The sequence below is a fragment of the Thermococcus prieurii genome, assembly GCF_054657655.1.
Genome location: NZ_BAAHYH010000002.1, coordinates 1 through 53,321, shown reverse-complemented (window position 1 = coordinate 53,321; position 53,321 = coordinate 1). Strand labels below are relative to the sequence as shown.

Genomic DNA, 53,321 nt, shown 5'->3' with positions numbered 1-53,321 from the left:
AAACCGCGGATACCGTCGTTCTCGTAACCGTTCCGGGCCTCGGCGACGAGGTTCAGGCCATTAAAGCCGGCCTCATGGAGGTTGCAGACATATTCGCCATCAACAAGGCCGACAGGGAAGGCGTTGAGATGGTCTACCTCGAGCTCAAGATGGCACTCGAGTTCGAGAGGGAGAAGTGGAAGCAAATCGGCTGGGAGCCCCCGGTAGTCGAGACCACAGCCTTCACCCTCAAGGGCGTCAGGCCCCTCTGGGAGGCGATAAAGAGGCACAGGAAGCACATGGAGGAGAGCGGAAGGTTGAGGGAGAGGAGGGCCTTCCGCGCGAGGGAGGAAGTGAAGACGATTATCGCCTCGACGATAGCGAGCAAGGTGGAGGAGAGGCTCGCGAAGGGAGAGGCGAAGGAGCTCATCGAGGAGGTCGTTGAGAGGAAGCTCGACCCCTATTCGGCATCTCAAATCGTGATGGAGAAGCTTAAGGAGGACATCTGGAGGTGATCCCATGTTCAAGAAGATAGACCACGTTGGTATAGCCGTTAAGAACCTTGAGGAGGCGGTAAAGGTCTGGGAGGGCCTTGGCCTGAAAGTTGAGGAAATCGAGGAAGTGCCAGACCAGAAGGTTAGGACGGCAATAATCCACATCGGCGAGAGCAGGATTGAGCTTTTGGAACCCACGGCCGAGGACTCGCCGATAGCGAAGTTCATAGCCAAGCGCGGTGAGGGAATACACCACATCGCCCTCGGCGTTACAGACATCGAGGAGCATCTCAAGGAGCTCAAGGAGAAGGGCTACCGCCTCATAGACGAGGAGCCGAGGATAGGTGCCGGAGGGGCCAAGATAGCCTTCGTCCACCCGAAGGCCGTAACCGGTGTGCTTCTCGAACTCTGTGAGAGGAGATGATAAAATCCCCTGATGACTTGAGAGCGTCTTTTTTCTTTTGCACTATCATATAATGTTGTTATTGGGGTCACCAGTAACATTTATAAGGAGATTATCAGAAGTGCCATCAGATTTGCTTTAATGTTCCTATGAGTTCCAATGTACATCGAGAAGTGATGCCCCATGTTCCTGAGGGGTAAAAGTAGGGGCGGACTTCAAACGGTTCTCGACTACCGCCGACTTTCCACGGTGTTAAGGTCAATCCCGGATGAGAAGGTACTCATAACGAGAAAGATGCCTGGAGAGGTTTCCGATTCGAACGTTATTCACATCTGGGTCACCCGGGTTAGGCATCCCCAGGCGGTTGAACCCACAAACCTCTACGTCATAGAGCAGAGGGTCTGGGACTCCCTCTCCAAAGGCGCCAGGAACGTAATCCTCGATGCCTTTGAATATCTCCTGCTCGAAAACGGGCTTGAGAGGACCCTCCGCTTCGTAGGAAAGCTTAGGGACATGACCCTTCTTTCCAACTCAAACTTCTACGTCACCGTCAGCGATGGCATTGATGAGCGGGTCCTCGCAATGCTGAAGAGAATCGTTGAGTGAGGTTTATATATCATCCTTTCCCCTTCTCCACTTAGGTGTGAGCTATGCCTTACATTGAGAAGATAGAAATGAAGGGCTTCAAATCCTACGGTAACAAAAAGGTCGTCGTTCCGCTCGCAAAGGGATTCACCGCAATCGTTGGGGCCAACGGTTCTGGAAAGAGCAACATCGGTGACGCTGTTCTCTTCGTTCTCGGGGGCCTTTCAGCCAAGGCAATGCGAGCCAGCAGGATAAGCGACCTAATCTTCGCTGGCTCGAAGAGTGAACCTCCAGCCAAGTACGCCGAAGTTGCGATGTACTTCAACAACGAGGACAGGGGCTTCCCTGTTGACGAGGACGAAGTTGTAATCAAGAGGCGCGTTTACAAGGACGGCAGGAGCACTTACTGGCTCAACGGAAAGCGAGCCACGAGGAGCGAGATAATAGACCTCCTGAGCGCGGCGATGATTTCGCCCGAGGGTTACAACATCGTCCTCCAGGGGGACATAACGAAGTTCATCAAGATGTCTCCCACCGAGAGGAGGCTCATCATAGACGACATCTCGGGAATAGCCGAATACGACGCCAAGAAGGAGAGGGCCCTGAAGGAGCTCAAACAGGCCGAAGAAAACCTCGCACGCGTTGATTTGCTTATAAGGGAAGTTAAGGCCCAGCTCGACAAGCTTGAGAAGGAGCGCAACGACGCCCTTCGCTACCTCGACCTGAAGGAGCGTGTTGAGAGGGCCAGAGTCACTCTCCTCCTCGGCGAGATAAAGAAGCTTGAACGGCTTATAGAGGACGAGAGCGCGAGAGATAAGGAGATAGAGGCCGAGGTCGAGGCCCTGAACGCGAAGCTGAAGGAAATCGCCAAGGAGATAGTCGCAAAGGAGAAAGAGCTCGCCGAAGTCGAAAGGGAACTCGAGGAGAAGAGCGAGGACGGAATACTCGAGGTCACGAGAAAAATAAGCGAGGTAAAGTCGAAGATTGAGATGGCGAGGAGGAACATCGAGAACGCCAACCGGGAAATCGAGGAGAGCCAGCGGAGGCTGAAGAAGGCCAAGGACGAGCTCAAGAGAATCGGAGAGGAGATAGAGAAGAGCAGGAACGCGATAAAGCGCTGGTCGAAGAGGAGAGAGAAGCTCCTGGCCGACATAAAAACCCTCGAGGCGAGCAGGAACGAGCTCGTCGTGAAGCTCGGCGAGATTGACAGGCGCTATTCTTTAGCCAGGGAGGAGTTCGACAGGGTCGTCGAGGAGCTCGAGAAGGCTAAGAAAGGCCTCTATATGAAGGAGAGCGAGATTGAGAAGTTCACCGAGGAAATCGAGAGGGCGAAGGCAAGGATAACGCAGGCCAACCTTAAGAGAAACGCCCTCCGCGAGAGGATTGAAGAAACGAAGAAGGCCCTCGAAGAGAAGCGTTCCGAGCTTTCGGAAGTCGAAGGAAAGCTCTCGAAGGCGGAAGCGAAGCTCAGGAAGCTTGAGAAGGAACTCGAGGAGAAGACAAAGAAGCTCAGGAAGCTCGAGCCCGAGCTTGCAACGGCCAAGGAGGAGCTCATAAAAGCCGAGGCGCAGAGGGAAGTCCGCGGAAACAGGGCTGTGGAGTTCCTAAAAAGGAGCAACATTCCCGGTTTGTACGGCACGCTCGGCGAGCTGATAACCGTTAAGGACGGAAGATACGCCCTGGCGGTCGAGGTGGCCCTCGGAGGGAACTACAATAACGTGGTTGTGGAGGACGACCGCGTTGCTGAAAAGGCCATAAAACTCCTCAAGGAGAAAAAGCTCGGAAGGCTAACCTTCCTCCCGCTCAACAAGATAAAGCCCCGCTCGATGCGCGAGAGGCCGTCCCTCGGAATCCCCGCCATGGACGTTGTGAGCTACGACCCGCGCTTCAGGAACGCGGTAGCGTACGCCCTCGGCGACACCCTCATCGTCGAGGACATGAGCGAAGCTAGAAGCGTCGGCATAGGGAAGGTCAGAATGGTAACCCTCGGAGGTGAACTGCTCGAGAGGAGCGGGGCAATAACCGGTGGCCACTACAGGCCGAGGGGCAGGCTCGGGGTCAACGTTGATGAGATTAAAGCGAAGGTGGAGAGGCTTGAGCGCGAGAAGGAGGCACTCGAGGCGGAGGTAAACTCGCTGAAGGCCGAGAGGAAAGGCATCGAGAACACGCTCTTCGAGCTCCGCATGAGGAAGAGCGAGCTGTCAAAGGATTTACAGGTTCTCCAGCGCGACCTTGAGAGACTTTTGGCTGAGGACAAATCGCTCAGAGAGGAAATCGAGGAGAGCGAGACGCTCATAGAGACCCTCACCGCGAAAATCGAAGAGGCAAAGGGCGAGATGGCGAAGCTCCGCGGAAGGATTGAGAGGCTCGAGAAGAAGAGGGAGAAGCTCAGGAAGGCCCTCGACAACCCCGAGGCGAGAGAATTAAACGCGAGGATTAGGGAGGTTGAGGGTCAGATTGCGAAGCTCAAGGAGGAGCTCAGCAGGGTTGAGAGCAAGCTCGAGAGCCTTGAGAGCAGGATAAACGAGGAACTCCTCCCGAGGAAGGCCGACCTTGAGGAGGAAATCGAGGGCTTAATCAACAGAATAAACGCCCTCCAGGCCAACATAAAGGAGAACGAGGAGGCCATAAAGAAGTTCGAGGCCGAGCTCGAGGAGCTGAAGAAGGCCGAGGAGAACGTAAAGGACGAACTAAAGGAGCTCCGCGAGAGGCGCGAGAGGCTGAAGAAGGAGATAGCCGAGCTGAGGAAGGAGAAGGACGAGCTGAGCTCGAAGCTCCAGGAGCTCAGGATAGAGGTCAACACCCTCAAGATAAAGCTCGCGCAGGCCGAGACGACGCTCAAGGAAAAGAGGGCCGAGCTCAAGCACTTCGACGCGAAGCTGATTAAGTCGATAAAGGAAATCCCGCTAGAGCTTGAGGCCCTAAGGGAAGAGATTGAGCGCATGGAGGAAGAGATACGCGCCCTCGAGCCGGTTAACATGAAGGCCATCGAGGACTTCGAGGTCGTTGAGAGGAGATACCTCGAGCTCAAGAGCAAGCGCGAGCAGGTTCTGGCCGAGAAGGAGAGCATAGAGGAGTTCATAGAGGAAATAGAGGGCCAGAAGAAGCAGGTGTTCCTGCAGACGCTCGAGGCCATAGCTAAGAACTTCTCGGAGCTCTTTGCCAAGCTCTCGCCGGGAGGCGAGGCCAAACTAATCCTTGAGAATCCAGAGGACCCGTTCGCGGGCGGCCTTGAGATTGAGGCGAAGCCGGCCGGCAAGGACGTGAAGAGGATTGAGGCGATGAGCGGTGGCGAGAAGGCGATAATAGCGCTCGCCTTCGTCTTCGCGATACAGCGCTACAAACCAGCGCCATTCTACCTCCTCGACGAGATAGATGCCCACCTCGACGATGCCAACGTCAAGCGCGTGGCGGATTTGATTAAGGAAGCCTCGCAGGAGAGCCAGTTCATTATAATAACTCACCGCGACGTCATGATGGCCAACGCGGACAGGATTATCGGAGTAACGATGAGGAACGGCGTCTCAAAGGTCGTCTCGCTCAGCCTCGAGAAGGCCAGAAAAATCCTCGAGGAAATCAGGCGGAGAAGCGACGAGGAGCACAGGGAGATGTTCGGCCGTCTGGAGGGCTGACGATGGAATCGAGAAGGGAAGAGGAAATCACCCCGATTGACATACTGCTCCAACTCGTCCAGATGGGGCGCGTTGACCCGTGGAACATCGACATCGTTGATCTGACCGAGAAGTACATTCAAAGGCTCAGGGAGATGAAGGAGCTCGACCTCCGCGTTTCGGCGAGGGCAATCTTGGCGGCTTCAATCCTCGTCAGAATGAAGAGCGAGGCTCTGCTCTACGAGGGAGAGGAGAACGAGGAGGAAGAAGAGGAAGAGAGGATTCGCGTCGAGGTTGAGCCCTTAGCGCCTCCACTCAGGAGGGTGGAGCGCTACTACACCTTTGATGACCTCCTTGAGGCGCTGATGGACGCGCTTGAGGAAGCCGAGAGGAGGAAGCCGAGGAAGAGGAAGCGTGAGGAGATTGATGAGGAGATTTTCGTAGTTGACGACTTCCGCGTTGACATCGAGAAGCATGTCAACAGGCTCTACGAGATAGTCAGAAAGCTCTACGAGGAAACGAGGAAGCCCATAAAGTTCTGGGATTTGGTCTTTGACAACACGCCCAAGGTCATCGCGAGGACCTTCCTCTACCTGCTGTTTTTAGCCAATATGGGCAAGGTCGACCTCGTTCAGGAGGAGCCCTTTGGGGAGATACTGGTCGTGCCGATGGTTGAGACCGCAAAGAGCGGGAGCTAGACCCTTTCCTTTATCCACTTCAGAAACTCCACGGGGGCCATAACCCAAATTTCCCTTTCAGCAATTTCTTTGAAAGCTCCATTGCATCTCGGAGCTCGAGTTCGGAATTCATGGATATCGCCTCAAGGACGAGAAACCGCTGGACAGCCCTAACTAAGCGTTCCTCAGAAACGCCCCTGATTCGCGCCAAGGTTTTGAACTCTGGAGGGATTGGAACCTCAACCTTTCGAAACGATGCATCGCTCCCGATGCTCAATCCCCTTCACCCAACTAAGTTTCACTCGATTCCCTGTTAACCTTTTCCCGCTCCCTTCTTTTCGCTGGTCTCAGCGTTATCGCGAGTAAAGGCTCCTCTCTCCCTATGTAGAGGCTTCGCTTTTCCCTGTTGATGTAGAAGCAGTAAACACCATCAGGAATCTCAGAAAGGAACTTGATTGGGGATGTTTCCCTCGCGAGCCTCTTATCCGAAAAGACGCACCGGTAAGTCCCTTTCAGGCCCTCAACGCGCTCTTTAATCTCCTCCAGAGGAAGCCTCTCGCAGTCGAGCCTGGCACAGACGAGGCTCTTCCTACCGTCGGTGAAGATTACAACGCGCTCGTTGACGTCAATCCTCCGCGAGCGGTCGAGGAACGCCCAGAGTTCCGAGTAGACCCGCTCAAGCTTCCTCCTCTTTGCCAGCCTCTTCACGAGCCTTTCCTCGGCGTGCCTCGTCAGGAGCATGTTCACACCTCCGCCCCCTGTTGAAAAAGCCACTGCGCACCTGCATAGGCACCTACATATGCAGGTTCTGACTAGCGAGAAAAGTATTTAAGGATTCAAACGAAAAACCGAACGATGAAGGCGAGAACCTACGTGCTCCTCTTCGTACTGTTTGCACTGGTCGATGCCCTTACAACATGGTTCGGTGTTAGGTTGGGCTTTGCTGAAGCCAACGGGGTAATAGCTGAGAGACTCAAGAACCCGGCGCTCTTCTTCGGTAGCTACGCTCTCTTCACGGCACTCGGGGCCGGTGTCATAGCGATTTCAATCAGATTGGAAAAGCTCAGCCCAGCTTTCAAACTTATCGCACTCGGAATGGTGCTCTTGAAGGCAATTCCAGCATTTAACAATCTCATCCTCCTCGTAGGCCCCTCAAAGTCGAGCGTTATTGCCACGACCGTTGGGCCGCTGTTAAGGATAGCGCTTCCATGACGGTCAGCACTTCTAAGCCCCAACAGGCATTTCTTCAACAATGCTCCACTCGGAAAGCTTTTATGGTTCGCCGCCGAAGGGCCCATCATGTCCTATCTTCGCAGGGATTTAATCGAGCCCCGCGTTTACCAGGAAGTAATCTACGCCCGCTGTAAGGAGCGGAACTGCCTCGTTGTCCTGCCTACCGGCTTAGGAAAGACGCTCATAGCGATGCTCATAGCGGACTACAGGCTCTCGAAGTACGGAGGAAAGGTCCTCTTCTTGGCTCCGACAAAGCCTCTGGCGATGCAGCACGCCGAGAGCTTCAGGCGACTCTTCAACCTTCCGCCCGAGAAGATTAACGTCCTCACCGGTGAGCTTTCCCCCGAGAAGCGAGCCGAGCTCTGGAGGAAGAGCGTTGTCATCACTGCCACTCCCCAGACCGTTGAAAACGACGTTCTAACGGGCAGGATTTCGCTGGAAGATGTTGTCCTGCTCGTCGTCGATGAGGCCCACAGGGCCGTTGGCAACTACGCCTACGTCTTCATAGCGAAGGAGTACCTCAAAACTGCAAAGCACCCGCTCGTCCTCGGGTTAACTGCATCGCCGGGTAGCGACGAGGAGAAGATTCGCGAGATAGTTGAGAACCTCGGGATAGAGCGCATAGAAGTTAGAACCGAGAGCTCGCCGGACGTCAAGCCCTACGTCCAGAGGATAGCCTTCGACTGGGTTAAGGTTGAACTGCCGGGCATTTACAAGGACGTTAGGAAAATCCTGCGCGAGATGCTCAGGGATTCCCTAAAGCCCCTCGCCGATGCCGGGCTTGTGAGCTCCTCCTCACCGGACATCTCGAAGAGGGAGGTCCTTCAGGCGGGCTCAAAGATAAACCAAGCGATGGCCAAAGGGGACTACTCCATCGGCTACCTCAAGAAGCACCAGGCCAAGGCCATGAAGCTCCACCACGCGATTGAACTTTTGGAGACCCAGGGACTAACTGCACTCAGGAGCTACCTCAAGAAACTCCGCGAGGACCGCTCAAAGTCCGGTAGAGAGCTCATGGAAGACCCGCGCATGAGGAAGGTCACTTACCTCCTCGTTCAGGCGAAGGAACTTGGCCTCGACCACCCGAAGATGGAGAAGCTGAAGGAGCTTATCTGGAAGCAGCTCGAGAAAAAGCCGGACTCGAAGATAATCGTTTTCACGAACTACCGGGACACGGGCAGGAAGATAGTCGAGGAGCTCAGGGAAATGGGCATCTCGGTGGAGCGCTTCATAGGGCAGGCGAGCAGGGGAACGGACAGGGGGATGAGCCAGAGGGAGCAGAAAGAGGTTTTGGACAGGTTCTCGCGCGGTGAGTTCAACGTTCTGGTTGCGACGAGTGTCGGCGAGGAGGGGCTGGACGTTCCCGAGGTTGATCTGGTCGTCTTCTACGAACCTGTGCCTTCAGCAATAAGGAGCATTCAGCGCCGTGGCAGGACCGGAAGACACAGGCCCGGAAAGGTGGTAATCCTAATGGCCAAGGGAACGCGCGACGAGGCCTACTACTGGAGCTCCCGGAGGAAGGAGAAGGGCATGTTCGAGGCGATAAGGAAAGTCGCGAGGGAGCTCGAATCAAAGCTTGAGAGGGAATCAAAAGGCCGGGAGAGGGTTGAGGTGGGAGCCATAAAACCCCTTGATGCGTTCCTGAAGGTTGGCAAGAGCAAGAAGGTCGGGAGCGAGGAGAAGGCAAAAGAATCGGAGAAAAAGGCCGAATCAAAAGCTTCGCAGATTCCAGAAGAGGAGAGAAAAGCGGAAGGCAAGAGCGGGGAAATTCCGGTTAAGCCCATCTTCGTGAGAAAGCCAAAGGAGATCGTCGTTTACGTTGACTCGCGCGAGCTCAGGAGTGGAGTGCCGAAGATTCTGAAGGAGCTTGGGGCTGAGATTGAGGTCAAAACCCTTGACGTTGCAGATTACGTCGTCAGCGAGGAGGTGGGGATAGAGCGGAAGAGCGCCAACGACTTCATACAGTCAATCATAGACGGCAGGCTCTTCGACCAGGTGGAGCGGCTCAAGAGGGCCTACGAGAAGCCGGTGATAATCATCGAGGGCGAGCTTTACGGCATCAGGAACGTCCACCCCAACGCGATTAGGGGGGCCATAGCCTCGGTAACCGTTGACTGGGGTGTTCCGGTGCTCTTCTCCTCGGGGAAGGAGGAAACGGCGAGCTTCATCTACCTCCTCGCCAAGCGTGAGCAGGAGGAGCGGAAGAAGGAGGTGAGGCTGAGGAGCGAGAAGAAGGCCCTAACCCTGGCTGAGAGGCAGCGCCTAATCGTGGAGGGCCTTCCAAACGTCTCCTCGACGCTGGCCAAGCGCCTGCTGAGGCACTTCGGCAACGTCGAGCGGGTATTCACAGCAACGGAAGAGGAGCTCAAGGAGGTCGAGGGGATAGGCGAAAAGAAGGCGAGGGAGATAAGGAAAGTCATAACCGCCCCCTACATTGAGGACGAGGGGTGAAGAACTGCCCTCAGAACCGGGAGCCTGTCCTTATACCACGTCAAGTTCTCAATGTTGAAGAACCAGACGTCGGCGTTGACGTCGTAGGGGATTCCGGCGTTCCAGAGGGCCGAAGCCATGACCTTCCCGAAGTCCACGTCAGCCTGAATCGGGCACTGAACGCTTTTATTCTTCTTTGAAAACCAGAACGGCCTCCACGCACCAACCCACGTGGGAATTCCAGTCTCCTTTGACCAAGCAAGAGAAGCGTTTATCGCGCTCTCTATGAGGGTGGTGTTGTAGGTGCAGTGCTTCGGGCCACCGGCGTAGACGTGCCACTCGGCGAGGGTGTAGCCGTCGTTGGTAACGTTGAGGTACCTGAGGTAGAAGGGGCTTGAAACCCGCGCAGGGGTCACGAAAACCAGCCGGTAGGGGTCTATCTCCCGGATTTCTCTTATCGTCTGGGCGTAGACCCTGTTGAGGACGTTGGGATAGTCCTTTATCGGCCCGCTCGACTCGATGAGGAGGTCGTAGGAGAGGAGGTAGGAGGTTCCTTTGAAGTACTCGGCGACGGTCCTCCACCAGAGGACGAAGTGCTCTTGGGCCTTCTCGCTCGTCGGGTCGTTCCTCAGCTCCGGTGCCGTGTAGGTGATAATAGGTATGAGTCCCGCTCTGAGGGTGTCGTTGACTATCTCGCCGAGCTGAACCAACGCGGTCCTGTTGCTCACGACGTCGGCACCGATGCGTATCCTGACGTTGGAAAACCCGGCTTTCTTGAAGTATTCTGGCACATTCACACCCTTAGAGCGCCAGTAGAAGTAGTAGCGGTGAGCCCTCGCGAAGCTCATCCAGTCAACGTCGATTCCAACGCCCAGGAGCTTCTCGTACTGCTGAGCCGTTATAGGCTCTTCTCCGAGCGATTGCGCGGACCAATTAGTGGCCGGGGCAACGGTGTGATTAGGAGCCCGGTTTTCAACGACCTTGACGTGTATGCTCCACAGGAACGCGAGGAGGACGAGGAGTAGGAGCGCGATGCCAAGCCTCTTCATGAGATTCAATACACAACATGAGAGGATTAAGCTTTTGGTACAACTCTCTAGGGCTTTCAATTCTCCTAGAGTCTTATTGCAACGAGGTGGACCTCGCCGACGAGATGGCGGTCCGGGCGACTTTCAATTCTCCTAGAGTCTTATTGCAACGACCGTTACCGCGAGGGAGTTCCCCACCTTTATGACCCTTTCAATTCTCCTAGAGTCTTATTGCAACAGCGCCATCATGGCCACTGCGAACGCTGACTTCATCCTTTCAATTCTCCTAGAGTCTTATTGCAACTTGGCAATTCTGAATGAGGGCATGTATGCAAGCCTGCCTTTCAATTCTCCTAGAGTCTTATTGCAACATCCAAAACGCGTACGGGATGAGCATCAAATTTTACCTTTCAATTCTCCTAGAGTCTTATTGCAACATCACTCCCCATAGCCAGGGCCTTTAACTTCGCCACCTTTCAATTCTCCTAGAGTCTTATTGCAACAGAAAAGGCCTATCAGAACATCTTAAAGGCCAACAAACTTTCAATTCTCCTAGAGTCTTATTGCAACAGCTTTCCCTTCTTAACGATTTTACCGACTATCGCCTCTTTCAATTCTCCTAGAGTCTTATTGCAACCTCGTAGTCGTTCCCGATATATCCAAACACGAACCTTTCAATTCTCCTAGAGTCTTATTGCAACAGGCATGGAACTACCCCGGCTTTCTGCACTATGCCATCCTTTCAATTCTCCTAGAGTCTTATTGCAACCCATATAGATTCCTAAGCTGTCTATATAGCCCTCAATCTTTCAATTCTCCTAGAGTCTTATTGCAACTTTGTTATTTTTGCACCTGTTAGCAACGGTTTAATGTCTTTCAATTCTCCTAGAGTCTTATTGCAACTGGCGTCCTCGCTTACACCGTCGTTCGCTACGGTCAGCTTTCAATTCTCCTAGAGTCTTATTGCAACTCCGCACCATCGCGATGAGGTCACTCGTGCGCCAAAGCCTTTCAATTCTCCTAGAGTCTTATTGCAACACCCCGCAGGTAACTCAAGTCGTCGCTGTCGAAGTCTACTTTCAATTCTCCTAGAGTCTTATTGCAACCCTCGACTTCCTGTACACTCAGAAGCGCCGTGAAATCCTTTCAATTCTCCTAGAGTCTTATTGCAACGGGTGCGGCAGTTGGATTATCTTGAAAAGTTTCACTCTCTTTCAATTCTCCTAGAGTCTTATTGCAACTTCTGAATTCGTCGAGTTCACAACGCTAAAAGTCGCGTCTTTCAATTCTCCTAGAGTCTTATTGCAACGATGCAGGGAATGGACGAAGAAGAAATGAAAGAGCACATTACTTTCAATTCTCCTAGAGTCTTATTGCAACCTCGTTGATGTGCTCACCTCCAACCCGACCAATCTCGCTTTCAATTCTCCTAGAGTCTTATTGCAACGGCCGTCGCGAAGCTAATCGCCGAAATCCCGAAAGTGCCTTTCAATTCTCCTAGAGTCTTATTGCAACACCCTACTATCCGCTAAGCTGATAAAACAGATTAAAGTCTTTCAATTCTCCTAGAGTCTTATTGCAACCGATAAACAACGCTCCGTAGCCTTCTAAGTATGCTTCGACTTTCAATTCTCCTAGAGTCTTATTGCAACGAGCTGTCGTTGGTGCGATTGTGGGATCCGTTATTCCCTTTCAATTCTCCTAGAGTCTTATTGCAACAGGGCGCGAAATTCATTCTTTCGCCCAACGAAGAAAGAAGGATTACCGGATATTTAAGACTTTCTGGAGATTTCCCAAAAAGGAGCCACCTGAGCCCGTGAATTAAAACTCCCGTAAGGGAAATAGGAGCGTGTAGAGGTTCAACGGGCACTCAAAAACTTCTCCCCCATTGAGAATAATTAGTTTTTCAGAGCCAGAATAAGCCAGCAAATTTAAGACAAACCCAACTAAGAAGGCCAAACCCAGAGAAACATGATTTCGTCAGGTTTTGGCCAAATCCATAGACTCCCGGGGCTTTGTTCAGCATTTCGAAGAAAATTAGTTACATTAGATAACATGAAGTATTACAAGAGGCAACACCAATGAAAAAGCAAAAATCAATTTCCAAACTCCACAGGACAGATTAAAACTGAAATGGGAGCAAGACATGCCTACACTTCAAAAACCCACCCGCTTCAGCGTGATAACACATCAAAACCGAGCTCCCTGAGCTTCCATATTATCTCCATCGGGAAGCCCACGACGTTGTAGTAGTCGCCCTTAATCCACTCAACGAAGAGGCCCGCCTTTCCCTGAATTCCATAGGCTCCGGCCTTGTCCATCGGCTCACCCGTTCTTATGTAGGCCCAGATTAGCTCGTCGTCAAGGTTTCTGAACTTGACTTCGGTCGTCACGAAACCGCTTATTTCTCTCCCGCCGTGGATTATGCAGTAACCGGTAGTGACGCGATGAGCCCTTCCGCTGAGGAGCTTGAGCATCTCGTAGGCTTCTCTCTCATCCCCTGGCTTCCCAAGAATTCTTCCGTCGATGCTGACGACCGTATCTGCCCCGATGACCGTTCCGCCGACGCGCGAGTAAACTTCCCGCGCCTTCAGCCCCGCAAGCTCGACGGCGCACTCCTCGGGAACAGTGCTGGAGCACTTCTCCTCGGCGTTGCTCGGGATTACGTGAAAGTCAGCGATGAAGCGCGACAGTATCTCCCGTCTCCTCGGTGAAGCCGATGCCAGAACGAGCATTCGTCCACCCCCAAACGTTAAAAGGAAAGCGCCCAAGTTGAACGGGCGATGACGATAATTTCGCTAGCTGAACCGTGATGAGTACCCTCGCAACCGAGCCTAATCAAGGCACTCCTCTATCGCCTTCACTATGCACTCGACGTCCCTCTCGAACTCGAGGACCGAACAGCGGTTCCCGTCCACCGGCGGGCAGTTCTCGGCTATTCTCCTCAGCTTGACGTGAACGATTCCCTTCCTGCCGTCCTTCTCGAGCGTGTACTTCCTGTAGAGAACGTCGCAGTCCTCGCCCTCAAGCTCCTCGACGCTCGCGTTGAAGTTAGCCCTTATGACCCTATCAACGCCGTTCACTATCTCCATCGCTATGTCGTAGCTCCTGTCCTCGATGACCATCGGAGGGCAGATGTGCTCTATGTTGTGTTTATCGAACTTGTGGAAGCTCTCCGGAATGATAACGACGTCGTACTTCATGGACACCACCAAAAAGAATTGGAAGGGGCATTAAAAAAGCTTTGGACTTCAGGTGCTGGCCCAGATTGGTATGCCGGCCTGGATGAGCCTCTTGAGTTCCTTGCCAATCGGCGTGCTCTTGCTGACCTTGACGAGGCCCTTCTTGCTCGGCGTCGCGGTGAAGACGTACTGCTCGCCACCGTAGAACTTGAGCGGTTTCTTCGCGTAGTCAGGCGAGACGCGAAGAACAATCGTTTTCTTCTTCTCCTCGACCTCGACGGGTATCTTCTCCTTGGGCTTTTCAGCCTCGCGCTCGGCGAAGCTCTTGACGTCTATGCTTATGCCTATCCTCTTCTCCAGCTCGGTGATGCGCTTGCCCTTCTTGCCGATGATTGCTGGAATGTCGAACTCGTCGGCGTAAATCACGGCCTTGTGCGGGCTGACTATCTCGACCTCGGTGTAAACATCGGGCAGGAACTTCTTAATCTCCTGCTTGAGCCTCTTCTCGGCGAGCCTCAGGGCAGGGGCCTTCTCCTCCTTCTTGACCGGGACGACGCTTATCTCCTCGCCGTAGGTGTAAATTTCGTACTCGAGCTCCCCAGTCTCGAAGTCGCGAACCTCTATGACGGGCCTCGCGAGGTCCTCCTCCTTCATTCCGCTCGGGACCTTGACGAGGTACTCGAGCGTCAGAACCTTGGCGACCCTGCCCGCCTTGATGAAGAGAACCGTATCGACTATCTGCGGTATCATTCCGAGCTCGACCCTTCCGATGAAGCGCTGAATGGCGTCTATCGGCTTCGTCGCGTGGACGACTCCGACCATTCCGACGCCAGCCAGGCGGAGGTCGGAGTAAATCTTGAAGTCGCTCGTCTTCCTCATCTCGTCGAATATCGTGTAGTCCGGCCTCACGAGGAGCAGTATGTCACCGGTGAGCTCCATCTTACCGTTCAGGGCGGTGTACTGCGTTATCTCCTCGCTCACCTGCAGGTCCCTCGGCTTCTCCATCGTCTTCACTATCTTGCCCATGCTCGCGTACCACTCTGCCAAAGCCTGGGCGAAGGTCGTCTTTCCTTCACCGGGAGCACCGGCGATGAGTATACCCTCGGCCTTGTCCTTGAGCCTCTCAAGGAGCTTCTCGCTCAGCTCGTAGTCCTCTATGCTCAGCTTCTTGACGGGTCTTACCGCGGTAATCTCAATCCTGTCGGCGAAGGGTGGCTTAGCTATGACGATACGGTAGTTCCTGAGCTGGACGACGGTGGCTCCTGGCTCGTCGAGCTCTATGAAGCTGTCTGGCTCTCTCTTTGCCCTCTCAACGATGTCGTCCGCTATCTCCTCCAGCTCCTCGTCGCTCAGCGGTTCTTCGCGGATTGGAACGAGCCTCCACTCGCCGGGCTTCCCCTTCTTGGCGAGGGGCTTAACCCCGGCCTTGAGGTGGACGCTCATCGTTGTTTCATCGAAGAAGTCCTCAAGGCGGTGGCGAACCTCCTTCTTGGCGGTTAAATAAATCACATCGATGCCCTTGGCTATGGCTATGTCCCTCTGCACCTGGTCGCCGGTGATGAGCGTCGCGTTGAGCTGTTTTGCCGTCTCGCGGACCATGTGGTCTATCTCGCCGGCCTTGGCCCGCCTAATCTGCCAGAGCTCCGGTCTGTCGCCGTAGAACTCGAGGAGTATCTCTCCCCTGTCGGCCATGTCACGGAGCTTTTTGAGCTCCTCAAGGCCCGTATGGCCTATCGCCTTCCCCTCGTTGGCCTGATGCTCTATCTCAGCTATGACCGCTTCCGGAACGACGACCTTGACCTTCTCGTCGAGGGTTGAGAGGAACTGCGTTAACCTGCCATCAACTATCACGCTCGTGTCTGGAACGAACACTCTCATCTCTCTCACCGCTCTTCGCTGAGGCTAAAGGTTCATAAAGGTTTAGGCCAACCTTAAAGGGGTGGGATGATGGGCCGGTTAATCTCGATTGCGAGCGGGAAGGGGGGAACCGGGAAAACGACCACCACCGCGAACCTTTCTATAGCACTCGGCAAGATGGGCTACAAGGTTCTGGCGATTGACGCTGACCTAACGATGGCGAACCTGAGCCTTGTTATGGGAATAGACGATGCCGAGACGACGATTCACGACGTTCTGGCCGGAACGGCCCAGATTAACGATGCAATCTACGCGACGAGCTACGATAACGTTTACCTCGTTCCCGCGGCCGTTGACTGGGAACACGTCATAAGGGCAGACCCAAGGCGTTTGCCGGGCACGATAAAGCCCCTCAAGCCCCACTACGACTTCATTATCATCGATTGCCCGGCGGGGCTTCAGATGGACGCGATGAACGCGATGATGAGCGGGGAGGAGGTAATCCTCGTCACGAACCCGGAAATCTCGTGCATAACCGACACCATGAAGGTTGGAATCGTCCTCAAGAAGGCCGGTCTGGCCGTTCTCGGCTTCGTTCTCAACCGCTACGGCAGGAGCGATAACGACATTCCGCCGGACGTTGCAGAGGAGGTCATGGAGGTCCCGCTTTTGGTCGTCGTCCCGGAGGACCCGAAGGTCAGGGAGGCGACGCTTGAGGGAGTCCCCGTCGTCGAGTACGCCCCAGAGTCAGACGGTGCGAAGGCCTTCTACGAGCTGGCCGAGACGGTCGTGAGGATAGCGGGCTTCAAGGCGAGGGTGATGGGATGATTCTGGCCTTCATAGGCACCGCCGGGAGCGGGAAGACAACCCTAACGACCGAGTTCGGAAAATACCTCGAAGAGAACGGTTACTCGGTCTCGTACGTCAACCTCGACACGGGCGTTAGAAAGCTCCCCTACCGGCCGGACGTCGATGTGCGCGACGACGTTACCGCCTGGAAGCTCATGGAAGAAGGTTTGGGTCCGAACGGGGCGATAGTTAGGAGCTACGATCTCCTCGTTCCGAAGGTCAATGACTACGCCGAAAGAATCCGGGAGCTCGACGGGAGAAGCGACTACGTTCTCATAGACACCCCCGGCCAGATGGAGACCTTCCTCTTCCACGAGTTCGGGGTAAAGCTGATGGAGGCCTTTCCCGACGCCCTGGGTGTATACCTCTTCTCGCCGGAGATACTGAGAAAGCCGACCGACTTCTGCTTCGCGCTCTTCTTCGGCCTCATGATAGACCTCAGGCTCGGCATAACGACCGTCCCGGCGCTGAGCAAAATAGACACGGCCAGCGTTGACGAGCTGAGGAAGTACCTCGACGACGTTGAATACCTCACGGCGAGGCTCAAGCTCGAGCCCTCAACCCAGGGGCTTTTAGCGTACAAGCTCTGCTCGACGCTTCCGGAGCTGGCCCCACCGACGAGGGTTCTCTACCTCTCGGCCAAAACGAGGGAAGGCTTTGACGAACTTGAGACGGTTGCCTATGAGCATTACTGCACCTGCGGAGACCTGACGTGAACGGGCGTTCAGGAAACGCTCTTTTCCCTGCAAACTCTCCCAAGTGGAAAGGGCGAAGGCTTTTCTCCTCCCTCTCGAAGGAAGATGGGTGAGAGCATGTGTCTTATCGCCGGTGGAATCGGTGAGGTCAGGGAGAGACTCATAAGGATGGCCTTAGCCGGAAAGCACCGCGGACCAGACAGCTTCGGTGTCTGGACGGACGGGGGAGTGCTCAAGTCGAGCGACTTCTCAAGGCTGAGCGAGGTTCCAGAAGGAAAAATAGGCCTCCTCCAGTGCAGATTAGCTATGACCGGTTCAAAAACCTTCACACAGCCCTTTGTTAACGAGTTAGCCCTCGTTCACAACGGCGAAATCTACAATCACATCCAGATTCGGAATTTCCTTGAGGGGAGGGGTGTTTCCTTCGAGAGCGACGTTGACACGGAGGTAATACTTCGCCTAATCGAGTTTTTGAAGGAGAGGGGTTTGAGCTTCCCCCACGCGGTCAAGGAGGCAATGCGTTGGCTTGAGGGCGACTACGCGGTGGCCTTCTCCGACGGAGAGAGGATTTACCTGTTCAGGGACCCGGTGGGGATAAGGCCCCTCTACTTCTCGCCCAACGGCTTCTTCGCCAGCGAGAAGAAGGTTCTCTGGGCGATTGGGGAGAGGGCAATTCCAGTCGAACCCGGCGAGCTTGTCGTTCTGGGAGACGGAATCCGGCGCGCGAGGCTGTTCTCACTGGAATGCCTGAAGGGAAAGCCCCTCTCGGGTGAGAGCGTTCTAAAGGGACTTGAAAACGTCCTTGACTACGCGGTAAAGCTTAGGAGCGCCCAAAGGACGGGGATACTCTTCTCCGGCGGGCTCGACAGCACGCTCATCACCTATCTTGCGTCGAGGCACTCGGACGTTGTTCTATACACCGCCGGAACAGAGGACAGTCCAGACTTGGAGTGGGCGAGGAAAGTGGCAGATTACTTCGGCTGGGAGCTGAGGGAGAGGGTTTTCGACTTGGACAACGTGGAAGAGGCCATCAAAAAGGTCATCTTCGCCATCGAGGAACCGAACCCGATGAACCTCGCCATAGGGATTCCCCTCTACTTCGCCACAGAGCTTGCTAAAAGGGACGGCGTAAAGGTTCTTCTGAGCGGGCAGGGGGCGGACGAGCTCTTCGGGGGCTATGCGAAGTACATCGAGAGACCAGAGCTCATGTGGGAGGACCTGCTCAACATAGCCGAGCGGAACCTCGCACGCGATGACAAGATAGCGATGCTCAACGAGGTCGAAGGGCGCTTCCCGTTCCTCTCGCTCCCGGTCGTCAGCATAGCCCTGAGAACCCCGGGCGAGCTCAAGATAGCAGGAGGGGAGAGGAAGGTAATCCTCCGGAGGCTCGCCTTAAGGCTCGGAATCCCCGAGTGGATAGCAAACAGGGAGAAGAAAGCCGCCCAATACGGTAGCAGGGCGCAGAAGCTCCTTGAAAAGCTCGCGAAGAGGGAAGGGCTCTCGCTGAGAGAATTTGCCGAAAGGCTCTTCCGCGAGACCTTTCCAAACGCTTTTTAACCCCTTTTCCAATCCTGGCACATGAGAATCCTCATGGTCGGCCATTATCCGCCCCATGGCGGGGGAGTTGCGAGGCACCTTGACAACCTCGTCCGGGAGTTGAGAAAGAGGCACGAGGTTCACGTTCTCACATACGGCCCGGTCGAGCCGAGGGACTTCGAGAAGGACTTGGTTCATCAGGTCAGGGTTCCGCCGGTTTACGGGCTGAGGGGGACGAGCTTCGCGTTTTTAGGTGCGAGGAAGATAGTAAAACTCCACCGGCGCTTCGGGTTCGATATAATTCACGCCCACTTCGTTGGAACGACCAGCTTTGCAGGGGTTCTGGCGAAGGAGAGGCTCAGCCTTCCGCTCGTGGTCACCGCCCACGGAAGCGATTTAGAGCACACTGCAAAGCTAACCCTCGGCCGGCTCTATGTAAGGAAGAGCCTTGAGAGGGCGGACGCTGTTATAACTGTCAGCCACTACCTTGCTAAGCTCGCCCAGAGACTTGGAGCAGAAAACGTCAGGGTAATCCCCAATGGTGTTGAAGGGCTGGAGGAAATTCCGGCGGAGAGGAGGTACATCACCTTCATCGGGGCACTCAGGGAGTACAAGTCGCCCGAAACCTTCATTGAGCTCGCGAGGCACTTTCCGCAGGAGGAGTTCCTCGTCGTCGGTGACGGCCCGCTGAGGAAGGAGCTTGAAGAGAAAGCCCCGGGCAACGTCCGTTTCCTCGGATACAGGAGGGACGTAGACAGAATCCTGTCAGAGAGCAAGCTACTCGTCCTCCCCTCGAAGAGGGAAGGCTTCGGCCTCGTGATTTTGGAGGCCAACTCCCTCGGTGTTCCGGTCGTTGGAAGGCGCGTTAGTGCCGTTCCAGAGCTGATACGCGAGGGGAAGAACGGACTGACCTTCGAGAGCTTTGACGAGCTCGTTGAGGCCGTGAGAACGCTCCTCGAGCCGAAGGTGAACCGGAAGGCCGGGACAATCGGAAGGCGCGTCGCCCGGTTCTACTCATGGAAGAAGGTCACGATTGAGGTTGAAGCCCTTTACGAGTCCCTCACGGGATAGGTTTTTAACGGCTTTTTTAGGGATTTCCACGGGTGAGAGCATGACGATTGTGATAAACATGCGAGACGGTCTGGACGAGAGGAAGATTAAGGTCGCCGGGAGGCTCATCATAGAGGGAAAGCTGGTCGCGTTTCCAACGGAGACGGTTTACGGACTCGGTGCAGATGCGCTGAACGAAAAGGCCGTGAGGAGGATTTTCGAGGCCAAGGGCAGGCCGGCAGATAACCCGCTCATCGTCCACATAGCGGAGTTTGACGACCTGAAGAAGCTCGCGAGGGAGATTCCAGAGGAGGCCAAGATCCTGGCGGAGAAGTTTTGGCCGGGGCCCCTAACCCTTGTCCTGCCGAAGAGGGACGAGGTTCCGCTCGTTACTACCGGCGGACTCGACACCGTTGCCGTAAGAATGCCGGCCCACCCGATAGCGCTCGCACTGATAAGGGCCAGCACGCCCATCGCGGCGCCTTCCGCCAACATAAGCGGGAAGCCGAGTCCAACCTTAGCGGAGCACGTGGTCGATGACTTCTACGGAAGGATAGAGGCGATAATCGACGGCGGGCCAACATGGGTAGGTGTCGAGTCGACGGTGATAGACCTCAGCTCCGAGAGGCCGACGCTCCTCAGACCCGGTGGCCTACCGCTGGAGGAGATTGAGAAGGTCATCGGCACGGTCGAGATTCACCCGGCCGTTAAGGGGAAGGCCGTTGACCTCGCGAGGGCGCCGGGAATGAAGTACAGGCACTACTCGCCGAACGCTCCGGTTATAGTTGTCGAGGGGCCGAGGGAAAAGGTTAGAGAAAAGATTGAAGAACTCGTTGCGGAGTACCGCTCGAAGGGCTACCGCGTCGGCGTTATGGCCACCGAGGAGTTCGAGGCCGACGAGTTCTTCTACCTTGGAAAGACGGTTGAGGACGTTGCCAGAAACCTGTTCCGGGCATTGAGGGAGCTCGACAGGCGCGGTGTTGATGTAATAATCGCGGAGGGAGTCGAGGAGCGGGGCCTAGGTCTAGCGGTCATGAACAGGCTGAGGAAGGCTTCGGGCTACCGAATAATCCGCGCTTAGGCAACGCTTAAATATTGCTTTCAAGTAAATCAACCCGATTCGAGTGGGTGGGGTGAGGACTTTGATTTCGCCGGGTATTGACTCTTCGCCTGAGGAACTTGAGGAGCTCGGGTTCAAATACATAGACAATGGTAAAGCCAAGGAGGGGCTCAAACTAATCCTTCGGGCAGCCAAGGGATACGAGGCGAGAGGGGATAAGGAAAACGCCGCGAGACTGTATCGTTATCTGGGCTACTTCCTCGCCAAGAGGGCCGGAATCGAGAAGGCTAGGCCCTCCCTTCTCAAGAGCGCTTACCTTTACATAGACCTTATCGAGGAGGAGATTTCAAAGCCCGAGGTTGATATCGACCGTCTCGACGACTATTGCTTCAGCGTCCTTGAAGCGTTTGCAACCCTCAACGATACCCGCTTGCTTGGTAAGTACTCCCTTGAGTTCGCCAACATATACGAGGACCTCGGAAACTCCTACGAGGAGGTGAGCGATGTAGCCCTCGCGATAAGGGCCTACGAGTCGGCGTTCCGCTACTACAGACTGGCGGGCTCTGAGGAAGAGGCGAGAAAAATTGCGGAGAAACTTATAAGCCTCTACGGTCAGATTGCTGAGACAAAACTCGGTGAAGGCGACGCTGGGGCGGCGGCAGACGCCTTTTACGAGCTGGCTCGCTACACGAAGGTCATATTCGGCTACGACGCCCACTTCAAGGAGATGATGGACACCGCCGCGAAGAACTACGAGAGAGCCAGCAAGTTGGCCTACTCAGAGGGGGACCTGAACGGGACCACTAGCTACCTCGTTAAGGCCCAGTACGCTTATCTGCTCGCGGGCAACAGCGGAAGGGCGAAGCTTATAGGGATTAACACCATCAGGATGCTCAACCAGGTCGTCAGCTCCCACCGCGCGTCTGGAAACGACAAGATGGCATCACAGAAGCTTATGGAGGTCACGGAGGCTCTGATAGGCGTCGGAAAGGTTGAGGAGGCAATGAACGCTTACAAGAGCGCCCTTGAGCTCGTCGGCGGGCTCCAGCACAGAACCCGTGTAAGGCTCGCCGTTGCGAAGGTATACGCGTCTCAGAAAGGCTCAGTTGAGGTCCTCGACGAGATTGACGTAGTTGAGTTCCACCTGAAGAAGAACAACCTTCCAAAGGCCTTCGAGGTTGCGGACAAGATACTCGAAAAGAGAGACGAGCTAACCGAGGTAAGAAGGAAGATACTGGAGGCGGAGGGACTCACTGAGTTCTGAGCTCTGCCCTTGGAATCGGAACGTGGTACGGAAGACGCATCTCCTTGGCTATGACCGCCAGCATTGGCGTCAGCTCGATGGAGAGGAAGTTGACGACCTCAACGAAGAGGAGGGAATCGACCTTCTTTTCGTCCTCCCATGTGTTCAGTATCTCATCAATCTTCTCCTTCTGGGGCGGCAGGTACATAAGGGCACCCTCAACAACCGCCTTAGCTATTTGGGGGTTGTATGAGACCTCGTACGTGAAGAGAACTTCGATTCCGTTTACCTTCCCGGTTGGGGTTCTAATTTCACCGAGGCGAAGCTCCCTGACCCTGGGAGATATCTTGACTTCAATCTCCCCCGGGGGAACGTTCTGGGCGTTTTTTTCCATCTCAACTTTTGTAATATTGTATCCCAGCACCGGCATCTTCTTTCACCACCTTGGATTTAGTCGGGCCGTATAAAACGATATCGGTAGGCCTTTAAAAGTTCCCGCCGAAGTTGGGCCTATGCCGAGGGAAAAGGTTGTCCGCGTCTGGGATGAGAGGGAAATCATCTACACCCCAAAGAGGTGGCGCTATCTCTGGGAGAAGCGCGAGAAGGCTTTGAAGATAATGGAGCGCCTGGCACAGTTCGACCCCCTGCTCTACGGAAGCGTCGCGAGGGGCGACGTGAGGGGGGACAGCGACATAGACATCTTCATTCCGATTAGGGTTCCGAGCTATCTCATAGAGCTGGCCCTGGAGGGCCTCGTGAGGAGAAGGAAGATAGTCATGGCAACTCCGTGGCACCTGATAAAGGGAGTGATTGAGATTGACGAGGAAACAACGGTTACCTTTCCTCTAATCGAGCCGACGGACAGGGAGCTGGACTTCTACCACTGGGGAGGGGCCGTTGATTTGTGGGGCGTCAGGACGAAGGAGCGCGTTCCGGGAGTAAATAAGAAGCTGATTCTGATAATTCCCACCGAGAGGGGCCACATCGAGCGCGAAGTCGTTGGAAGGGAGAGCGAGGTAGCGAAAACCCTCGGCGTTAGCGTTGATATCGTTACCGAGCGCGTCCACGTCCTCACGAGAAGGGACGCGATTGGAAGGACCGGGGTCTACCTCAACGAAGAGGTTCCGGACTGGATGACCTTTGAGGAAGCCCTAAAAATCATCGCCGACCGCGACCCGAACGTCAGGAGGAAGGTGAGGGAGCGGGGAGGGGTTTAGCAACCCTTATATCCTTCTTTGAGAAATCAAGAATGGTGGGAACGTGGAGACCGTTGATTTGAAGGTCCCAAAGGGGCTTGAGAGAAAGGTCCGCCTGTACCTCCAGGAACTTGAAAAGAGGCGGGAGATTCTGAAAAAGACCGCAGGAATTCTGAAAACCCCAAAGCCAGCCAAGGAACTCAAGGTGGAGCTGTATGAAGTTTTAACCCAGACAAGAATATGTGAGTAGTGGACTGTGCGCAGTACATGAGTTTATAAAGGGTTGTACTGTATAGAGTACATGAGGGAGTATGTGGAGTAAGCTTGAAAATGGTGACTTCCTCTTTTGGTTTGCTGTAGCCATTGTAATGATACTGGCGGTTATCGCTGGGATGATGTGGGGAATTCAGTACGTTGGCCCACTTGCTACACTAGGAACAGTTATCATACTTGCGTTCCAAGCATGGTGCAATAAGCAAACTGCGGAGATTATGAGAGAACAGGCAGGAATAATGAGGCAAAGTATGAGGCTCTTGTTAAAAAAAGAACATACAGAGCAACTTCAACATAAAATCATAACACACATATGTCATGTTTTTTCTGATTTGACATTGGATATTCAGAATGGCACATCGAAATTAACTCACAGAGGTGATGAGATATTCATCAGAGACCTTGGCTCATTACAAGAAGATGATTCATGGGAATTCTTCTTTATGGCATTTGTAACTTCAGTTGGTGCCGTATCTGACTTGTACATGTTGTATGACCTTGTGGAATACCATCTTCCTCCTCAGTTTATATCCCATTTTAAGTCGCTGATTCTCGCGGTTGTTAATGGGGACAAAGTAGAATTCGATAAACACTTGAACAACATACGGGAGATATTACATGTTCGTGAGCTTTTTATAATATTTCCCGAAGATTGCCCATTCATAGGAGGTGCTCTAGATACAGAGGAATTTTTGCAGGTGAGTGAGAGAGTAAACCAACTTAAAAAACTCATTGAAATTAAAAGAGGAAAGTTTGTCCCCTGACTACACTACTGACAGCACTTCTCCTTCATGCTCGCGGGCAGAATCTCCTTGAAGCCCGTGTACTTCCAGAGGGCCTTCGGGAGCTTTACAACGCCCTCCTCAGTCTGGTGGTTCTCGAGTATCGCCACGATGGCCCTCGATGTCGCTATCGCCGTCGAGTTCAGCGTGTGGACGAACTTCGGCTTCTCGTGGGTCTTGTCGCGGAAGCGGATGTTCAAGCGCCTCGCCTGCCAGTCGGTACAGTTGCTGGCAGAGACGACCTCCCTGAACTTGCCCTGGCCCGCCATCCAGGCCTCGATGTCGTACTTTTTAGCCGCTACGTAACCCAAATCGCCGGTGCAGATGTTCACGACCCTGTAGGGAATCTCAAGCTCCTGGAATATCTCCTCGGCGTTGGCTATGAGCTTCTCGTGCCACTCCCAGCTCTCCTCAGGCCTCGAATAGACGAACTGCTCGACCTTGTGGAACTGGTGCACCCTGAAGATTCCCTTCGTGTCCTTTCCGGCGGTTCCGGCCTCCTTTCTGAAGCACGGGCTAACGCCGACGTAGAGGAGCGGTAAGTCCTTACCGTCGAGGATTTCGTTGGCGTGCATGCCCGCTAACGGGTGCTCCGCCGTCGGAATCAGGTAGAGGTCCTCACCTTCGACCTTGTATATGACGTCCTCGAAGTCCTCGAAGGTCGTCGCCCCTTCCTCAACGAAGCGACGCACCATGTAGGGCGGGACAACCGGCGTGAAGCCCTTCTCGATGAGCTTGTCGAGGGCGAAGCGGATTAAGGCCAAATCCAGTATGACCAGCTCGTTGAGGAGGTAGTAGAATCTCGCACCGCTCACCTTCGCGGCCCTCTCAAGGTCCGCACCGCGGAGGAGTTCGAGCATGTCAACGTGGAGCCTCGGCTTCCAGCTCAAAAGCTCGTACTCCATCTTTCCGAGGCTCTGCTCCTTGAAGGTCTCAAGGAAGCCCTCCCAGACCTTGGCCTTGCCCCAGAACCTTATTGGCACGTTGTCCTCGTCGCTTTCTCCAACCGGAACGCTCTCATGGGTTATGTTCGGCAAACGCCATAGGTAGTAGTCTATTTTCTTCTTCAGGGCCTCAACTTCCTTCTCGAGCTTCTCAATCTGCTTCACTATCTCGTTGCTCCTCGCGAGGAGGTCGTCTATCGGCTCTCCAGCCTTCTTGCGCTTGCCTATCTGTATGGCAAGCTGGTTGCGCTCCTTCCTGAGCTGGTTTATCTTCTTCAGGTTCTCGCGCCACTTCCTGTCGAGTTCAAGGATTTCGTCAATCCATTTGACCTTCTCGGTTTCGCCCCTCTTGATGAGGTCCTTTTTAACGACCTCGGGCTTTTCGCGGATGAGCTTTATGTCGAGCATAGCCAACACCTAACCAAAGAACGGGGAGGCCTTTAAAAAAGGTTTCCTAAGCTACACAACCACCTACACAAAAGCGCTATAAGAGCGCGTGCCGAAGTCCTCAGAGGGGCCGGCGCGATGAAAGCCTACTCGTCGCTTCTCCACAGGTACGAGCGCCTCTACGAGAGGGCCCTTGAGGAGGGCAACGCGGGAAAGGCGCGTTTCTTCGCCCTCCAGTGCGCCGGCCTCTTAAGAAAGCTCGCTTCCGAGGAGTTGCAGTTCTCGCACTACTACCTTGAAATGGCATTGGAGTGGGAGAGAAAGGCGGAGAACGTAGAACACAATGTAAAAATGCAGGGGGATAAAATTGAGAGATTAATCACGAGGTCGAGCGTAACCTGGGAGGATGTAGGGGGACTTAAGGAGGCCAAGAAACTCCTTGCGCAGTCAGTTGGAATAATGCTGGCAAAGGTCCCCGGAAACTTCAAGCCCTGGAAGGGAACTTTGCTCTTCGGTCCGCCCGGGACCGGCAAGACCCTCCTCGCCAAAGCCCTCGCAGGCAGCATGAGGGCAACGTTCATAAACGTCAAGGTGAGCGACGTTCTCAGCAAGTACTTCGGCGAGTCGAGCAAGATAGCATCGTCTATTTACTCAAAGGCCAGGGAGAGAGCTCCAAGTGTCGTTTTCATAGACGAGTTCGACGCCTTGGCCATGAAGCGTTCCTCGATTGATGATGCCGCGAGGAGACTTTTGGGAACGATACTAGCCGAGATAGACGGATTCACGGGCAACGAGAAGGTCGTAACCCTCGCCTCTACCAACGCACCCTGGGACCTCGACGAGGCTATGCTCTCCCGCTTCCCGCTGAGAATTTACGTGCCGTTGCCGGATGAAGAAGGCGCGAGGGAAATCTTCCAGATACATCTACGGGGGGTTTCATTGAAGGTCAAGCTGGATTCCCTGGCGAAAACAGCCGTAAAAAGGCTCTACTCGGGAAGGGAGATAGCGAACGCCTGCACCTTTGCGGTTCTCCACATGCTGGAGGAGATGAACCCCGAGCTGAGCGACCCGCTCAAGGTGGGCTCGATAGCGGGAAAGGAGCTTACTGTGAGACCACTTGAGGCTAAAGACTTCAAATACGCTTTCAAACGGGTTAAGAGCCCGGTAAAGAAGGAAATGTTGAAGAGGTACGAAAAGTGGGCGAGGGAGTACGGCGTTTAGCCGAAGAAGGTAACCTCAACCTCTTCCCCGGCCTCGAGTATCTCCACGTTCTCAGGCACCTCGATGAAGCCGTCCGCATCGATAAAGCTCGTGACGGCACCGCTCCCCTTGAGTATCGGAACGGCCCTTTCGCCCTCTATCCTCACCGGGAGGAACTGCCTTCTGCCCTTCACCGAGAAGACCTTGTGGGCAAGCCTCTTTTTGACCTTCCTGACCTCGCTCTCCCTTCCGATGAGCTTCCTCAGGAGCGGGGCGACGAGCAGGGTGAAGTTCGTCAGACAGCTCGTCGGGTAGCCGGGGAGGCCGAAGACCGGTTTTCCGTCTATCAGACCGATTATCGTCGGCTTTCCTGGCTGAATCGCTATGCCGTGGATTTTGACCTCGCCGAGCTCCTCGATTATCGAGCTGGTCAAATCCCTTATCCCACCGCTCGCGCCACCGCTGAGGAGCACGATGTCACAGCACTCAACGCCCTTCTCTATCAGGGCCTTCAGGCTCTCGCGGTCGTCCTTCGCTATGCCGAGGAAAACCGCTTCACCTCCAAGCTCCTTGACGGCGTCGGCTATTGCCCTTCCGTTGATGTCGTAAATCTGGCCCGGTTTCAACTCCTCGCCCGGGAGAACGAGCTCGTTTCCGGTGCTTATGACGGCCACCTTCGGCTTCCTGAAGACGGGAACTTCGGCCAAATCAACGGCAGATAGAAGGGCCGTCTCCTTGAAGCCGAGCCTCGTGCCTTTCTTGAGGAGGGGCTTGCCGGCAGGTATGTCGGCCCCGGCTTTCATGACGCCCAGTCCCGGGTAAGCGGGCTTGTAGATGATTACCTCGTCGCCGTCCCTGTCAACGTCCTCGAACTGTACCACCGCGTCGGCGCCCTTCGGAAGGGGCGCTCCGGTTGAGATGTAAACGCTCTCGCCGGGCTTCAGCTCGAAGTCGGGAGAGTCGCCCGCGTTAACCTCGCCGATTACCTTAAGCCTGACGGGCTCGCTTTCGCTCGCCATGAAGGTGTCCTCCGCCTTAACCGCGTAGCCGTCAACGGTGGCCCTGTCAAAGGGGGGCACGTTTATCGGCGAAACGACGTCCTCAGCCAGAACCCTGCCGAGGGCCTCGCCCAGCGGAACCCTCTCGACCTCCGGCTCGAGCGGGAAGGAGTCTATGACCTCAAGGGCCTTTTCAAGGGGCACAACTTTGAGGAACGCCATTCTATCACCGGGAGAAAAGAAAAGCCTTGGCGTATAAATGGGTTGCGTAAACGAGAACGTTTAACCGAAAAGCTCACCACTCATCCTCATCTTCCCAGTCTTCGTCCTCCCACTCTTCCTCCCAGTCCTCGTCCTCCCACTCCTCAAGCTCGAACTCCTCGTCGAGGAACTCCTCTTCCTCATCCACCACTTTCTTCTTCTTGGGTGGGTCCATACTCTCCCCTCGCCTGGAATTTGGTTCAATGACCTATAAACTTTATTCCAAAAATTTAAAAGATCCGGACGCTCCCGAGGGGATTTCGAAAAAGGTTTATATCCCCCGTGAGAAGTGGAAACCATGAGGGTTGCGATTGTCACAAACGACGCGCGGGTCTACTACACCGCCACGAAGGTCCTGAAGGAGTACCGAATCCCCTTCCTGAGCCTGCGCGTTGGCGAGAGGATTCCCTACGACGTTGAGGTCGTCCTGACGGGTGAGAGGGATAAGGTGGACTTCCCGGTTAGGGTCATCGTTCACGATGAGAACTTCATAGACGAACTCCTCGCGAAGCTCGAAGGAAGGGAGAGGTTTAAGAACATCTTCATTGCAATAGACCCCGGAGCGAGACCGGGTTTGAGTGTTGTGGCGGATGGGAGGGTTATAGAGGTTCACCGCCTTGGAAGTCCAAGGGACGTTGAAATCGTTGTGGACCTGCTTGAGAAGTATCCCGGTGCGAGGATAAAAATCGGCCACGGCGCTAAAAGGCACAGAACGATGACCCTCAAGGCCCTCGGCGAGATGCTGGGCTACGATTACCCGATAATCGTCGTCAACGAGTTCAGAACGACGCCAAAGGTTGGAGGAATCGAGAGCTCCTCCGTCGTTGACATAGTCGCTTCAATCAACATCGGCCTGAGGGGCGGAAGGGAGACGACGATAGGGGAGCTCCTCGAGGTAAAAGAACCCACGAAAAGGGAAATCGATGATATTAAGAGGAGGAGTAGGGAGCTGAGTGGGAATATAACAATCCCCTCAAGCCTCGCGAGGGAGGTTGCCCTCGGGAACCTGACCCTTGAGGAGGCGATTGAACTTCACAGGAGGCGTTCAAGATGATATTCGGAAAGGAACCCGAAAAGGTGGATGAGGTTAAGCTCCGGGTTGCGGAGGCCTTGAAGAGGGACGTCGGCAGGGGCATAGTTCGCTTTGATAGGAAGTATCAGAAGCAACTTGGTGTTGAACCGGGCGACATCGTTGAGCTCGTTGGGGAGAGGACGACGGCAGCTATAGTGGCGAACCCGCACCCGGACGACAGGGGACTCGACATAATCAGGATGGACGGTTACATCAGGAGGAACGCGGGGGTAAGCATAGGCGACTACGTGACGGTCAAACGCGCCGAGGTTCAGGAGGCGAAGAAAGTAGTGCTTGCACCAGCCCAGAAGGGAGTATTCATCCAGATTCCGGGTGATTTGGTCAAACAGAACCTCCTCGGCAGGCCCGTCGTCAAGGGCGACCTCCTAGTTGCAAGCAACAGGAGCGAGACCTACTACGGCGGCTCCCCCTTCGACGACCTCCTAAGGGGTCTCTTTGAGGCGATGCCTCTCGGCTTCGGCGAGCTCAAGTTCGTGGTTGTAAACACGGTTCCCAAGGGAATAGTCCAGATAACCTACAACACTGAAGTTGAGGTTCTCCCGCAGGCCGTTGAGGTTCGTGAAGAGAGCATTCCAGAGGTCACCTACGAGGACATCGGTGGCCTGAGCGACGCGATTCAGAAGATTCGCGAGATGGTCGAGCTTCCCCTCAAGCACCCAGAGCTCTTCGAAAGGCTTGGTATCGAGCCTCCGAAGGGTGTCCTGCTCTACGGTCCGCCCGGAACGGGTAAGACCCTACTCGCCAAGGCCGTCGCCAACGAGGCAAACGCCCACTTCATAGCCATCAACGGCCCCGAAATAATGAGCAAGTTCTATGGCGAAAGTGAGGAGCGCCTAAGGGAGATTTTCAAGGAAGCCGAGGAGAACGCCCCGAGCATAATCTTCATCGACGAGATTGATGCCATCGCTCCGAAGAGAGAGGAAGTCGTTGGAGAGGTCGAGAAGAGGGTTGTTTCACAGCTCCTGACGCTGATGGATGGTCTCAAGAGCCGCGGAAAGGTCATAGTCATTGCCGCGACCAACAGGCCCGACGCTATAGACCCGGCCCTCAGGAGGCCAGGAAGGTTTGACAGGGAGATTGAGGTCGGCGTTCCGGACAAGCAGGGCAGGAAGGAGATACTCCAGATACACACCAGAGGAATGCCCCTTGAGCCGGACTACGACAAGGCCACCGTCCTCAGGATTCTGAGGGAAATGAAGTCCAAGGGCTCCTTCAATGAGAAAAAGCTTGAATCGCTGATTCGCAGGGTTGAGGAGGCAAGGGACGAAGGGGAGGTCAAGGAGGCCCTCAAGAGCGAGGGTGAAATCTACGCTGAAGTGCGGAGCAGGCTCATCGACAAGATGCTCGAGGAGATTGCCGACAAGACGCACGGGTTCGTTGGAGCGGACCTCGCGGCCCTCGCCAGAGAAGCCGCTATGGTCGTCTTGAGGAGGCTGATAAACGAGGGCAAGATAAGTCCCGAGCAGGAAAAGATACCGCCGGAGGTTCTTCAGGAGCTCCGCGTCAGGAAGGAGGACTTCTACGAGGCCCTCAAGATGGTCGAGCCGTCAGCGCTCAGGGAGGTCCTCATAGAGGTTCCCAACGTCCGCTGGGACGACATTGGAGGCCTTGAGGACGTCAAGCAGGAGCTCAGAGAGGCGGTAGAATGGCCGCTTAAGTACCCGAAGGCGTTCGAGAGGCTCGGCATAACGCCCCCAAGGGGCATACTCCTCTACGGTCCGCCTGGAACGGGTAAGACCCTCCTCGCGAAGGCAGTGGCGAACGAGAGCGAGGCCAACTTCATCGGAATCCGCGGGCCGGAAGTTCTGAGCAAGTGGGTCGGCGAGAGCGAGAAGAGGGTAAGGGAGATATTCAGGAAGGCCCGCCAGGCGGCTCCGACGGTGATATTCATCGACGAGATTGACGCGATAGCGCCCGCGAGGGGAGCTGAAGGCGACCGTGTTACGGACAGGCTCATCAACCAGCTGTTGACTGAGATGGACGGCATAGAGCGGAACAGCGGCGTCGTGGTTATAGCGGCAACGAACAGGCCCGACATACTCGACCCGGCCCTGCTCAGGCCGGGACGCTTTGACAGGCTCGTGCTCGTTCCGGCGCCCGACGAGAAAGCCAGGCTTGAGATACTGAAGGTCCACACGAGGCGCGTCCCCCTCGCGAAGGACGTCAACCTTGCCGAGCTCGCCAAGAAGACAGAGGGTTACTCCGGAGCTGACATTGAAGCCCTTGTCAGGGAAGCGGCGCTCATAGCGATGCGCAGGGTCATGCGCGAACTTCCGAGCGAGCTCGTTGAGAGCGAGAGTGAGGAGTTCCTCGAGAAGCTCAAGGTCTCGAGGAGGGACTTCGAGGAGGCCATGAAGAAGGTCAAGCCCAGCATAACACCCTATATGATTGATTACTACAAGAACTTCGAGGAGGGCAGAAAGAGGAAGCCCGAGAGGGAGCGCGGGGGTGTGGATTACTACACCTTCTGATTTTCTCCCGGTTTCCTTTGGAAAAGGTTTTATACGTTAATCCCCAAGGGGCTACACGATTAAGCTCAGGGGTGGCGAAGATGGTCAAGATAATGGCATCCAAGCTTAGGGATGTGGAGCTAATAACGGACACTGGAATAAGACTCGGGTGGGTTTATGACCTCAGCTTCGACGAGGAAACCGGCGAAATCCTTGTAATCGTCGCCGAGCCCGATGAGGACCTCGACACGAGTGAGTTCGTAACTGACCATGAGGGGCTTCTCTTAATCCCCATCAGTGCAGTTAAAAGCATCGGCGAGGTCATAATAATAGACTCCAACAAACTTGCCGTACGCTCGAAACTCAAACACCTTCCAAAAACAACCGTTCAAAGGACCAAACCCCTAGAAGGTGGCCTGAAGAAAAAGGACTAAAGGCCCTCAAAGAGCCTATCCGCTAAAAACCTCGGCAATCCCGCCTCTATTATCTTCCTCGTGCTTTCTTCAACGTCGTATTCAATGCGATAGAAGGTTACCCCCTTCGTTTCTGTATCAATCAGCGCGTAGCTCGCCCTCCAGTCCCCATCCCTCGGCTGACCAACGGAGCCAGGGTTTATTATCCTCCTACCCTCGATTTCCTTCAGCATCGGCACGTGGGTGTGGCCGAGAAGGAGGTCGTCCTGGCGGACATAGCTCAGCACGGCCCTGAACTCGCTCTCAGGAAGCCATGGAAAGAGGTACTCGTCGAGGGGCGCCCTTGGCGAACCGTGGATGAGAAGGTAGCTTCTGCCCGTGTCGTCCGTGAAGAGCTGCCTTACTGGAAGTTGCCTGAGGAACTCGAGGTTCTCAGAGGTCATGACGCGCTGGTGCCACCTCACGGCCTGCCTCGCGTAGGGGTTGAAGCTCCAGTCAGCGCCGAAGGCTATGGCGTTGTCGTGGTTCCCGCGGACGCAGAGAAAGGTTCTCCTCTCCATTTGCTTCCGCACAAACTCAACGACCTCGTTTGGGCTTGCCCCGTAGCCAACGAGGTCGCCCATGCAGAGGAAAACATCAGCATCCTTAATCTCGTCCCACACGGCTTCGAGGGCCTCAAGGTTCGAATGAATATCGCTTATGAGTGCTATGAGCATGCCCGCCACCGTGGAAAAATTGGAGTGGAACTTAAAGCTTCTTTCCCAGCCAGAACAGGCCAAAGCCAAGAACCATGAGACCGACACCGAGGGAGAACTGGTACTCCGGGGAGCCACTGGCGCGGCAGGCCTCAACAATCTCCCTGTAGTGCTCGGTGCAGTTCCTGGACTCGAAGTAGCCCTCTGGGTCGTTATAAATCGTCATACTGCTTACCTGTGTCCCGGGCATTATTTCTATTCCACCGATTTCTCGATGATAAGTCAAATCCCTCACACGGACTGTGCCGTTTGAATAGCTTACCTCCAGCCTTCTGAACTCTCTCGCTGGGAATATGGTGGCCATATCAGTGATATTGAAACCAATCGGACCGATGGCTTTCATGTAGAAGCGTTTCAATCCAATAGTGTAACTTTCATGGAACACGAAATACCTGCCGTCGTAGGATATTACCACAGGAAGGACATTTGAAAGGTACGGGTTGAACTCATAGACTGTGAGATTACCGATGCACTGGGGGACCTTGAACTTTTCAAAGAGACCAGCCTTATCAGCTATGTAAACCCCTTCTTTTAGCCTGAATCTGACCGCTCCCGAAGAGGATGCCACAACTATGCTGTTCCCGGTGCAATTGCCTTTAAAGGCCAGTACATAGGCGTTTATGTATTCTCCGTTCTTCACCGTGTGGTTTCCAAGTTCAAAAACTGGAATTGCAATAGGACAGGCGATTCCCGAGCAGTTCGGCCGGTCGTAAGTCGCGGCAAGGACGAAACCGATTGTGAAGAGAACGATTCCAAAAAGTTTCAGCCAGCGCTTCATCACGACCCCCACTGAATTACGCATCAAAAGTATAAAAAGATTTTGGGGAAGAAGCGAAATTCACTCCTGCTTGGCCTTCCACCTGCTCCAGCGGTAGAGCGCCGCGAGGGCCTTGATAGCGCGCTCGGGCTCCGGATAGGCTGGGATTCCCTCCTCGTTGAGCCTGTCGATGGCTTCCTTGGCCTCGATTCCGCCAACGATGGCAACGACGAGGGGCTTCTTCCTTCCGCTGGCGTTGTACTCGCGGATGACTATGTCGGCCAAATCCCTCGGGTCGAGAACTGCCGTCTGACAGTAGAGAACTGCTATGCTGTGCATCTCCGGGTGCTCAAGGGCGGCCTTGATGGCTCCCTCGTAGCCCTCGGCGCCGGCCATACCGGTCAGGTCAACGGGGTTCTTGTAGGAACCGAAGGGTGGCATGTAGTTGGCGAAGACCTTGAGCTGTTCGAGGTCGTCGTAGAGGTGCAGGCCGGCTTCCTCGGCCGCATCTGTGGCCATGACGCCTATTCCACCGCCGTTGGTGATTATGACGAGGTTCTCTCCAGGGGGCTCGGGGAGGTTGCTGAGGGTCCTCGCGTAGTCGAAGGCCTCGCCGATGGTGTAGGCCCTTATTATTCCCGCCTGCTTGAACGCCGCATCGTAAATCTTGTCGCTTCCCGCGAGAGAGCCTGTGTGGGAAGCGGCGGCCTTGGCACCGCGCTCGCTCCTTCCGGCCTTTATGACGACTATCGGCTTGACCTTGCTGACGTCCTTCGCGGTCTCCATGAAGCGCCTTCCGTCCTTAACTCCTTCCATGTAGATGAGTATGGCCTTGGTGTTCTCGTCCTCCTTGAAGAACTCGAGCAGGTCAGCGTCGTCTATGTCGCTCTTGTTTCCAACGCTGACGACCGCCGAGAGGCCGACCTTTTCAAGAATCGTCCAGCCCATGAGAGCTATTCCAAGCGCTCCGCTCTGGCTGATGAGCGCGAGCGGGCCCGGAAGGACGTCGGTCGGGCCGAAGGTGGCGTTGAGCTTGTCTGGAGTGTAGACGACACCGAAGATGTTCGGACCGAGGATTCTCATGCCGTACTTTCTGGCGGTCTCAACGAGCTGTTCCTCGACCTTCTTGCCCTCGGGGCCGAGCTCACCGAAGCCCGAGCTGATAATCGGGAGAACCTTAACGCCCTTCTTTCCGCAGTCCTCGACGACCTGCGGGACGAACTTGGCGGGAACAACGATGACGGCCATGTCGACCTCGTCGGGAACCTCAAGAATGCTCTTGTAGGACTTGAAAACGCGGTTGCCAATCTTAATCTCAACGCCCTTGATGTTGACGGGGTAGATTTTGCCCTCGTAGCCGTACTCCACGAGGTTCTTCATAATCGCGTACCCTATCTTGCCCGGCTTCTCGGAGGCGCCTATCACGGCGATGCTCTTCGGCCTGAAAAGGGCTTCGATGTTCGGGTCAACCATTTTTATCACCTCGGATGACATTTACACTTTTACGTCTGTAAAAGGCAGTTAAAACCTTTCCCTTCTCTTTTTGACGATATCGGACTCGACAGACGTTAAAACACCTGAAGTTCCCAACTGATGTTTCAAAATTCTCAGCAAGGATTTCTTAGGCTTTCGAAGAACCCTTAGGTTTGCCGAAAAGTTTTTAGCAATTTTGGGGAGAACCTCTTGGGTGTGCGGATGGGAAGGAAGCATCACGATGCCGGCCTCATTGAAAACTGGCTTGTTAAGTGGTTGAGCGTTCTCTTTGACATAGTCGTTATAGGCCTCGCCACGATAACCATGGGCTACGTCGTTTACCTGATGTTCAGCCTCATCACCGAGACCCTGCACGCCTTCAACATCGAGGAGGTCCTGCACCAGATAGTCCTCGTCATAATCTTCCTCGAAATCTTTGAACTGCTCACCATGTACGTCAAGGAGCACCACGTCAGCATGAGGAACGTCGTCGAGCTCGGCGTTCTGGCGATGGTGAGAAAGATTATAATCACCCTTGACTACAACCAGCTCGGCTGGCAGACGCTCCTCGGCATGGCGGCGTTGATTTTCGTGATGGGCTGGATTTACGTACAGGAGAGGCAGAGGAGGACGAGGCACGAGGAGTTCCTAATCGAGAAGGGTCTCTACCGCCGATGATGACCCTTCCCCTCCCTGAGATGTGATGACAAGCCGGTAGGCCGAGGCAAACCCTAAATACCCCTTTCCCCACTTTTCTTGGGTGGTGATGGTGGGAGTCCAAATCGGCGAGCTGGTTCCGAGAAAGGAAATCGAGCTGGAGAGGCTTTATGGAAAGAAAGTGGCGATTGATGCATTCAACGCCATGTACCAGTTCCTCTCGACCATAAGACAGCGCGACGGGACGCCCCTAATGGATTCGAAGGGCAGGATAACCTCTCACCTGAGCGGGTTCTTTTACAGGACGATTAACCTGATGGAGGTTGGCATAAAGCCAGCTTACGTCTTCGACGGCGAGCCACCGGCCTTCAAGAGGAGGGAGCTTGAGAAGAGGCGTGAAGCCAGGGAGGAGGCCGAGGAGAAGTGGCACGAGGCCCTTGAGAGGGGCGACATAGAGGAGGCCAAGAAGTACGCAATGAGGGCAACGAGGCTCAACGAGACCCTCATAGAGGACGCCAAGAAACTGCTCCAGTTAATGGGTGTTCCGGTGGTTCAGGCCCCGAGCGAGGGTGAGGCTCAAGCCGCCTACATGGCCTCCAAGAAGGACGTCTACGCCTCCGCGAGCCAGGACTACGACAGCCTCCTCTTCGGGGCGCCGAGGCTCGTGAGGAACCTCACGATAACGGGAAGGAGGAAGCTCCCCGGAAAGAACGTCTACGTCGAGGTTAAGCCCGAGCTCATAATCCTCGAGGAGGTTCTCAAGGAGCTCGGCATAGATAGGGAGAAGCTCATCGAGCTGGCAATTCTCGTTGGGACGGACTACAACCCGGGCGGAATCAAGGGAATCGGGCCCAAGAAGGCTTTAACGATAGTCAAACGCTCGAAGGACCCGCTGGCGAAGTACCAGAAGATGAGCGACGTTGATTTGTACGCGATAAAGGAGTTCTTCCTGAATCCACCTGTCACGGACGACTACGAGCTCAAGTGGCGTGAGCCCGACGAGGAGGGGATCCTAAGGTTCCTCTGTGATGAGCATGACTTCAGCGAGGAGCGCGTTAAGAACGGCCTTGAGAGGCTGAAGAAAGCCGTGAAGGCGGGAAAACAGAGAACGCTCGAGAGCTGGTTCCGCTAAAGCGGTATCTTGAGGTTTAGCTTGTCAACGAGCTCCTTGTAGCGGTTCCGAACTGTGACCTCAGTGACGCGCGCGACCTCGGCCACTTCCCTCTGCGTCCTTTTCTCTCCCTCGAGCAGTCCCGCTATGTAAAGCGCCGCCGCAACCAGACCGGCCGGGCTCTTTCCGCTCGTGAGGCCCTTCTCGTAGGCCTCCTCAAGTATCTGGATTGCCCTTCTCCGCACCTTCTCGCTCAGATTGAGCTCGTCGGCAAACTTGTTCACGTAATCGGTCGGTTTGACGAAGAGCTTCTTTGGAGTTAAGTTAAGGTGCCTCGCTATGAAGCGGAAGCTCCTTCCGATTTCCTTCTTGTCAACGCGCGAGATGTCCGCTATCTCGTCGAGCGTCCTTGGAACCTTCAAAAGTCGGCAGGCCGCATAAACGCAGGCCGCTATAACCGCTTCAATTGAGCGACCCCTTATGAGGCCCTTTCTGACTGCCTCCCTGTAGAGCCTCGCGGCTTCCTCCTCAACGTGCCTCGGGAGCTTGAGCTGGCTCGCTATCCTGTCGAGCTCACTGAGCGCGAACGCCAGATTCCTCTCAGCGGCATCGCTGACCCTCAAACGGCTCTGCCACTTCCTGAGGCGGTACATCTTCTCCCTCATCAAGCCGGTGAGGGAGCGGTCTATCCCTATGTCGGTCGAGAGACCCTTATCGTGGAGGAGTATGCTCTCCGGCGCTCCAACGCGCGCCCTCTTCTCCCTCTGGCTGGGATCGAAGGCCCTCCACTCCGGCCCCTCATCGACAACGTTCTCCTCGATGACGTAACCGCAAACCTTACAGACTATTTCACCCCTGCTGGGGTCGTAAATGAACTCGGTAGAGCCACAGACGGGACACACTCTCTTCCCGCTCACTCAAACACCCCCGGCCGGCGGGCTATTTTGCAAGCCCCTTATAAACCTTAACTTTCGGAAAGACGAACTTCAACAGCCAGAGCAGGTCCTCCTTCTGGAAGGTTATCCTCTCCAAAACCCGGACGTCCCAGTCGTCTTCAACTATGTTGGCGTAAATCCAGAGGAAAACGGGGTTCTCCTCACTACCCACGTGCCGGTTCTTGTAGAGGACGTCCGCGGTCCCGTCGTCATTCTTCCTGACGGAGACGACCTTCCAGGTGTCGAGACTGACCTCTCCCTTTTCGTCGAGAATCTTCACTATCTCCCGCGCGTCCATTAATGCACCGTCCGCTACCACTTAATCCTGAACTCCCTTCTCGTCCTCGCGTCAATCTGAGCCAGTATCTTCTTCAGCTTGGCGTCGTCTATCGGTTCCCTTATCTGGCCGGCCTGGTAGAGCTGAACGAGGACGAGCTCAACCTGTCTCGCGAGTTCCGGCTTGACGAGCTTAACGCGACCGAGCCTCTCCCTCGCGTCCGGCGTCAGGATTTTTCTCATTATGGCATCGAGCTGGGCCTGGAGCTCCATCTCCTGCCTCATTGCCTCCTCCTGGGCTTTCTGCTGTTCGAGGTACTTCTTCTGAAGCTCCATGAGCTTGCGCTTCCTAATCTCCTCAATGTCCTCAGCCATGCCCCTCACCTCCGGTTCAGGCTCAGAAGCGGGAGTTAAAAAGGTATTGGGTGGGATGTGAGAAAAAGGGAGCTCAGTACTTCTTGAGCTCCGGAATCTGCTCCTCGAGCTCCTTCTTGAGCTCAGTGGCAATCTTGTCAAGGAAGCTCTGGCCCTTCGGGGTTATGACCCTTCCCTCTCCCGGAACCTTCTGGACGAAGCCGGCCGCCTCAAGCTGCTGGAGGGCCTTCCTGATTATGCTTCCTCCGGCCTTGTAGAAGTGCTCCGGGGCGTGTCCGCGGTTCTTCCTGCCCCCGTACCAGGTCCTGAGCCTCTCGATTCCGACGGGGCCGTCGATGTAGACCTTTCTGAGTATGCTGGCAACGCGGTAGTACCACCAGTCGTCCTGCTCTGGAAGTCTCTCCTTGTGCATTCCGGTCTTAACGAAGGGCGCCCACTCGGGGGGCTTTATCTCCTTAACCTCTTTGAGTGCCTGCGCGACCCTCTCGACGAGCAGGTCACCGGGAACGTCATAGACAGTCGCCATCTTTCAATCCCTCCCCTTTCTAAACTTCTTCCTGAAGTTAGCGATGTCGAGCCTGACTTTACGGACGGGCTTCTCCCGCCTCTCAGCCGACGCCTTTCTTTCAAGGCGCCTTAAATACCTTTCCCAGCCTTCCCTCGGTTTGAACAATATAAACCTTTTGCCCCTGACGTCTATCAGCTCGCTGTCGGTGAGCTCGGCTACCTTCTCCGCTATGGCCTTCCTGTCCATCCCGGTCGAGATGAGCGCTCCCTTCCTTATCTCGACCTTAAGGACACCGTCCTTCTCAAGCTGAGTGTTTATCTCCTCAATCACGCTCTCGGCGAGACCTTTCTTACCAATCCACGCTCGCGGTTCGATGTCGTAGTATCTCGCGCGCAGAGCCCTCCTCACCTTACCGGGTAAGCGTTTCTCCATCTCTCTCACCTCTTAACCTCTGGCCCGAAAGGGCCTTAAAAAGGTTGGCCCCTCAAGTGTTGGTGACCCCCATGAAAGCAAGGGTAGTTGAACGCTTCAGGTTCGAATCAGCTCACGCGGTTCTCATCAACGGAAAACCGGAGGAAATTCACGGACACACGTTCAGGCTTGAGATTGCAGTTGAAGGACCCTTGAGGAACGGTTACGTGATTGACTTCATCGAGCTGAGACGCATCGTGGAGGAAATCATTGGAAGGCTTGACCACAGAAACCTCAACTCCCTCTTTGAGAACCCGACGACAGAGAACATTGCGCTCTGGATTGCGGAGCAGGTTAATGCGAAGCTCCCCGAGGGCGTTTCTCTGAAGAGGCTGGTCCTATGGGAGGGTGACGAGAACGGGGTCGAGCTGGAGTTCTGAGAATTCTTCTGGCAAAAACTCACTGCACGGAACTAATTCCTCTTGGCTTTCACTTCCTTAACGCTCTCCGCCATTGTGAAGCCGTTGGCCTTGTCAAAGGAGACCTTTCTAGGGAGCGAGACCCGAACCGGAACGCTTTTCCTCTTCTCCTCGCTGACCTGCCAGCTTATTAAATCCCCTTCTTCCACCTCAAGGGATCCGATGAGGCCGACGGGCCCCTCTATGATGTACTTGGCCGGTTTCTTTGGGGCGTAAACGCGCCACTTCTTTGCCCTCTTGAAGTCAACCACCCTTTTCGTCGAGTCGAGCCAGATTACGTCGATGTCGCTCAGCATGAAGAGCATGTGGATTGAAGCGTTAACCCTGCTCTCCACGGGGAGGACGAAAACGAGGGCATAACTTACGTTGCCCACGAGCATTAACCCTCTAAAGCGCTTGAAGAAGGTATCCGCGAGCTCCACGCGCCCGTGCCAGACCCTGCCCTTCGTCTCGTTGATTATCATGTCTCAAGGTTGTTCCTGTCCCTTAATAAGCCTTGTGAGGCGAAAAACTTTTAAATACAAAATGTAACTAAAATATGGGAGCGAAAAGGGAAGGGGGTGGTGGGAATGGCCGAGGAGAAGAAGGTTAGGACCCTTGAGCAGATTCAGGACGAGATTAGGAGCTACCTCGGTGAAATCGAGTACCTCAGGAGCCAGGTTGGAGCGATAGACGCCACCATCGCCGACCTCAGGACCGTTGACGCCACCCTTGCCTACATCAAGGACAAGGGTGAGGGCAAGGCAATCTACATCCCGCTCGGGAGCGGTATAGCGATAAAGGGCAAGATTGAGAACCCCGACGACGTCATCATGGACGTTGGAGCCGGAATCCTCGTCGGAGCCACAATCGACGAGGCCAGGGAGAACATCGAGAAGAGGATTAACGCCCTCATGAACCTCCGCCTGGCCCTGCTGAGGAAGATTGAGGAGGACACCAGGAAGGTCAACGAGCTCCTCAAAGAGCTCCAGGAGATGAGCCCCAAGAAGGAGTGACCCCTCCTCGGCCATTCTTTTTTAGGGGGTGAGAGCGTGGAGGCAGTGAAGGCTTACGAGCTCGAACTTGAGCTCAGACAGGTTAGGGAGCTCAGGAAGGCGATAGAGCTCAAGATGAAGGAACTTGAGTACGCCGAGGGAATCATAACGGCCACCAAGGCCGAGAGGAAGGTATACCGCTCCTTCGCCGACCTGCTCGTCGAGGTGACGAGGGACGAGGCAATCGAGCACATCGAGAGAATGCGCCTGGCCTACAAGAGGGAACTCGAAAGGCTCAGGGAGAAGGAAAAGGAGATAATGGAGAAGCTCTCCAAGCTCAGCTCCTGAGTTCCTCCGCTATCTCAAAGCCCTTCTTGAGGGCCCTGACGTTTATTTCCTCTGTTCCCCTCGGGACGGCGTCGCGGACGGCCTTCTCTATCGCTTCCCTGCTCACTATCCCTGTCACGCCGACGAGTATGCCGAGGGTTAGAATGTTCATCGTCAGGCTTAATCCGGTGGTTTCCTCGGCTATCTCCGTCAGGGGCAAAGCGATGACGTTGAGCTTCTTCTCGAACTCCTCGTCGCGGTGGGGAACGAGGTCTTTCTCAACTATTACGGTGGCGCCTTCCTTCACGGTGTGGAGGTACTTGCTGTAGGCCTCCTGCGAGAAGAAGACGGCGTAGTCGGGGTGGAGCGTCTTGGGGTAGTCAATCGGCTCGTCGCTTATAACCACTTCGGCCCTGCTCGCACCGCCCCTCGACTCCGGCCCGTAGCTCTGGGTCTGGACCGCGTAGAGGTTCTCGTAAACCGCTGCCGCCCTTCCGAGGATGACGCTCGCCAGAATGACACCCTGACCGCCGAACCCGCTGAAGAGTACCTCCTTCCTCATTGCTCCCACCCCATCATCTTCTTGGCCCTCTTTATGTACTCCTGATACTCCCTCACGAGGCCGGGCCTGTCCCTGTCCGCGAACTCGCCGATTACTATCTTGCCCTCAAGCTCCTCCTCGCTCATCTTCTTGGCCTTCGCGAGCGGGACGGTTATCTTCTGGTACCAGCGGATTAGCTCTGGAGCCGTCTTCATCCTGTTTCTCCTTCCGAAGCTTATCGGACACGGGCTTAAGAACTCGACCAGGGTGAAGCCCTCCTTCTGCAGGGCCTTCTTTATGCTGTTGATTCCCTGGAGGTAGTTGAAGACAGTCCACCTCGCCACGTAGTTGGCCCCCGCCGCCACGGCCAGGCCGGCTATGTCGAAGGGGTTCTCGAACTGGCCGTAGGGAGCGGTCGTTCCTCGCAGGCCCTTCAACGTCGTCGGGGCGACCTGACCGCCGGTCATTCCGTAGGTGAAGTTGTTGATGAGGATTACCGTCACGTCGAGGTTCCTCCTGATGGCGTGGATGAAGTGGTTTCCGCCGATTGCCGCGGTGTCGCCGTCGCCCATGAAGGCGATTATCTTGAGGTCGGGGTTGGCGAGCTTGATGCCGGTGGCGAAGGCCAGGGCCCTTCCGTGAGTCGTGTGAAGGCCGTCGAAGTTGACGAAGCCCGGAACGCGGGAGGAACAGCCTATTCCGCTCACCCAGACTATCTCGTCCTGGTTGAGACCGAGGTCGTCTATGGCCCTTAGGGTGAACTGGAGAACGCTACCGATTCCACAGCCAGGACAGAATATCGTGGGTAGCATGTCCTTTCTCAGGTACTTGTCGCGGATTTCGTAAGCGGACTTCAGGTACATCATCCCACCACCCTTTCGACTATCTCCATTGGCGTGTGCACTTCACCGCCTATCTTGGCTATCAGCTCGACCTCCGCCTTTCCGTTGGCGCCTTCTTTGACGAGGTGGTATAGCTGTCCAAGGTTCATCTCCGGCACGTATATCTTCCGCACGCGCTCTGCCAGCTCCTCGATGTACTCGAAGTCGAAGGGCCATATCGTGTTGAGCTTCAGCAGGCCGGCCTTGATTCCTCTCTCGCGGAGTATCTTAACTGCCCTCACTGCTGAGCGCGAAACTATTCCGGTCGTGACTATCGCAACCTCGGCATCGTCAAGCATGAACTCCTCCCTGCTGATTATCTCATCCTTGTGGTCGAGTATCTTCCTGAAAATCCTCTTTATGAGCCTCTCGTGGATTTCGGCATCGACGGTCTTCGGGTGACCGTACTCGTCGTGAGTCAGGCCGGTAACGTAGGTTCTGTACCCCTTCCCGAAAATCGGCATCGGTGGTACTCCGTCCCCGTGCGGGTCGCCGAAGGGGAGCTTCGCTTCCTCCTCGTTGGCCGGAAGCTTGCGGTAAACGGTCTCAATCTCCTCCGGCTTCGGAATGTAAACGCGCTCGCGCATGTGGGCTATCTCGGCATCGGTGAGCAGAACGACCGGCGTCCTGTACTTTTCAGCCAGGTTGAAGGCCCTAATCGTGAAGTCGAACGCTTCCTGAACGGTTGACGGGGAGAGAACTATCAGCATGTGGTCGCCGTGTGTTCCCCAGATGGACTGCATTATGTCGCCCTGAGCCGGCAAAGTTGGCTGGCCCGTTGAAGGCCCACCGCGCTGGACGTCAACGACAACAATCGGCGTTTCAGTCATCACGGCGTAGCCGAGGTTTTCCTGCATAAGCGAGAAACCGGGACCGCTCGTTGCAGTCATCGCCTTCGCTCCCGCCCAGGAGGCACCTATTATCGCCGCTATGCTCGCTATCTCGTCCTCCATCTGTATGCTAACTCCATCGACGAGGGGCATGTAAAGGGCCATCGCCTCGAATATCTCGCTCGCGGGGGTTATCGGGTAGCCGGCGTAGAACCTGCAACCGGCCAGTATAGCTGCCCTCGCTATGGCCTCGTCGCCCTGGATGAAGTCCGACCTGCCGACCGGAAACGGGTACCTCATCTCAATCCCTCCTCATAACCGGCCCTGAAGGCCTTGATGTTTATCTCCTCGGTTCCCTTCGGAACGCGCCTTCTAATCGCTTCCTCAACGCTTTCCTTCTTCACAATATTGGTTTTCGCAACAAGGTAGCCGAGCGCGACCATGTTGACCGTCAGGGCGAGCCCAGTCGTCTCTTCGGCGATTCTGGTGAAGGGCGCGCCGACGTAGTCCCTATCGGGCTTTACAAGGTCGGTCTCGATGATTAAAAGCCCGTCCTCCTTCAGCGAGTCTTTAACCGTGTCGTAGCCGAGCTGGTGAAGCGCGACGAGGACGTCCGCCTTCGTGACCATCACGTCGTAAATCGGCTCCTTTGAGATTATGACGTCCGCTATGGAATGGCCTCCCCTGCTCGCGGAGCTGTAGTCCTGGGTCTGAAGGACGTTCAAACCCTCAATCGCGGCGGCCTCGCCGAGGATTACCCCAGCGAGAACAACTCCCTGACCGCCGATTCCGGCGAGCCTAATCTGCATGTTCACACCTCCTTAAGCCCGAAGTGCTCCTGAACCTCGTCAATCAGCTTGTTGAGCTCCTCTGTGAACTCGGGCCTCTGCCTATTGACAAACTCGCCGATGACGAACTTGCCCTCAAGCTCCTCCGGCGACATCTTCTTCGCCTTGCTTATCGGGACGCTGTTCTTCAGGAACCAGCGGAGCATTTCAGCGGGCTCTTTCATCTTGTTCCTCCTTCCAAACTGGACGGGACACTGCGAGATGACCTCGACGAGCGAGAAGCCCTTAACGGTTAGGGCCTTCTTGATGCTCTCGATGAGCTGGTAAACGTGAGCTGTGGTCCATCTGGCTACATAGCTCGCCCCTGCCGCCGCTATCGTCTCGGAAATCTGGAGCGGGTGCTCGATGTTCCTGTAGGGTGTTGTCGTCGTTTTGGCTCCGAAGGGCGTCGTCGGGGCGACCTGACCGCCGGTCATTCCGTAGATGAAGTTGTTGACGAGAATCACCGTTATGTCGATGTTCCTCCTCGCGGCGTGAAGAAGGTGGTTTCCCCCTATGCTAGCCAGATCGCCGTCACCGCTTATGACGACGACCTTCTTGTCAGGCAAACCGACCTTAACTCCCGTAGCGAAGGCTATCGCCCTTCCGTGGGTCGTGTGGAGCGTGTCCGCGAGGAAGTAGGGAGAGGCTATCCAAGCGGAACAGCCTATTCCGCTCACGACCACCAAATCCCTCGGGTCGAGCTTGAGCTGGTCAACCGCGTTGGCGAAGGCGTTCAGCACAGTTCCACCGCCACAGCCTGGACATAGGGCAGTTGGCAGGGCCTCCTTGCGGAGGTACTTAACCATCGGGTACTTAGAATAAATCTCGGGCATCAGGCAACACCCCTTATCTCGCGCAGGATTTCCTCAACGGTTAAGGGAACGCCACCAATCTTGTTCACGCCCTTGAGCAGAACGTCGTCGTTGACGTAGCGCTGAACCTCAAGAATCATCTGGCCGAGGTTCATCTCGGGGACGAGTATTGCCCTAACGCGCTTTCCGAGCTCACTCATCCTCTCTCCAGGGAACGGGTGGACCGTTTTCGGCACGAAGAGGCCGACCTTTATTCCTTCCTCCCTCGCCTTCAGAACGGCTCCGAGGGCAGGCCTTGCAGTTACTCCCCAGCTGACGACGAGTATCTCGGCATCGTCTGTAAAGTGCTCCTCGTACTTCTCGTAGACGTGCCGGTTCTTCTCTATCTTCCTATGGATTCTCCTCACGAGCCTGTCGTGAACTTCAGGCGTGTAAACGTCCCTCAAACCGTTCTCTTTGTGGGTTGAGCCTGTTACATGGGTGAAGTAGCCGTGGCCGAAGAGGGGCATCGGTGGTACTCCGTCCCCGTGTGGGTCGCCGAAGGGAAGCTTGGCCTCCTCCTCGTTCTGGGGAAGCTTGCGGTAGGTTATTTCGACCTCGTCCACACTCGGAATCTTCACCAGCTCGCGCGTGTGGGCGAGAACGCCATCGAAGAGGAACACCACCGGCGTTCTGAGCCTCTCGGCGATGTTGAATGCCCTGATGATTTCCCAGAAGGCGTCCTGCCCGCTCGTTGGAGAGAGGGCAACAATCGGGTGATCGCCGTGCGTTCCCCACCTGGCCTGGAAGAAGTCACCCTGAGCACCTTTCGTCGCCTGGCCCGTTGAAGGCCCGCTCCTCTGAACGTCGACCAGAACTAGCGGGGTTTCCGTCATCACGGCGTAGCCGAGGTTTTCCTGCATCAGCGAGAAGCCCGGGCCGGCAGTTGCCGTCATGACCTTGAAGCCCGTCCAGGAGGCTCCAACCATCGCCGCAATGCTTCCAATCTCGTCCTCCATCTGGAGGTAGTAGCCACCGAGCTTCGGCAGTTCGCGCGCCATCGTCTCCGCTATCTCGCTCGACGGGGTTATCGGGTAGCCGGCGTAGAAGCGGCAGCCCGCAAATAGAGCGCCGTAAGCGACCGCCTCGTTGCCCTGCATGAAGTAGTTGCCGGGCCTGTAGAGCTTCCTGAGGAGCCTAATCTGCTCCGGCTCGTCACCGCGGATTATCATGGTCACCACCTTACCGCGATGGCGAAGTCCGGGCAGAGCAGTTCACAGAGCTTGCACTTGACGCACTTCTCTGCGTGAACCGGGACTGGATAATGGACACCCCTCTCGCTCAGCTCCTTGCTCCACTCGAAGACCTTCCTCGGGCACATCTCGACACAGATTCCACAGCCCTTGCAGAGAAATGTATCAACGTCAATCTCGACTATTCCTTCCGCCTTTCCGACGACAAGATAGCCGTTTTTTTCAACAACGGTGTTCGCGTTTTCGGCCATCGGGACCACCTCTCGACGTGGCCTTTTACGTTTGTCAACATTTAAAGCTTTCGCGGGGGACATTGATGTCCAGAAAAGGTTCATCCGCGAACCCCAGTTTCATGGAGTAAAAGTTTTGGAGAACAGAGCTCCTCCAAAAAATCACCAGGTAACCAACTGCCAGTCAAGAAGGCCCTGCTCGACGATGTAGCTCCACCGCTCCCTGCACTCCGGCTTGAGGTTTTCGATGTATTTCAAATCCTGCGTTGCCGAGAACTTCTTTATCGCCCTGCCTATGACCCTGTCGTAGTCGGTCAGGCAGTTGTGGGGGCCTCTCTTCGAGCCAGCTCCAACGGGGTCGCTCAGGATTCTCTTGTTCGGAAACTTTTTCTTCGCCCAGATTAGGACCTCGACCGCGCTCCAGAGCCACGGCGGGCGGTACTCGTTCTTCTCCCACAGCCTCTCGTAGAGCGTCCCCTTCTGAATGTCGGTGATGTTTATCGAGAATGTGTCAGTGTAGGGCTCGGCCTTGATTATGCTCTCCTTGACGTCCTCTATTGCCGTTTTTTCGCTCAGGAAAATCGGCTTCAGCAGGAGGTAGGTCTTGACTTTCGCTCCGGCTTTTCTCGTTATCTCCGAAGCCCTCACAAAGTCCTCGAAGGTGTTGCCCTTGTTTATCGAGACGTCGGCGATGTCATCGTTGGCCGTTTCCAGCCCTATGGCAACCTCGAAGTGCTTGTCCGGAACTATCTCGGCCAGCCCTTTAACCGTGTCGTAGCGAACCAGCTCACTCCTGCTCTCGATGACGATTTCCTCAACGTTCTCCATCTCTGCCAAAAGCTCGAAGATTTTTCTCCTCGTCTCGGGCTTCAGCTCGCCGTTGTCGAGGAAAGAGCCTGAGGTAAACATTCTGACCGCGAAAGGGCCTTTTTTGCCTTTTATTTTCTCCAGTGCTTCCCTCACGTAGTCAACTATGGCATCTTGACTCCACTTGACTTTGGGGGCCGAGGTGGGGTAGGCGCACATGTAGCAGGCCTTTCCTATTCTGAAGCGGTAGCAACCTATCGTGGGCAGGATTATGAAGAGCGCCGTTCCCGGCTTTCCGGCAACGTTGTCCTCGCTCGTCCAGTAGGTCATGCTCTCACCTAGCCCGGGGTCGGAGGTAGGGTTTTTAAAGATGCTCCATATTCAATGTTTTCTCGAGGCTCTCCTTCGCGATTTCTAGCAGGTCTTCAGGGGTTAAAGCTTCTATTCCCTTGGGCTCGCGTTCGAGAACGTCTTCGCTTGGGACAACGAGCACTCTGCGGCAGTCGAAGCGCGAAAGCTTCTCCTCAATCTTCCGCACTTCATCCCTCTTCACCCGTTCCTTCCACTTGACTTCTCCGACCAATTCAAGTCTGTTGAACCCCTGCAGAGCAATGTCAAGCTCAAGCTCCGGAAGCTCGACACTCACCCTTCTCAGGCCATAAGCCTTGGCGAGTAAATCCGCTATGAAGTCCTCGACGTGCCTTGGAAGTTTGTAGTCAACGGCCCTTCTTATGAACTCAACGGACGTTTCAAGCTCGGTGTAGGCGTACTTGGCCTCAAGGTAGAAGTGCAGGTCGAGGAGAGGTGAGACGTGCCTGTAAACGAACTTTTTGCGCCTCTTGCCCTGAACCAGGAACTTGCGCAGGATTCCCATCTTCGTGAGGATTGTGAGGTACTTCTGGAGCGTCCCGGGGTTGTCCTTCTTCAGCAGGCCGCGGGAGAAGAGTGCAGAGGAAAGCTCGGTGCTCGTCCCCTTTCCGTTGGCGACTTCCATCATTATCCCGAGGTAAACCCTCGTCAGCTCGTGGCCCTCTTCGCTGAATGTCTCGCCAACGAGCTCGCTCACGAAGGAGCCGGAGGACGAAAAGAAGCCGGTTAAAAAGTCCCTCAGCGGAGGTTTGTAAGCCGGCACGAGCATGGGCTCCCTCAGGTAGGTGGATGCCTCGATCAGCTCCTTTCCCTTCACTTCCTTCGACAGCTCGACTAAGATTTCGCGCTCGTCTATGAGTCCGATTTTCACAAGGAAAGCTATCCCGAGGAGCGGAACTTTCCCCTCATCGAGAGCAACCTTTGGGCGAGCCACATCGTTGAGGTTACGAGTACCACCTGACTGTCCTGTTCAGTTGAATACGCATGCAGAAGGTCGAGGAAGCCCTCGGGAAGGCGGTGGAACTCATCGATGACGATTCTTCTCTTCTCCTTAACCAGCCTTGGAAAGAGTCTCATGAACTCCTGATAGGTCATTTTATCGTTGCTCAGCCTGTCGTGGACGGTGCCGTCCTTGTTCACGAAGAAGAACTCGTCGTAGTCGAGAAAGTGCTCGACGAGGAAGGTCTTGCCTGTCTTTCTCCTTCCGTAGAGTATCTTCCAGCCCGGGTATCTTAGGAGGGCACGTTCAATTCTTCGAGGAATTATTCTCATGAGAATAATTCCCGCGGGAATAGTTATAAAGGTTTCGGGCTTCCCCCCGAATATAACCCCTCATTGCGCTGGGCCTTCCTGATGCCGTGCCTTTGATTCCTTTTAGAATGATTCTTCGGGAGAATTATTCCCGCGGGAATAATTATGCAGTTCAGATTGGGGTGAGGGTTATACTGTGAGCTGAGAACTCTGGCTATGCTCAGCTTGAAGGGACTTGACTCCCTCGTCCTCAGGCTTCTATCGAAGGAAGGATAAGCGGCATCTTTTTCAATTTGGACTATTTTTGCCAAGAACTATTTATATCTGCCAGAATCATCAATAAACTGGTGGTTGTATGGAAGCATTGGTTAAAAAGTTCGACTCCCAGGGCAGGCGTTTAATTCCCCGCGAGATTAGGAAGAAGCTTGGCGACGAGGTTATAATAGTCGACCTTGGAGACAGAGTTGAGCTTCTTCCAGGGAAAAAGCAGATTTGCGGAAGTTCTTCGACAGCGTTGAGATTGACGAGCTGAGGGAGTGGGAGGAGCTCAAAAAGGAGCTGTGGGAGGAATGAGGTTCATTGACGCCAACGTCTTCATCTACTCGTTTCTAAGGCCGAAGAAGGAGCCACCGGAGAACGTTAAGGAAATCAAGGAGCGGGCCAAGGCGATACTCACGAGGGTGAGTGATGGCGAGCGTGTTGTAACTACAGTTGTCCACCTGAGCGAGGTGGCCAACGTCGTCGAGAGCAGGGGAGGAAAGAAGAAGGCCGTTGAGGTCGTTCTGGCGGTTTTAACTGGTGAGAACATTGAAGTTCTTCCGGTCTCTCCCAGTGATTACTTGAAGGCAACTCTCATAGCCGAGGAGAAAAACCTTGGAGTGAACAACGCTTTGGCCCACGTTAAGATGAAAGAGCTTGACATAGAGGAGATTTACACGTTCGATAGGGACTTTGAAAAGCTCGATGTCAGGGTGGTGAAGGTTTAAATCCCCTTGCGTCGAGAAATGGTTGGTGGGAAGATGGAGGAAGTTACCGAAGTTCATATTGTAATTAAAACATCTAAAAAAAATGTTGAACGGCTAAAGATTGAACTGGCGATGCTACAGGGAAAACTAAACGTGGAGGAGGCACTCAAACGCGCGAAGGGGATTATGAAGGGAGCAAAGCCCTGGCAGGAGCTGGAGGCAGAGATGTATGATGAGCTTGTTCCTTGATAGCAACGTGTTTATTGAGAACTCTCGTGGGAATAGTGTAGCCGAACAACTTGTCGAGAAGCTGTTCACGGGGAGATACTCCCTGTTTATAAACGACGTAGTTTACAATGAGGTTCTTTTTATGTATCTCAAGCACAGAACAGGTAAGGGATATTGGGGCTTAAAAAAGCATCCAGAGCTTGTTAAAAAGGCCGGCAATGAGTTTGTCGACTTTGTATTGCCCCTTCTCGCGTTTCCGAAATTCCTGGATACAACGAATGAGATAATAGTTGAGGCGCTCACAATTGTCACCACCTATGGTCTCCTCCCAAGCGACGCTCTAATCCTTGCAACCGCCAAGTACTATGGCCTTGACGGGATAGTGAGCCTCGATTCTGATCTGCTTACCGTTGCACCACGGGAAGGTCTTTTAGCGATTTCAAAAGTTGAGAACTTGGAGGTGTAGCCTTGAGAATCCTCCTCACCAACGACGACGGAATTTACTCCAACGGTCTGCGCACCGCTGTGAAAGCCCTGAGTGAGCTCGGCGAAGTTTATGTCGTCGCTCCACTATTCCAGCGGAGTGCGAGCGGTAGGGCCATGACGCTCCACAGGCCGATAAGGGCCAAGCGTCTCGATGTCCCCGGCGCGAAAGTGGCTTACGGAATAGATGGAACCCCAACCGACTGCGTGATTTTCGCTTTGGCCCGCTTCGGTGATTTCGACTTAACGGTCAGCGGGATTAACCTCGGCGAGAACCTGAGCACGGAGATAACCGTCTCCGGGACGGCTTCAGCGGCGATAGAGGCCTCCACCCACGGGATTCCGAGCATAGCGATTAGCCTTGAGGTGGAGTGGAAGAAGACCCTCGGCGAGGGTGAAGGGGTTGACTTCTCTGTCTCGGCGCACTTTCTCAGGAGAATAGCCGGTGCTGTCCTCGAGAAGGGCCTTCCTGAGGGCGTTGACATGCTCAACGTCAACGTGCCGAGCGACGCGACAGAGGAGACGGAGATAGCAATCACGCGCCTCGCCCGGAAGCGCTACTGCCCAACGGTTGAAGAGCGAATTGACCCGAAGGGCAACCCCTACTACTGGATTGTCGGCAGGCTCGTTCAGGACTTCGAGCCGGGAACTGATGCCTACGCCCTGAAGGTCGAGAGGAAGGTCAGTGTCACGCCGATAAACATCGATATGACGGCGAGGGTGGACTTTGGGGAGCTCATGAAACATTTAGACATCTAAACCCTCTTTTTAACGAAATCCTTATAAGGATTGTTACCCTAGGCAGTGGTGAATCAGAACCAAATATGGATAGAACTACATCTACCGAGGGCCTGGCCAACCCGATGGCGGGTCTTAAGGTGGTGGTTTCTATGAAAAGATACGCGGTTCCGCTGGCTCTCATCCTTCTCCTCTGTTTGGGAGTCTTCTTCTATGCCCAAGACACAGATGTCAGCAGTAGTGACCCCTGCTTTTCGAGGGTAATGGTGAACGTCAGCAACGTTAAGCCCCCAATAGTAGTGGGTCCAGGCTTTCCTCCCCGGGCAGGATTTAAGGGCATAACACTTGACGAGGTTGTAAACGGAAGCCCAAGACACGTGCTCGTCGGGTTCTTTAACTTTCGGCCCTCTAACTGGACCGATGAGAGGCCGCAGTGCTACTTTAAGGCGCTCGAAGGTTACTCTGAGAACTGGACTGGTCTCATCATGCCGGGAGTGTCTCTCTCAAACGTAACTCTTTCAGGAAGGGTTTATCTCGCAGTTTATGTGTATCCCTCGGAAAAAACGGCAATAATAGCCAAAGTAGACTATGGAGAAACGCTGGAGAGGTCGAAGATAACCGAAGCATTTAGACTTGATTACGAGAAGAATCCCAGCGAGATTGTGGACGCCTACATCTCCAAGCTTGAGCACTCAGGCCATACTGCAGTCAAGGAGCTTTCCGGCGGTCTTTCCAAGGGCTGGGTGTTCAAGAAAGGAGGTGATTACCTGCTTGTGATTGAGACAAGGGACGCGGGCAACTTGTACCTGATTCTCGCCTTGGGAGGAGAGGATGACGTCAAAAAACTCGCCGACTCAATTTTCCCCATGTGAGGTTGGGTGAGCCCGATGAAGCTCCGCTCTCTTCTTTATCCTTTCCTCTTTCCGGCGTGGGAGTTCCTGCTAATGATTTTACTTCCATCGGAATACTACGTTAATGCATCTTGCCTTCAAATACACCCATATCCAATCTGCCACTTTTACTTTGGGCCATCGCCCTTTTTATTCCTCGTGATTGCTCTGCCCTTCACCATCGTTGCCCTTTTCGCCCTCTGGAGGAAGCGGATAGAAACCGCCCTGCTTTCGGGTTCTGCCGGGATTGTGGTGCTCGCGGGAATGGCGCTCCTGACCTTTGACGAGGGAATTGCCCTGCTCACGGTTCTGCTCCTCGCGCCCCTTCTCCAGTGGGCCGGAGAGAAGGTTTTGGGGATACAACCCGATAAAAACGGGGAAACAATATGGGCCGTTTCGGCCGTCCTGAGCTTCCTCGCCGTCTGGATTGTGGCCCGCATGGGGCCCGCAGTCAGCGTGTAAGAAAAGAGAGGAGTCAATCCTCCCCGAAAATCCTGTCCACGAACCACTTCTCGTCGAACGGCTTTAGGTCGTCGTATCCCTGGCCAACGCCGACGAAGAGTATCGGAGCGCCAATCGCGTGGCTTATGCTTAAAGCGGCCCCACCCCTCGCGTCGGCGTCGAGCTTGGTGAGGATTACGCCGTCTATCCTGACGGCCTCGTTGAACTGTTTCGCCTGCTCAACAACGGCGTTTCCGCTCAGGCTGTCGCCGACGAAGATGACCAGGTCGGGCTTGGTGACGCGGACTATCTTCTTCATCTCGTCCATGAGGTTCCTGTTGAGCTCGTTCCTCCCGGCGGTGTCCACGAGAACCACGTCAACTCCCCTCGCCTTGGCGTGCTGGATTGCGTCGTAGGCTACCGCCGCCGGGTCGGCGCCGTAGTCGTGCTTTATCACCTTAACCCCAACGCGCTTCGCGTGCTCCTCTATCTGCTCTATCGCTCCAGCCCTAAAGGTATCGCTCGCCGCTATGACGACGCTCAGCCCGTTCTTCTTGAGCCAGTTGGCGAGCTTGGCAATGGTCGTTGTCTTTCCGCTCCCGTTGAAGCCGACGAAGACTATCACGAAGGGCTTCTCTTCTTTGGAGCGAATCATCTCGAGGAGGTCAATCTTCTTCTCAGGAGTAAGGATTTCGAGGATTGCCTCGCGGAGCGCTTCCTCTATCAGCTTGCCCTTGTTGGTTCCGATGCGGACCTTCTTTCCGACCAGCTTCTCCTTAATCTTCTCCCTCAGGGCCTCGACGGTCTCGAGGGCAACGTCGGCCTCGAGGAGCTCAAGCTCCAGTT

Annotated in this window: 62 protein-coding genes and 1 CRISPR repeat array (1 of these 63 running past the window's edge); of the genes, 32 read left to right on the top strand and 30 right to left on the bottom strand. The window is 54.9% G+C overall.

Annotated features, from left to right (window positions below; all coding sequences use genetic code 11):
* The 5 genes from meaB to ACYQ04_RS03525 form a co-directional block, all read left to right on the top strand.
* A protein-coding gene (meaB, locus tag ACYQ04_RS03545) for a methylmalonyl Co-A mutase-associated GTPase MeaB (RefSeq protein WP_460129805.1) crosses the window boundary here: on the top strand, positions 1-494 show its 3' portion. It extends 472 nt beyond the left edge of the window; the window shows 494 of its 966 coding nt (coding positions 473-966); its start codon lies beyond the left edge, outside the window; its stop codon occupies positions 492-494.
* Positions 495-498: 4 nt separating this feature from the next.
* Entirely contained in the window at positions 499-897 is a 399-nt protein-coding gene (gene mce, locus ACYQ04_RS03540; protein ID WP_460127409.1) for a methylmalonyl-CoA epimerase, read from the top strand.
* Between the two features lie 228 nt (positions 898-1,125).
* Positions 1,126-1,482: a DUF835 domain-containing protein gene (locus ACYQ04_RS03535; RefSeq protein WP_460127407.1), complete on the top strand. Its 357-nt coding sequence runs from the start codon at positions 1,126-1,128 to the stop codon at positions 1,480-1,482.
* Positions 1,483-1,526: 44 nt separating this feature from the next.
* Positions 1,527-5,093, top strand: coding sequence for a chromosome segregation protein SMC (smc, locus tag ACYQ04_RS03530; protein ID WP_460127405.1), 3,567 nt, complete (start codon positions 1,527-1,529; stop codon positions 5,091-5,093).
* A 2-nt stretch (positions 5,094-5,095) separates the two neighbouring features.
* Complete coding sequence (locus tag ACYQ04_RS03525; protein ID WP_460127403.1) at positions 5,096-5,770, top strand: segregation/condensation protein A; 675 nt, start codon at positions 5,096-5,098, stop codon at positions 5,768-5,770.
* A 19-nt stretch (positions 5,771-5,789) separates the two neighbouring features.
* On the opposite strand, the gene ACYQ04_RS03520 is transcribed toward ACYQ04_RS03525, so the two are convergent.
* Positions 5,790-6,026, bottom strand: coding sequence for a hypothetical protein (locus tag ACYQ04_RS03520; RefSeq protein WP_460127402.1), 237 nt, complete (start codon positions 6,024-6,026; stop codon positions 5,790-5,792).
* Between the two features lie 14 nt (positions 6,027-6,040).
* On the bottom strand, positions 6,041-6,490 hold the full coding sequence (locus tag ACYQ04_RS03515) for a hypothetical protein (RefSeq protein WP_460129803.1): 450 nt from the start codon (positions 6,488-6,490) through the stop codon (positions 6,041-6,043).
* Positions 6,491-6,604: 114 nt separating this feature from the next.
* On the opposite strand from ACYQ04_RS03515, the gene ACYQ04_RS03510 reads away from it, so the two are divergent.
* Positions 6,605-6,961 carry a DUF5658 family protein gene (locus ACYQ04_RS03510; protein WP_460127401.1) on the top strand — a complete coding sequence of 119 codons (357 nt, stop codon included), beginning with the start codon at positions 6,605-6,607 and terminating at the stop codon, positions 6,959-6,961.
* A gap of 87 nt (positions 6,962-7,048) precedes the next feature.
* Positions 7,049-9,433 (top strand): DEAD/DEAH box helicase, encoded by a 2,385-nt coding sequence (locus ACYQ04_RS03505; RefSeq protein ID WP_460127400.1) that lies wholly within the window; start codon positions 7,049-7,051, stop codon positions 9,431-9,433.
* On the opposite strand, the gene ACYQ04_RS03500 is transcribed toward ACYQ04_RS03505, so the two are convergent.
* The 4 genes from ACYQ04_RS03500 to ACYQ04_RS03485 form a co-directional block, all read right to left on the bottom strand.
* Complete coding sequence (locus tag ACYQ04_RS03500; protein ID WP_460127399.1) at positions 9,412-10,461, bottom strand: glycoside hydrolase family 5 protein; 1,050 nt, start codon at positions 10,459-10,461, stop codon at positions 9,412-9,414. The genes ACYQ04_RS03505 and ACYQ04_RS03500 overlap by 22 nt on opposite strands.
* A gap of 53 nt (positions 10,462-10,514) precedes the next feature.
* Positions 10,515-12,159: direct repeats of the CRISPR family, unit length 30 nt; unit sequence CTTTCAATTCTCCTAGAGTCTTATTGCAAC.
* 455 nt (positions 12,160-12,614) lie between these two features.
* Positions 12,615-13,175, bottom strand: coding sequence for a Maf-like protein (locus ACYQ04_RS03495; RefSeq protein ID WP_460127397.1), 561 nt, complete (start codon positions 13,173-13,175; stop codon positions 12,615-12,617).
* Between the two features lie 99 nt (positions 13,176-13,274).
* Positions 13,275-13,643, bottom strand: coding sequence for a hypothetical protein (locus ACYQ04_RS03490; protein ID WP_460129801.1), 369 nt, complete (start codon positions 13,641-13,643; stop codon positions 13,275-13,277).
* Positions 13,644-13,691: 48 nt separating this feature from the next.
* Entirely contained in the window at positions 13,692-15,500 is a 1,809-nt protein-coding gene (locus ACYQ04_RS03485) for a PINc/VapC family ATPase (protein WP_460129799.1), read from the bottom strand.
* 69 nt (positions 15,501-15,569) lie between these two features.
* Here ACYQ04_RS03485 and minD point away from each other — a divergent pair, with 69 nt between their 5' ends.
* From minD to ACYQ04_RS03455, 6 genes are all read left to right on the top strand, one after another.
* Positions 15,570-16,307 (top strand): cell division ATPase MinD, encoded by a 738-nt coding sequence (gene minD / locus ACYQ04_RS03480; protein WP_167913564.1) that lies wholly within the window; start codon positions 15,570-15,572, stop codon positions 16,305-16,307.
* The gene (locus ACYQ04_RS03475; RefSeq protein WP_460127395.1) at positions 16,304-17,044 is read left to right on the top strand and encodes an ATP/GTP-binding protein; all 741 of its coding nucleotides are present in this window, start codon (positions 16,304-16,306) and stop codon (positions 17,042-17,044) included. Before minD ends, ACYQ04_RS03475 begins: the two co-directional genes overlap by 4 nt.
* Positions 17,045-17,140: 96 nt before the next feature.
* Positions 17,141-18,580 (top strand): DUF7411 family protein, encoded by a 1,440-nt coding sequence (locus ACYQ04_RS03470; protein ID WP_460129798.1) that lies wholly within the window; start codon positions 17,141-17,143, stop codon positions 18,578-18,580.
* Between the two features lie 21 nt (positions 18,581-18,601).
* Positions 18,602-19,630, top strand: a complete 1,029-nt coding sequence (locus ACYQ04_RS03465) for a glycosyltransferase family 4 protein (protein ID WP_460127393.1) — start codon at positions 18,602-18,604, stop codon at positions 19,628-19,630.
* 40 nt (positions 19,631-19,670) lie between these two features.
* Complete coding sequence (locus tag ACYQ04_RS03460) at positions 19,671-20,690, top strand: L-threonylcarbamoyladenylate synthase (protein WP_460127391.1); 1,020 nt, start codon at positions 19,671-19,673, stop codon at positions 20,688-20,690.
* 52 nt (positions 20,691-20,742) lie between these two features.
* Positions 20,743-21,933, top strand: coding sequence for a hypothetical protein (locus tag ACYQ04_RS03455; protein ID WP_460127389.1), 1,191 nt, complete (start codon positions 20,743-20,745; stop codon positions 21,931-21,933).
* On the opposite strand, the gene ACYQ04_RS03450 is transcribed toward ACYQ04_RS03455, so the two are convergent.
* The gene (locus ACYQ04_RS03450) at positions 21,920-22,342 is read right to left on the bottom strand and encodes a hypothetical protein (RefSeq protein WP_099211299.1); all 423 of its coding nucleotides are present in this window, start codon (positions 22,340-22,342) and stop codon (positions 21,920-21,922) included. The genes ACYQ04_RS03455 and ACYQ04_RS03450 overlap by 14 nt on opposite strands.
* Before the next feature lie 82 nt (positions 22,343-22,424).
* On the opposite strand from ACYQ04_RS03450, the gene ACYQ04_RS03445 reads away from it, so the two are divergent.
* From ACYQ04_RS03445 to ACYQ04_RS03435, 3 genes are all read left to right on the top strand, one after another.
* Positions 22,425-23,129 (top strand): nucleotidyltransferase domain-containing protein, encoded by a 705-nt coding sequence (locus tag ACYQ04_RS03445; RefSeq protein ID WP_460127386.1) that lies wholly within the window; start codon positions 22,425-22,427, stop codon positions 23,127-23,129.
* 43 nt (positions 23,130-23,172) lie between these two features.
* Entirely contained in the window at positions 23,173-23,358 is a 186-nt protein-coding gene (locus ACYQ04_RS03440) for a hypothetical protein (RefSeq protein WP_460127385.1), read from the top strand.
* A gap of 61 nt (positions 23,359-23,419) precedes the next feature.
* Positions 23,420-24,145: a hypothetical protein gene (locus ACYQ04_RS03435; RefSeq protein ID WP_460127382.1), complete on the top strand. Its 726-nt coding sequence runs from the start codon at positions 23,420-23,422 to the stop codon at positions 24,143-24,145.
* 5 nt (positions 24,146-24,150) lie between these two features.
* On the opposite strand, the gene serS is transcribed toward ACYQ04_RS03435, so the two are convergent.
* The gene (gene serS, locus ACYQ04_RS03430) at positions 24,151-25,515 is read right to left on the bottom strand and encodes a serine--tRNA ligase (protein WP_460129796.1); all 1,365 of its coding nucleotides are present in this window, start codon (positions 25,513-25,515) and stop codon (positions 24,151-24,153) included.
* A gap of 117 nt (positions 25,516-25,632) precedes the next feature.
* Here serS and ACYQ04_RS03425 point away from each other — a divergent pair, with 117 nt between their 5' ends.
* Positions 25,633-26,715 (top strand): AAA family ATPase, encoded by a 1,083-nt coding sequence (locus ACYQ04_RS03425; RefSeq protein ID WP_460127380.1) that lies wholly within the window; start codon positions 25,633-25,635, stop codon positions 26,713-26,715.
* Here ACYQ04_RS03425 and ACYQ04_RS03420 read toward each other — a convergent pair.
* Both ACYQ04_RS03420 and ACYQ04_RS03415 read right to left on the bottom strand, forming a co-directional pair.
* Positions 26,712-27,914: a molybdenum cofactor synthesis domain-containing protein gene (locus ACYQ04_RS03420; protein ID WP_460127378.1), complete on the bottom strand. Its 1,203-nt coding sequence runs from the start codon at positions 27,912-27,914 to the stop codon at positions 26,712-26,714. The genes ACYQ04_RS03425 and ACYQ04_RS03420 overlap by 4 nt on opposite strands.
* Before the next feature lie 73 nt (positions 27,915-27,987).
* Positions 27,988-28,128, bottom strand: a complete 141-nt coding sequence (locus ACYQ04_RS03415) for a hypothetical protein (protein WP_156927381.1) — start codon at positions 28,126-28,128, stop codon at positions 27,988-27,990.
* A 123-nt stretch (positions 28,129-28,251) separates the two neighbouring features.
* Here ACYQ04_RS03415 and ACYQ04_RS03410 point away from each other — a divergent pair, with 123 nt between their 5' ends.
* The 3 genes from ACYQ04_RS03410 to ACYQ04_RS03400 all read left to right on the top strand — a co-directional run bounded on the left by ACYQ04_RS03410 (position 28,252) and on the right by ACYQ04_RS03400 (position 31,930).
* Positions 28,252-29,007: a hypothetical protein gene (locus ACYQ04_RS03410; protein ID WP_460127376.1), complete on the top strand. Its 756-nt coding sequence runs from the start codon at positions 28,252-28,254 to the stop codon at positions 29,005-29,007.
* Positions 29,004-31,517, top strand: coding sequence for a CDC48 family AAA ATPase (locus ACYQ04_RS03405; protein ID WP_460127374.1), 2,514 nt, complete (start codon positions 29,004-29,006; stop codon positions 31,515-31,517). The genes ACYQ04_RS03410 and ACYQ04_RS03405 overlap by 4 nt, the downstream gene beginning before the upstream one ends.
* Positions 31,518-31,597: 80 nt before the next feature.
* A complete protein-coding gene (locus tag ACYQ04_RS03400) occupies positions 31,598-31,930 on the top strand; it encodes a PRC-barrel domain-containing protein (protein ID WP_099211317.1) in 333 nt (110 codons plus the stop codon).
* On the opposite strand, the gene ACYQ04_RS03395 is transcribed toward ACYQ04_RS03400, so the two are convergent.
* From ACYQ04_RS03395 to acs, 3 genes are read right to left on the bottom strand one after another with little or no spacing between them, the layout of a single operon-like run.
* Complete coding sequence (locus tag ACYQ04_RS03395; protein WP_460127372.1) at positions 31,927-32,625, bottom strand: metallophosphoesterase family protein; 699 nt, start codon at positions 32,623-32,625, stop codon at positions 31,927-31,929. The genes ACYQ04_RS03400 and ACYQ04_RS03395 overlap by 4 nt on opposite strands.
* 31 nt (positions 32,626-32,656) lie before the next feature.
* On the bottom strand, positions 32,657-33,442 hold the full coding sequence (locus ACYQ04_RS03390; RefSeq protein WP_460127370.1) for a hypothetical protein: 786 nt from the start codon (positions 33,440-33,442) through the stop codon (positions 32,657-32,659).
* A gap of 60 nt (positions 33,443-33,502) precedes the next feature.
* Positions 33,503-34,894 (bottom strand): acetate--CoA ligase alpha subunit, encoded by a 1,392-nt coding sequence (gene acs, locus ACYQ04_RS03385; RefSeq protein WP_167913598.1) that lies wholly within the window; start codon positions 34,892-34,894, stop codon positions 33,503-33,505.
* 222 nt (positions 34,895-35,116) lie between these two features.
* On the opposite strand from acs, the gene ACYQ04_RS03380 reads away from it, so the two are divergent.
* Both ACYQ04_RS03380 and fen read left to right on the top strand, forming a co-directional pair.
* Entirely contained in the window at positions 35,117-35,572 is a 456-nt protein-coding gene (locus tag ACYQ04_RS03380; RefSeq protein WP_099211325.1) for a phosphate-starvation-inducible PsiE family protein, read from the top strand.
* 91 nt (positions 35,573-35,663) lie between these two features.
* On the top strand, positions 35,664-36,683 hold the full coding sequence (gene fen / locus ACYQ04_RS03375; RefSeq protein WP_460129794.1) for a flap endonuclease-1: 1,020 nt from the start codon (positions 35,664-35,666) through the stop codon (positions 36,681-36,683).
* On the opposite strand, the gene ACYQ04_RS03370 is transcribed toward fen, so the two are convergent.
* The 5 genes from ACYQ04_RS03370 to ACYQ04_RS03350 all read right to left on the bottom strand — a co-directional run bounded on the left by ACYQ04_RS03370 (position 36,680) and on the right by ACYQ04_RS03350 (position 39,188).
* Positions 36,680-37,579: a transcription initiation factor IIB gene (locus tag ACYQ04_RS03370; RefSeq protein WP_460127367.1), complete on the bottom strand. Its 900-nt coding sequence runs from the start codon at positions 37,577-37,579 to the stop codon at positions 36,680-36,682. The genes fen and ACYQ04_RS03370 overlap by 4 nt on opposite strands.
* A 22-nt stretch (positions 37,580-37,601) precedes the next feature.
* Positions 37,602-37,895 carry a hypothetical protein gene (locus tag ACYQ04_RS03365; protein WP_460127366.1) on the bottom strand — a complete coding sequence of 98 codons (294 nt, stop codon included), beginning with the start codon at positions 37,893-37,895 and terminating at the stop codon, positions 37,602-37,604.
* 14 nt (positions 37,896-37,909) lie between these two features.
* Positions 37,910-38,248, bottom strand: coding sequence for a DNA-binding protein (locus ACYQ04_RS03360; protein ID WP_460129793.1), 339 nt, complete (start codon positions 38,246-38,248; stop codon positions 37,910-37,912).
* A gap of 73 nt (positions 38,249-38,321) precedes the next feature.
* A complete protein-coding gene (locus ACYQ04_RS03355) occupies positions 38,322-38,774 on the bottom strand; it encodes a 30S ribosomal protein S19e (RefSeq protein WP_460127364.1) in 453 nt (150 codons plus the stop codon).
* 3 nt (positions 38,775-38,777) lie between these two features.
* Entirely contained in the window at positions 38,778-39,188 is a 411-nt protein-coding gene (locus tag ACYQ04_RS03350; protein ID WP_099211331.1) for a YhbY family RNA-binding protein, read from the bottom strand.
* A gap of 71 nt (positions 39,189-39,259) precedes the next feature.
* Here ACYQ04_RS03350 and ACYQ04_RS03345 point away from each other — a divergent pair, with 71 nt between their 5' ends.
* A complete protein-coding gene (locus tag ACYQ04_RS03345; RefSeq protein WP_460129790.1) occupies positions 39,260-39,607 on the top strand; it encodes a 6-pyruvoyl trahydropterin synthase family protein in 348 nt (115 codons plus the stop codon).
* Between the two features lie 32 nt (positions 39,608-39,639).
* Here the strand turns inward: ACYQ04_RS03345 and ACYQ04_RS03340 are convergent, their stop codons facing one another.
* Complete coding sequence (locus ACYQ04_RS03340) at positions 39,640-40,110, bottom strand: DUF192 domain-containing protein (RefSeq protein WP_460127362.1); 471 nt, start codon at positions 40,108-40,110, stop codon at positions 39,640-39,642.
* Positions 40,111-40,215: 105 nt separating this feature from the next.
* On the opposite strand from ACYQ04_RS03340, the gene pfdA reads away from it, so the two are divergent.
* Positions 40,216-40,641: a prefoldin subunit alpha gene (gene pfdA / locus ACYQ04_RS03335; protein ID WP_099211341.1), complete on the top strand. Its 426-nt coding sequence runs from the start codon at positions 40,216-40,218 to the stop codon at positions 40,639-40,641.
* A gap of 36 nt (positions 40,642-40,677) precedes the next feature.
* Complete coding sequence (locus tag ACYQ04_RS03330) at positions 40,678-40,968, top strand: prefoldin subunit (RefSeq protein ID WP_460127361.1); 291 nt, start codon at positions 40,678-40,680, stop codon at positions 40,966-40,968.
* On the opposite strand, the gene ACYQ04_RS03325 is transcribed toward ACYQ04_RS03330, so the two are convergent.
* From ACYQ04_RS03325 to ACYQ04_RS03280, 10 genes are all read right to left on the bottom strand, one after another.
* Complete coding sequence (locus ACYQ04_RS03325; protein WP_167728241.1) at positions 40,958-41,509, bottom strand: 2-oxoacid:ferredoxin oxidoreductase subunit gamma; 552 nt, start codon at positions 41,507-41,509, stop codon at positions 40,958-40,960. The genes ACYQ04_RS03330 and ACYQ04_RS03325 overlap by 11 nt on opposite strands.
* A complete protein-coding gene (locus tag ACYQ04_RS03320) occupies positions 41,506-42,351 on the bottom strand; it encodes a 2-oxoacid:ferredoxin oxidoreductase subunit beta (protein ID WP_460129789.1) in 846 nt (281 codons plus the stop codon). Before ACYQ04_RS03320 ends, ACYQ04_RS03325 begins: the two co-directional genes overlap by 4 nt.
* Complete coding sequence (locus tag ACYQ04_RS03315) at positions 42,351-43,499, bottom strand: 2-oxoacid:acceptor oxidoreductase subunit alpha (protein WP_460127358.1); 1,149 nt, start codon at positions 43,497-43,499, stop codon at positions 42,351-42,353. Before ACYQ04_RS03315 ends, ACYQ04_RS03320 begins: the two co-directional genes overlap by 1 nt.
* Positions 43,496-44,008 (bottom strand): 2-oxoacid:ferredoxin oxidoreductase subunit gamma, encoded by a 513-nt coding sequence (locus ACYQ04_RS03310; RefSeq protein ID WP_460127356.1) that lies wholly within the window; start codon positions 44,006-44,008, stop codon positions 43,496-43,498. Before ACYQ04_RS03310 ends, ACYQ04_RS03315 begins: the two co-directional genes overlap by 4 nt.
* A gap of 2 nt (positions 44,009-44,010) precedes the next feature.
* Entirely contained in the window at positions 44,011-44,862 is an 852-nt protein-coding gene (locus ACYQ04_RS03305) for a 2-oxoacid:ferredoxin oxidoreductase subunit beta (RefSeq protein WP_460127354.1), read from the bottom strand.
* Entirely contained in the window at positions 44,862-46,052 is a 1,191-nt protein-coding gene (locus ACYQ04_RS03300; protein WP_460129787.1) for a 2-oxoacid:acceptor oxidoreductase subunit alpha, read from the bottom strand. The genes ACYQ04_RS03305 and ACYQ04_RS03300 overlap by 1 nt, the downstream gene beginning before the upstream one ends.
* A gap of 2 nt (positions 46,053-46,054) precedes the next feature.
* Positions 46,055-46,324 (bottom strand): 2-oxoglutarate ferredoxin oxidoreductase subunit delta, encoded by a 270-nt coding sequence (locus ACYQ04_RS03295; RefSeq protein ID WP_460127352.1) that lies wholly within the window; start codon positions 46,322-46,324, stop codon positions 46,055-46,057.
* Between the two features lie 141 nt (positions 46,325-46,465).
* Positions 46,466-47,440 (bottom strand): archaeosine biosynthesis radical SAM protein RaSEA, encoded by a 975-nt coding sequence (locus ACYQ04_RS03290; protein ID WP_460127350.1) that lies wholly within the window; start codon positions 47,438-47,440, stop codon positions 46,466-46,468.
* Between the two features lie 34 nt (positions 47,441-47,474).
* Entirely contained in the window at positions 47,475-48,413 is a 939-nt protein-coding gene (locus ACYQ04_RS03285) for an ATPase (RefSeq protein ID WP_460127348.1), read from the bottom strand.
* Positions 48,359-48,751: an AAA family ATPase gene (locus tag ACYQ04_RS03280; protein WP_460127346.1), complete on the bottom strand. Its 393-nt coding sequence runs from the start codon at positions 48,749-48,751 to the stop codon at positions 48,359-48,361. Before ACYQ04_RS03280 ends, ACYQ04_RS03285 begins: the two co-directional genes overlap by 55 nt.
* A gap of 334 nt (positions 48,752-49,085) precedes the next feature.
* Here ACYQ04_RS03280 and ACYQ04_RS03275 point away from each other — a divergent pair, with 334 nt between their 5' ends.
* From ACYQ04_RS03275 to ACYQ04_RS03245, 7 genes are all read left to right on the top strand, one after another.
* Complete coding sequence (locus tag ACYQ04_RS03275) at positions 49,086-49,262, top strand: division/cell wall cluster transcriptional repressor MraZ (RefSeq protein ID WP_460127344.1); 177 nt, start codon at positions 49,086-49,088, stop codon at positions 49,260-49,262.
* Positions 49,263-49,299: 37 nt separating this feature from the next.
* Entirely contained in the window at positions 49,300-49,716 is a 417-nt protein-coding gene (locus ACYQ04_RS03270; RefSeq protein ID WP_460127342.1) for a type II toxin-antitoxin system VapC family toxin, read from the top strand.
* Positions 49,717-49,734: 18 nt separating this feature from the next.
* Positions 49,735-49,944, top strand: a complete 210-nt coding sequence (locus ACYQ04_RS03265) for a hypothetical protein (protein WP_460127341.1) — start codon at positions 49,735-49,737, stop codon at positions 49,942-49,944.
* Positions 49,925-50,389 (top strand): type II toxin-antitoxin system VapC family toxin, encoded by a 465-nt coding sequence (locus ACYQ04_RS03260; protein ID WP_460127339.1) that lies wholly within the window; start codon positions 49,925-49,927, stop codon positions 50,387-50,389. Before ACYQ04_RS03265 ends, ACYQ04_RS03260 begins: the two co-directional genes overlap by 20 nt.
* Before the next feature lie 2 nt (positions 50,390-50,391).
* Complete coding sequence (gene surE, locus ACYQ04_RS03255) at positions 50,392-51,165, top strand: 5'/3'-nucleotidase SurE (protein ID WP_460127337.1); 774 nt, start codon at positions 50,392-50,394, stop codon at positions 51,163-51,165.
* Between the two features lie 122 nt (positions 51,166-51,287).
* Complete coding sequence (locus tag ACYQ04_RS03250; protein WP_460127335.1) at positions 51,288-52,016, top strand: hypothetical protein; 729 nt, start codon at positions 51,288-51,290, stop codon at positions 52,014-52,016.
* Positions 52,017-52,031: 15 nt separating this feature from the next.
* Entirely contained in the window at positions 52,032-52,496 is a 465-nt protein-coding gene (locus ACYQ04_RS03245) for a hypothetical protein (RefSeq protein WP_460127333.1), read from the top strand.
* Positions 52,497-52,509: 13 nt separating this feature from the next.
* Here the strand turns inward: ACYQ04_RS03245 and ftsY are convergent.
* Positions 52,510-53,321: signal recognition particle-docking protein FtsY (gene ftsY / locus ACYQ04_RS03240; protein ID WP_460127331.1), on the bottom strand; the 812-nt coding region annotated here is incomplete at its 5' end.

Bases quoted from the DNA above. Each gene is read 5' to 3' on its own strand.
- mce (WP_460127409.1), top strand. From the start codon at position 499: ATGTTCAAGAAGATAGACCACGTTGGTATAGCCGTTAAGAACCTTGAG.
- smc (WP_460127405.1), top strand. From the start codon at position 1,527: ATGCCTTACATTGAGAAGATAGAAATGAAGGGCTTCAAATCCTACGGT.
- ACYQ04_RS03525 (WP_460127403.1), top strand. From the start codon at position 5,096: ATGGAATCGAGAAGGGAAGAGGAAATCACCCCGATTGACATACTGCTC.
- ACYQ04_RS03515 (WP_460129803.1), bottom strand. From the start codon at position 6,490: ATGCTCCTGACGAGGCACGCCGAGGAAAGGCTCGTGAAGAGGCTGGCA.
- ACYQ04_RS03510 (WP_460127401.1), top strand. From the start codon at position 6,605: ATGAAGGCGAGAACCTACGTGCTCCTCTTCGTACTGTTTGCACTGGTC.
- ACYQ04_RS03505 (WP_460127400.1), top strand. From the start codon at position 7,049: ATGTCCTATCTTCGCAGGGATTTAATCGAGCCCCGCGTTTACCAGGAA.
- ACYQ04_RS03500 (WP_460127399.1), bottom strand. From the start codon at position 10,461: ATGAAGAGGCTTGGCATCGCGCTCCTACTCCTCGTCCTCCTCGCGTTC.
- ACYQ04_RS03495 (WP_460127397.1), bottom strand. From the start codon at position 13,175: ATGCTCGTTCTGGCATCGGCTTCACCGAGGAGACGGGAGATACTGTCG.
- ACYQ04_RS03490 (WP_460129801.1), bottom strand. From the start codon at position 13,643: ATGAAGTACGACGTCGTTATCATTCCGGAGAGCTTCCACAAGTTCGAT.
- ACYQ04_RS03485 (WP_460129799.1), bottom strand. From the start codon at position 15,500: ATGAGAGTGTTCGTTCCAGACACGAGCGTGATAGTTGATGGCAGGTTA.
- minD (WP_167913564.1), top strand. From the start codon at position 15,570: ATGGGCCGGTTAATCTCGATTGCGAGCGGGAAGGGGGGAACCGGGAAA.
- ACYQ04_RS03475 (WP_460127395.1), top strand. From the start codon at position 16,304: ATGATTCTGGCCTTCATAGGCACCGCCGGGAGCGGGAAGACAACCCTA.
- ACYQ04_RS03470 (WP_460129798.1), top strand. From the start codon at position 17,141: ATGTGTCTTATCGCCGGTGGAATCGGTGAGGTCAGGGAGAGACTCATA.
- ACYQ04_RS03465 (WP_460127393.1), top strand. From the start codon at position 18,602: ATGAGAATCCTCATGGTCGGCCATTATCCGCCCCATGGCGGGGGAGTT.
- ACYQ04_RS03460 (WP_460127391.1), top strand. From the start codon at position 19,671: ATGACGATTGTGATAAACATGCGAGACGGTCTGGACGAGAGGAAGATT.
- ACYQ04_RS03450 (WP_099211299.1), bottom strand. From the start codon at position 22,342: ATGCCGGTGCTGGGATACAATATTACAAAAGTTGAGATGGAAAAAAAC.
- ACYQ04_RS03445 (WP_460127386.1), top strand. From the start codon at position 22,425: ATGCCGAGGGAAAAGGTTGTCCGCGTCTGGGATGAGAGGGAAATCATC.
- ACYQ04_RS03435 (WP_460127382.1), top strand. From the start codon at position 23,420: ATGTGGAGTAAGCTTGAAAATGGTGACTTCCTCTTTTGGTTTGCTGTA.
- serS (WP_460129796.1), bottom strand. From the start codon at position 25,515: ATGCTCGACATAAAGCTCATCCGCGAAAAGCCCGAGGTCGTTAAAAAG.
- ACYQ04_RS03425 (WP_460127380.1), top strand. From the start codon at position 25,633: ATGAAAGCCTACTCGTCGCTTCTCCACAGGTACGAGCGCCTCTACGAG.
- ACYQ04_RS03420 (WP_460127378.1), bottom strand. From the start codon at position 27,914: ATGGCGTTCCTCAAAGTTGTGCCCCTTGAAAAGGCCCTTGAGGTCATA.
- ACYQ04_RS03415 (WP_156927381.1), bottom strand. From the start codon at position 28,128: ATGGACCCACCCAAGAAGAAGAAAGTGGTGGATGAGGAAGAGGAGTTC.
- ACYQ04_RS03410 (WP_460127376.1), top strand. From the start codon at position 28,252: ATGAGGGTTGCGATTGTCACAAACGACGCGCGGGTCTACTACACCGCC.
- ACYQ04_RS03405 (WP_460127374.1), top strand. From the start codon at position 29,004: ATGATATTCGGAAAGGAACCCGAAAAGGTGGATGAGGTTAAGCTCCGG.
- ACYQ04_RS03400 (WP_099211317.1), top strand. From the start codon at position 31,598: ATGGTCAAGATAATGGCATCCAAGCTTAGGGATGTGGAGCTAATAACG.
- ACYQ04_RS03395 (WP_460127372.1), bottom strand. From the start codon at position 32,625: ATGCTCATAGCACTCATAAGCGATATTCATTCGAACCTTGAGGCCCTC.
- ACYQ04_RS03390 (WP_460127370.1), bottom strand. From the start codon at position 33,442: ATGAAGCGCTGGCTGAAACTTTTTGGAATCGTTCTCTTCACAATCGGT.
- acs (WP_167913598.1), bottom strand. From the start codon at position 34,894: ATGGTTGACCCGAACATCGAAGCCCTTTTCAGGCCGAAGAGCATCGCC.
- ACYQ04_RS03380 (WP_099211325.1), top strand. From the start codon at position 35,117: ATGGGAAGGAAGCATCACGATGCCGGCCTCATTGAAAACTGGCTTGTT.
- ACYQ04_RS03365 (WP_460127366.1), bottom strand. From the start codon at position 37,895: ATGGACGCGCGGGAGATAGTGAAGATTCTCGACGAAAAGGGAGAGGTC.
- ACYQ04_RS03360 (WP_460129793.1), bottom strand. From the start codon at position 38,248: ATGGCTGAGGACATTGAGGAGATTAGGAAGCGCAAGCTCATGGAGCTT.
- ACYQ04_RS03355 (WP_460127364.1), bottom strand. From the start codon at position 38,774: ATGGCGACTGTCTATGACGTTCCCGGTGACCTGCTCGTCGAGAGGGTC.
- ACYQ04_RS03350 (WP_099211331.1), bottom strand. From the start codon at position 39,188: ATGGAGAAACGCTTACCCGGTAAGGTGAGGAGGGCTCTGCGCGCGAGA.
- ACYQ04_RS03345 (WP_460129790.1), top strand. From the start codon at position 39,260: ATGAAAGCAAGGGTAGTTGAACGCTTCAGGTTCGAATCAGCTCACGCG.
- ACYQ04_RS03340 (WP_460127362.1), bottom strand. From the start codon at position 40,110: ATGATAATCAACGAGACGAAGGGCAGGGTCTGGCACGGGCGCGTGGAG.
- pfdA (WP_099211341.1), top strand. From the start codon at position 40,216: ATGGCCGAGGAGAAGAAGGTTAGGACCCTTGAGCAGATTCAGGACGAG.
- ACYQ04_RS03325 (WP_167728241.1), bottom strand. From the start codon at position 41,509: ATGAGGAAGGAGGTACTCTTCAGCGGGTTCGGCGGTCAGGGTGTCATT.
- ACYQ04_RS03320 (WP_460129789.1), bottom strand. From the start codon at position 42,351: ATGTACCTGAAGTCCGCTTACGAAATCCGCGACAAGTACCTGAGAAAG.
- ACYQ04_RS03315 (WP_460127358.1), bottom strand. From the start codon at position 43,499: ATGAGGTACCCGTTTCCGGTCGGCAGGTCGGACTTCATCCAGGGCGAC.
- ACYQ04_RS03310 (WP_460127356.1), bottom strand. From the start codon at position 44,008: ATGCAGATTAGGCTCGCCGGAATCGGCGGTCAGGGAGTTGTTCTCGCT.
- ACYQ04_RS03305 (WP_460127354.1), bottom strand. From the start codon at position 44,862: ATGCCCGAGATTTATTCTAAGTACCCGATGGTTAAGTACCTCCGCAAG.
- ACYQ04_RS03300 (WP_460129787.1), bottom strand. From the start codon at position 46,052: ATGATAATCCGCGGTGACGAGCCGGAGCAGATTAGGCTCCTCAGGAAG.
- ACYQ04_RS03295 (WP_460127352.1), bottom strand. From the start codon at position 46,324: ATGGCCGAAAACGCGAACACCGTTGTTGAAAAAAACGGCTATCTTGTC.
- ACYQ04_RS03290 (WP_460127350.1), bottom strand. From the start codon at position 47,440: ATGACCTACTGGACGAGCGAGGACAACGTTGCCGGAAAGCCGGGAACG.
- ACYQ04_RS03280 (WP_460127346.1), bottom strand. From the start codon at position 48,751: ATGAGAATAATTCCTCGAAGAATTGAACGTGCCCTCCTAAGATACCCG.
- ACYQ04_RS03275 (WP_460127344.1), top strand. From the start codon at position 49,086: ATGGAAGCATTGGTTAAAAAGTTCGACTCCCAGGGCAGGCGTTTAATT.
- ACYQ04_RS03270 (WP_460127342.1), top strand. From the start codon at position 49,300: ATGAGGTTCATTGACGCCAACGTCTTCATCTACTCGTTTCTAAGGCCG.
- ACYQ04_RS03265 (WP_460127341.1), top strand. From the start codon at position 49,735: ATGGTTGGTGGGAAGATGGAGGAAGTTACCGAAGTTCATATTGTAATT.
- ACYQ04_RS03260 (WP_460127339.1), top strand. From the start codon at position 49,925: ATGATGAGCTTGTTCCTTGATAGCAACGTGTTTATTGAGAACTCTCGT.
- ACYQ04_RS03245 (WP_460127333.1), top strand. From the start codon at position 52,032: ATGAAGCTCCGCTCTCTTCTTTATCCTTTCCTCTTTCCGGCGTGGGAG.